The organism is Erythrobacter sp. MTPC3 (genome assembly GCF_042854385.1).
Taxonomy (GTDB): Bacteria; Pseudomonadota; Alphaproteobacteria; order Sphingomonadales; family Sphingomonadaceae; genus Erythrobacter.
In genome coordinates this window covers 225,918-282,867 of record NZ_BTGP01000004.1, presented here as the reverse complement: position 1 = coordinate 282,867, position 56,950 = coordinate 225,918, and the positions used below count along the sequence as shown (strand labels likewise).

The window sequence follows — 56,950 nt, the reverse complement described above, 5'->3', positions numbered from 1 at the left end:
AATCGCAATGCCCGCCAATGAGCAAAAACCGACCCAGATCGCCATCAATTCCCCGCCGGAATGCACCATGGCAAACAGCACCGGCACAGCGAGGATGATGCCGCGCACCTCATTCAGGACGAGGGCCACTGCGCCAAATTTCAAAATGGCGCTGATGAGAGAGGATAGGGTCAAGCTCATTCCCCCGTCCTAATCGGCAAGGGATGAGAATGCGTTGACAGGTTCCCCGTCGTGTTCCGCAAGGTGTGAAGTCTGCGATTGTAAAAGAAGGAGGGGCGATAGGTTGTCACAACCAATCAGCGCAGATCCGCGCAAAAAGTTTCAGCCCAGTCAGCGCCAACTGCCCAATCCGGGACGGGCTGAATTATCGCCGCGATGAAGAGAGCAAAGCGCGCGTCATCCGGCGCCGCGCCCCAATGCCCGCAGGGTCAATCCATGTGTTTGAGGCCAACCCGCAGATAATCCCAGCCCGTGATGCATGTCAGCGCGGCGGCAGCCCACAAACTGGCGAGGCCGATGATGTGGATATAGCTTTCCGCGACTGTGGTGCACGGCACGCCCAGCGACTGGCACGGCTGGCCATGAACCGCCCCGCCAAGGATCAGCGCACCCAGCGCGATCAGCTGAAACGTCGTTTTCCATTTCGCGAGCGCGGAAACCGGAACCGAAACCTGCAACCCGCCGAGAAATTCCCTGAGGCCGGAAACGGCAATTTCACGCATCAGGATGATCAGCCCCGCAACGACGTGGAAATCACCCACATACGGCCCGCGCAAATATCCCTGTGCGGTAAGGATCAGGATCACAGTCGCGACCATGATCTTATCCGCAATCGGATCTAGGAAGATGCCCAGCTTTGACACGGTGCCCTGCGCACGAGCGAGATAGCCGTCGAAAAAGTCGGTTATCCCGATCAGGCAGTAAAGGGCAAAGCCGATGGCAAATCCCAGCCGCCATTCCGGCCACCACAGGAAAAACGCCAATAACGGCAGGGCGAAGATACGCGAAAGCGTAAGGATGTTGGGCAATGTCAACATAGGTTCCTTTGCCTTAACGCCCAATGTCGCTGCGTAAAAGACTGGCCGTGCCGCTTGTGAACGCTCTTGTTATCGCACTTGTGCGCGCGCGCCGGTCCGCTATGGCTGAAATCCGAGGAGCAACACCAAACACTCGATATGACAACATCGATGCGCCTCATGCGCCAAAAGCGGTTTTTGCCGCTGATGGCGACGCAGTTTTTCAACGCGTTCAACGATAATCTTTACAAGACCGCACTGGTCCTGTTCGTTGTCTATTCGGTCTACAATTCCGAAAAACACGAAGCGTTTTTCAGCGGACTGGCATCGTTCGTTTTCATCCTGCCGTTCGTGCTGCTGTCCGCGCTTGCCGGACAACTGGCGGACACGCGCGACAAGGCGCGCATCATCCGCATTGTGAAACTGTGCGAGATCGGCTGGGCAACATTGGGCGCAGCCGGGCTGTTCATGGCGTGGCAGGGGATTGCGGTGCACACGGTCGCCATACCGTTATTGCTGTTTGTGGTGTTTCTGGCGGCGGCCCAATCCACTTTTCTGGGGCCGATTAAATACGCGATCCTTCCTCAGCACCTGAAAAAAGATGAGGTGCTACCGGGCACAGGCCTGGTTGAGGCGGGGACGTATATCGCGATCCTGACCGGCACGATCCTGGCCGGTTTCATCAATGTCGAACTGGCGATGATCCTGATTATCGTGACTGCGATTGCGGGCTATTTCGTAAGCCGGTGGGTGCCCGAGGCACCGCCGCAAAGCGATTACGAAATGCATTATCCGCTGCTGGAGCCGTATTCTAAAAAGGTCCGCAATCCGCTGCTCCGCCGGTTGGGTTATGTGCCTGTCGCGATTGCGGATCAGGCGGTGATGAGCTGGCGTCTGGTGCGCGACACGATGCACAACCGCGAGATATTTCTCGCCATTGTCGCCATCAGCTTTTTCTGGACCATCGGGGCAGTGCTGTTCATCCAGTTCCCGCCGCTTGCCAAGAACCAGCTGCTTGCGAGCAAAGAGGTGGCCAGCCTGTTTCTCGTCATCTTCTCAATCGGGATCGCAGTCGGGTCCATCGGCGTAAACGCTCTGCTCAAAGGCAAGGTTTCCGCGCGGTATTCGCCCGTTTCCGTCATCGTGATGGGCGCGTTCGTCATCGGCTTTTACGTGATTTCGCGCAGCTGGTATCCCAATGCCGCAGGCGAATTGCTGGCGGTGGACGCATTCCTGCTGGAACCGCTGGCGATCCCGCTGCTGCTGATGCTGCTGGGCATTTCGACAGCGGGCGGGTTTTTCGTCGTGCCGCTTTACGCCTTTCTCACGACGCGCTGCGCACCGGATGCGGCATCGCGCACCATCGCGGCGAACAACATCGTCAACTCGCTGTCCATGCTGCTCGGGTCGCTGATAGCCATCGGGATGACCACAATCGGCATCCCCGTGGCCGAACAATTGCTGCTTGCAGCGGCAATGTCGCTGGTATCGGCGTGGCTCGGGCGGCTGCTATACAGGGCCGAAAAGGCAGCGGAATTCGCCGCTTCACAACGCGCCCTGCAGTTTAGAATTAGAAGATAAAGACGAGCACCGCGGCTGTCACTGAAAGGTATGTGGTCGCAAAGCCGCGCACATCATCCACAGTCAAACGCCACAGCGCTTCTGCCGGAATGTCGAGAATGTCGCTGCGCACATGCGGCGGCAGGGTTGCGCGGAAAGGGTGCTGCGATGTCTCGTCTGTAAGGACCAGGCTTCTACGCATATTCGACCTCTTCGTTTGCCGCGTCGCTGCATGGCGGCGCGGTCGTGTACCGTGGGAGGCGAGTTAACACTTTCTTAACTTTTGAAAAGCGCCCGCAAACAGCCTGTTGCAGTCTGGGACAACCGCCCTTTGCGCGGGAACCTGCGCCTGTGACAGGGCAACCGCGCGCCTGCACCGATTGCCCTGGCGCAGCGGCAGAGCTAAGCGGCATTGGTAAGGGATCAGAGGAGATGTGTGACGTGCCGAATGCCACCAAAAGCGCCGCCGAATTGCTGGTTGAATGTCTGGCGCAGCAGGGCACCGACCGGATTTTTACCGTTCCCGGCGAAAGCTTTCTGGCGGTGCTCGATGCTCTCCACGCAAAAACGGAAATCCAGACCGTCACCTGCCGTCAGGAAGGTGGAGCCGCGTTTATGGCCTGCGCTGATGGCGCGTTGAATGCGGGCGGTTCGCCCCGTCCCGGCATTGCGTTTGTCACGCGCGGCCCGGGCGCGACCAATGCCAGCATCGGCGTGCATGTCGCGCATCAGGACAGCCAGCCGATGATCCTTTTCGTCGGCGATGTCGCCCGCCCGATGCGCGACCGCGAGGGGTTTCAGGAGGTCAATTTTAAGGCGTTCTTTGGCCCCATCTGCAAATGGGCCGCACGCATTGATGACCCTGCCCGCATCCCTGAATATGTCGCGCGCGCCTATTCCACCGCGATCAGCGGACGCCCCGGCCCGGTGGTGATCGCGCTGCCCGAAGACATGCTGTGTGATGCCGTTGACGCGTCAATCGCGCCGCGCCCTGCGGCATTTCGACCGGCGCAGGCGGTTTGCCCTGATGCGATGCAGGCGCTGTTCGGCCTGATTGGCGACGCAGCAAGCCCCATTGCCATCATCGGCGGCGCGGGTTGGAACGCCAAGGCGCGCGACCACTTCCAGCAATTCGCCGAAGCAATCGGCCTGCCGGTTGCGACCGCATTTCGCCGGCAAGATGCGATATCGCCATCCTCGCCCGTCTATGCCGGCAATCTGGGCTATGGCCCCAACCCAAAGCTTATCGAGCGGGTCAAATTCGCCGATCTGGTGATTGCCGTGGGCGCACGGTTGGGGGAGGCGACCACCGACGGATACGAAGTGCCCACTCTGGAACACCCCGATCAGGTGCTGGTCCATATCCATCCCGATCCTGACGAGCTGGGCCGCGTTTACAGCACGCAATTGCCGATGGCGTGCTCGGTCGACGAATTCGCCGAGGCTGCCGCGCTGTGGGAGGATCACGCGATCATACCATTCGATGCCGGTGCACAGGCACATGCCGAATGGGAAGAATGGGCGAGCGCAAAGCCATCTGGCGCCGCTCCTTCTCTGGACATGGCGGCCTGCGTCACCGCCATGCGCAAAATGCTTCCGGCGGACAGCATCATCTGCAACGGCGCGGGCAATTTTGCAGGCTGGTGGCACCGTTACTGGCGATATGAAGGCTATCCCAGCCAGCTCGCCCCCACCGCCGGGGCAATGGGATACGGCGTCCCCGCCGCCATCGCTGCGTCCCTGCGCCACCCGGAAAGAACGGTGGTCGCCGCAACCGGAGACGGCGATTTCCTCATGAACGGGCAAGAGCTCGCCACGGCGGCCCAATACGGCGTCAACCTGCTGGTGCTGGTCGTCGATAACGGCGCGTATGGCACCATCCGAATGCATCAGGAGCGCGAATATCCCGGCCGGGTGTCGGGCACGCAGCTGTCCAATCCCGATTTCGCCATGCTTGGCGCGTCATACGGGGCGTGGAGCAAAGCGGTCTCAACCACGCAGGAATTCAAGGATGCACTGGCCGAGGCTCAGAGCAGCAGCGGGCTTCGCCTGATCCACATGAAAATCGACGTGGAGCAGCTCGCCGCGAGCGGCGCGACCGTCAGCGGATTGCGCGCCAAGGGCTAAAGCGTACAGTCAGACGGTCAGCCCTCGGCCATCTTGCAGATTAATTCCCATTCATCGGGCTTGATCTTGGCAACCGACAGGCGCGACAGGCGGACCAGCTCGCAATCGGCGAGTTTTGGCTCTGCCTTGATCTGTTTGAGCGTTACCGGCGTTTCGAATTTGCGTTTCGGCTTTACCTTTACCGCCGCCCATTTGCCGGTTTCATCGGTCGGATCGGTGATGCCTGCAACGCTGACCGTGCAGATGCCGACGATCTCCAGCCCTTCGCGCGAGTGATAGAAAAAAGCCTCGTCGCCCTCTTCCATCGCGGCCAGATTGTTCTTGGCCAGATGATTGCGGACACCGTCCCACGTGCCCTCTTCCTCTGCGACGAGGTCATCCCAGCCGTATTTGAACGGTTCGGATTTCATCAGCCAGTAATTGCGGTTTGACTTGGCCATGCGAATATCTCCTGCGGGATGCTGTATCTTGACCAACGGACTAATATCCGTGCGCCCCGCAATCCACCCCGTTTTGCCGGGATACCGCGATTAACCCGATATTTATTGGTGCGCGCCATACGAAAGGGCCGTTCGTTTCTGTCCGGGCGAACGTCAATGTTTCTGGGGGGATCTGCCGCGTCCAGCGTGGGAATCAACAATAGTGACAGATGAAGAGAAGCCCGAGGCTGCTTTAGGAGCCGCTGAAAAAGACATTATGGCGCTCGGCATTGCGACCGCAGCGATTATCCTATTTGTCGGCACCGGGGGTTCCGTCCTGCCGAGGGTTTTCGACGCCATGTATTCTGGCGGCGCAGCCCCTGACCCACTGCTGGTCAATGCGCTTTTGCTGAACATTGCTCTCATTATTTTTGGCTGGCGACGGTATCGCCAGCTGACCCACGAAATCGCTGAGCGCAGACGCGCAGAGGAGCAGGCCCGCGAACTCGCCGAAGTCGATCCCCTGACAAGCTGCCTGAACCGGCGCAGCATGGCAGCGGCAACAGACCGGCTTCGTCTTCACGCGAACGCGCAAGGTCAGGCGGTCGCTTATGCGATGATCGACCTCGATAATTTCAAACAGATCAATGATATGCACGGCCACTCGATTGGCGATCAGGTGCTGGTCGCGCTGGCACAGCGGATTACCGAACACCTGCCAGAGGGCGCGGCGCTGGCCCGGCTGGGCGGTGATGAGTTTGCTTTCGTGGTTGCCTATGACCCGCAAAAGCGCGGGCGGGTTGACGACCTGATCATCCGTTTGTTCGACAACATTGTTCTGCCTTTCAAACTCGGCAGCCTGGTGATCGATGCCACCATGTCGATGGGCGTTGCAACCGATCATGACGATCAGGGCGGCAACCCGGCGCTGCACAATGCGGATCAATTGCTGCACCGCGCCGACATCGCGATGTACAACGCGAAAAAGCAGGGCAAGAACCGCTATTTCTGGTTCGAGCCGACAATGGAAAACGAACTTCGTTTCCGCAATGAAATCGAATCCGGCATTCGGCGCGGCGTTTCTGCCGGTGAATTTGAGCCCTACTACGAACAACAAATCGACCTTGAAACCGGCGAGCTGGTAGGGTTTGAAATGCTGGCGCGCTGGAATTCGCCAAATCTTGGTCTTGTCAGCCCGGAACTTTTCATTCCCATCGCCGAAGAAATCGGATTGATTTCGGTATTGTCCGAAAACCTTATGGAGCTGGCATTCAAAGACGCTTGGGAATGGGATGATGCGATCACGCTGTCGGTCAACATCTCCCCGGTGCAACTGCGCGATCCATGGTTTGCCCAGAAACTGCTGAAGCAATTGGTTGCCAGTAATTTCCCGGCCCACCGGCTGGAAATCGAAATCACCGAAAGCTGCCTGCACGACAATATTGGCATGGTCCGATCAACCATCACCAGCCTTCGCAATCAGGGTGTTAAAATCAGCCTCGACGATTTCGGCACGGGGTATTCCAGCCTTGAACAGCTGCGTACCCTGCCGTTTGACCGGCTCAAGATCGACCGGTCCTTTGTCCGCGAATTGCGCGATGCCGGCGGCAATTCTGAAATCGTCGATGCCATCATCTCGCTGGGCCGGGGTCTTGGTATGCCCATCACTGCCGAGGGTATCGAGAGTGAGGAAATCCTCTCGATACTGAAACAAATGGGCCAGTTGAAAGGGCAGGGTTTTCTCTACGGCCAGCCAGAAACGGCAGAGCAGGTGCGCCTGCGCCTTGCCGCGATTGGCAAGCTGAGCAAAGCATCACGCGGCCCCGCGCCCGCTACTGATCGCGAAGGTGAGGCAGACATCGCGCAAACCGTCACGCCGCGCCGCGCCCGATCCTGATCTGCCAGATGCGCGCGTCACGGGCGCTGCGCACTAGACGCAGAGCGCCTGCGTGCATAAATGCGCCCTCGATATGCGCGTTCCTTTCATCAAGATGCACGGCCTGGGCAACGACTTTGTCGTGCTGGATGCGCGCGCCAGCGATATACCGGCCATCACTGGAGCCGCCGCCCACGCGATTGCAGACCGGCGCCGCGGCATTGGCTGTGATCAGCTTATCATCCTTGAACAGAGCACCGCCGCCGATTTCCGTATGCGCATCTTCAATTGCGATGGGGGCGAGGTGGAGGCGTGCGGCAATGCCTCTCGCGCAGTGGCATTGCTCCACGGCAAAGCGGCCAAGGTGGAAACGGCGGGCGGCATGATCGCGCTGGAGCCAGCCGAAGGCGGAGCGACCGTCGATATGGGCAAGCCGCGCTTTGACTGGGACGCCATCCCGCTCGGCTATGCGATGGACACCGCCGCGATGCCGGTGGGCTGGGACGGTTTGGAAACGCCGATGGCCGTCAATGTCGGCAATCCGCATGTCGTCTTTTTCGTGGAGGATGCTGACGCGGTCGATCTGGCGGCAATCGGCCCGGTCATCGAAACCGATGCCCTGTTTCCCGAACGGATCAATGTGAACGTCGCGAGCCTAAAGGGCGAAAATCATCTCAAACTGCACGTCTGGGAACGCGGCGCCGGGCTAACGCGGGCCTGCGGAACCGGTGCCTGTGCGAGCGCAGTTGCAGCGATAAGAAAGGGGATCGTGCAAAGCCCCGTCACTGTCACCCTGCCCGGCGGCGATCTAACCATTGCGTGGGAACAAGGCGCGCCGATCCGCATGACCGGCCCGGCGGCAGAGGCGTATCGCGGCAGTTTTGAATGGGACGATTATTCATGAGCGCGCCCTCTGAAGTCAAAACTGATCAAGCCGCCGATGCAAGAGCCGAAGTCATCTCGCTCGGCTGCCGCCTCAACATCGCCGAAAGCGAACGAATGCGCGCGATGCTGGCAGACAGCGGCGATGTCGTGGTGGTAAATTCCTGCGCCGTCACCTCAGAGGCTGTGCGCCAGACCCGTCAGGCCATTCGCAAGGCCCGCCGCGCGCGTCCCGATGCGCGCCTGATTGTGACCGGATGCGCCGCCGATATTGAGCGCGATCAAATCGCCGCCATGCCCGAGGTTGACGGGTTGATCGCGAACGAGCGCAAGCTGGACCCGCGCAGCTGGAACATTCCGGCCAGCGAAACTCCGATTGCGCCAACAAAAACGCGCGCCTTTATCGCGGTTCAAAACGGCTGCGATCATGATTGCACCTTTTGTGTAATCCCGCAGGGCCGCGGGACAAGCCGATCGCTGTCCGTCACCGCCACGCTGAAAGAGGTGGAACAGCACCTTGACCAAGGCGCGAAAGAGGCTGTGCTGACCGGCGTTGACCTCACCAGTTGGGGCCATGACCTGGCTGACGCACCGAAACTTGGCGCGCTGGTCTCAGCGATCCTTGATGAGTTTCCCCAGCTTGGCCGCGTGCGCCTTTCTTCGCTCGACGGGATTGAAATCGACGCGCAATTGTTCGACTTGATCGCAGGCGAACCGCGCGTGATGCCGCACCTGCACCTATCGCTTCAGCATGGAGCGGACTTGATCCTAAAACGAATGAAGCGCCGCCATTTGCGCAAAGACGCGGTTGATCTGGTGCTCGGCCTCAAACAGCGCAGGCCCGAAATTGCGGTCGGCGCGGACCTGATGGCCGGGTTCCCGACCGAAACCGCCGAACACCACGCCGAAAACCTCTCGATCATCCGCGAGCTTGGCATTGCGCATGGTCACGTCTTCCCGTTTTCACCCCGTCCCGGCACCCCCGCCGCGCGGATGCCGCAGCTGGACCGGCAGGTGATCAAGGGGCGCGCCGCCGAACTGCGCGCCGCCGTCACCGAAGTGCGAGCCGCATGGCTCACCAGCCTTGTGGGCGAAACATTGCCCGTCCTCGCAGAGCGCGATGGAACCGGCTATGCGCCCAGCTATGCCCGCGTCCGTCTGCCCGATGGCGCGCGGGCAGGTGACATCATTCAAATGACCGTGCGCGGTATCGAAGAAGGCATGCTGGTATGAGCGAGACAAGTTGGAGCGACAGGCTGCTGGGCGGCTTTCGCAAGACATCCGACCGGCTCGGCGATAATCTCAGCGGACTGGCGGGCGGCGGTAAGCTGGACGATGCGACGCTCGACAATATCGAAGATGCGCTGATCATCAGCGATCTCGGCCCTTCAGCCGCAGCGCGCATTCGCGGGCGGCTGGCTGAAAAGCGGTTCGGCGCGGAGATCACGCAAATAGAGCTGAAAGAGGCCGTGGCAGAGGAAATCGCCGACATCCTGCGCCCGGTGGCAAAACCCCTCGAAGTGACAGCGTTTCCGCGCCCGCAGGTCATCCTGGTGATTGGCGTAAACGGGTCCGGCAAGACGACGACAATCGCGAAACTCGCGCATCTGTTTACCGAAGACGATTACGGCGTGCTGCTGGCGGCGGGCGATACTTTCCGCGCGGCCGCCATCGGGCAGCTGGCCACATGGGCGGACCGCGCCGGTGTCGATCTGGTGCGCGGGCCAGAGGGCGGCGACCCCGCCTCTATCGTGTTCGATGCGGTAAAGCAGGCCACTGACACCGGCATTGATGCGCTGATCGTCGACACCGCAGGCAGGCTGCAAAACAAACGCGAGCTGATGGACGAGCTGGAGAAAATCCGCCGCGTGCTGGGCCGCCTCAATCCCGAAGCGCCGCATGACGTCGTGCTGGTGCTCGATGCGACCAACGGACAAAATGCGCTGTCGCAAATCGACGTTTTCAAAGAAGTCGCTGGCGTCACCGGGATCATCATGACCAAGCTGGACGGGACAGCGCGCGGCGGCGTTCTGGTCGCGGCCGCCGAACAATACGGCCTGCCGATCCATGCCATCGGAGTGGGAGAGAAGATGGAAGACCTGCGCCCGTTTGATCCCGATCTTGTCGCGCGCGTCATTGCCGGGGTGGCCTGATGACAGACACTGCTCAAACAGCGGAAAAGCCCAAGTCGAGCTGGCTCAATCTCGCGGTCGATTACGGCCCGCTGCTCGTCTTCCTCGCGGTTTATCGGTTCAGCGCCCCTGCCGAGACCGATCCGCAGGCCGAATTGCAGGCAATTATCACCGGCACCGGCGCATTTATGGTCGCGGCTCTCGCCGCGCTCGCCATATCGAAATGGAAGCTGGGCAAAGTTTCGCCGATGCTGTGGTTTTCAACCGCGCTGATCGTCGGATTTGGCGCGCTCACCATATTCTTTGGCGATCCGCGTTTCGTGCAGCTGAAACCCACCATCATTTACAGCGTATTCGGCGTTGTCCTGCTGATCGGATATTTCATGGGCCGCGCCCTGCTGAAAATCCTCTTGGAGGCCGCGTTTGAGGGGCTGACAGATGAAGGCTGGCTTAAACTGTCGCGCAATTGGGGCGTGTTTTTCCTCGCCCTTGCCGCTCTTAACGAAGGGCTAGTCGCCTATATGTCGTTTGAGGGGTGGCTATGGGCAAAGCTATGGGTGTTCCTGCCGCTCACATTCCTGTTCACGCTGGCAAATCTGCCTATGCTGTTAAAGCACGGGCTGGATGTCGGTCAGGAAGAAAAAGTGCTGAAAGACGAACCGCCCACCACTTAGGCGGCGATATTTTCCCAGCCGAGCGGCGCGCGGTCGCAATCGGCATACAGGGCGCGGCGGGCACGTTCGTGCAAAACGGCATTTACCACGGTTTTCTGATTGTCGGTCGTGCGGCTGCTTCCCATCGGGCTGATATAGCCGCGGTGGCCGGACTTGTGCTGAGGGCGCCCTTGGGCGAAAACACGGACGGATGTCATTGCGAAATTCCTATCGAAACTTGATTGCCAGCAATATGCAGGCGCTGTTGCCGCCCTTTACGCGCGGGCATAGGGTTTTGTTTCCGGGAACATTTTCGCAGTTCCAAATCGGGACCACTGCGGGGGAAAGAGTAAATTGAGACAGATCATGATCGCCGCTGCGCTTTTGTCTGGCACAGCCGCCTCCGCGCAGTCGGCCCCTGAGGGTGCAAACCCGGTCATCACGATGAGCGAGACCGAGCAGACCTCCCCCGCCCTTCCCCCGGTCATGACCCTGCGCCAGCGCGCCGATGTGATCGACCGCATCCTTGCCGAGCGGCTGGACACGGTGATCCCGCAGATCATGCGTGAAGAGGGAGTCGATTTGTGGCTGATGATGAGCCGCGAATATTTTGAAGAGCCGGTGGTCGCGTCCATGCTCGACGCGCGCAGCATGGCGGCACGGCGGCGCACCATCCTGATCTTTCACGATCCGGGCAATGGCCAGCCTATCGAGCGGTTGACCGTCAGCCGATATGGCCTCGGCGGCCTGTTTGAACCGTCATGGGATCCTGAAACCCAGCCCGGTCAATGGCAGGCGGTTGCCGACATTATTGCCGCGCGCGATCCGGCAAAAATTGCCATCAATTATTCGGACAAGACCGCATTCGGCGACGGCATGACTTACAGTCAATTCAACGCGATGAGCGCCAAACTTGATCCAAAATATCGGGAGCGGGTCATTTCGGGAGAGACGCTGAGCGTGCGCTGGCTGGAAACGCGCATCCCGTCTGAAATGGAGCTGTATCCCTCCATCGTGCGCACCGCCCATGCGATCATCGCAGAGGCATTTTCCAATCGCGTTATCACACCGGGTGAAACCACGGCGGCGGATGTCCAGTGGTGGTACCGCGAACGTCTGGCAACGCTGGGCCTCACCCCATGGTTCCACCCCAGCATCGGCATCCAGCGGCAGGGTGCGGCGGAGATGCTGCGCGGTGACACCGTGATCCAGCATGGCGACCTGTTGTGGACCGATTTCGGCATCACGTATCTGCGTCTGAACACCGATACGCAGCACCTCGCATATGTGCTGAAACCGGGCGAGACGGAAGTCCCAGCGGGCCTCGCCGCGGGTCTCGCCAATTCCAACCGGGTGCAGGACATTCTGACCGCCAATTTCGAGGTTGGGCGAACAGGCAATGCCGCTATGCTAAAATCGCGCGCCGAGGCGATTGCAGAAGGGTTAGACCCGTCGATCTACACCCACCCCATCGGCCTGCACGGCCACGGCGCAGGCCCGGCTATCGGGTTCTGGGACAACCAAGAAGCTGACCCGCGCGGCGCAGGCCCGATCCGCGCAAACACCGCATGGTCAATCGAGCTTACGACCTATGCCGAAGTGCCCGAATGGGGCGGACAACGCGTCGATTTCCGCACCGAGGAAGATGCGTTCTTCGACGGCGAAACCGTGCGGTACATCGATGGGCGTCAAACGGAGATCGCGGTTATTGGGGCGGACTAGATTTGAATATTGCGCGCTTGGATTCGATTGATTCACAAGCTCCAGAACTCATTTTTGCACGTCAAAATTTTTTCGCAGATTCGTTTTTGTGGTTGCGACTCTGCGAAGTCTAGGACTTCTAGGGCTTAGAGGTGTATTACGGTGGTAATACACCTTGTGCATAAGGCGGCGTCTTGAAGCAATCGGCATTTACCCTCTTGCGCCAAACCAGCGCCTCACTCACTATCTAATGGTTCGGAGACGATCTGGGGTCCAATCCAAGATCGTCGGGGGCACACAGCCACGCTCCACAGCTATCGGCCCATTCAAAAGGACTGAAATCGGCGGTGTCGCCCCCTCCGAACTATAAATGACAAGAAACTGCGTTTTTCGCAAATGCAATTTGCAACGGGTGCGAACGTCAACAAGGCTAGCGCCCCACGTTTCGGTTGTTTTTGAACACATTTTCCCACCGATATTTTTGGCGCGAGAAACGATCGTGCCTTCAGGCGAGGTTGACCCCAATTTTTGGGGAGATCCGAAGCGCCGATGATTCCACCGAAAACACAACCATTTTCCTACTCGGCCGAAGCGCGGCATGGTGGCTGCGGCTCTTTGAAAACCGTATCGCCAAACAGGTCCGATGTTGGACACTTGTCACCCGTGTCCTACACGCGCAAATCGCGCGTTTGCGGGTAAATCGGGTGTATGACGCGCATGACACCTCGCCTGATCTGTCATGCGTGTCCTACAGCAACGCAGCGTCAGATTTCGACCTGGCTTCCCAGTTCGACCACGCGGTTGGTCGGCAATTTGAAGAAGTCCATCGCACTGGCCGAATTTCGCAGCAGCCATGCAAAGATCTTCTCACGCCAGATCGGCATCCCCGGTTTGTCACTCGCCAGCAATGTCTGACGCGACAGGAAGAAACTGGTCTGCATCATGTCAAATTCGCCGCCGCACCGTTCCATCTTCTTCAGGCCAAGCGGGACGTTCGTTTCTTCCATGAACCCGTAATGCAGCACCGCCCTGTAAAAACCGTCGCCCATATCGGTGTATTCGCAGCGCGCATCGGGATCGACATAGGGCACGTCCTGAATATCGACGGTCAGGATCACGACCCGCTCATGCAGTACCTTGTTGTGTTTGATATTATGGAGCAGCGCGGATGGAACGCCCGCCGTGCTGGACGCCATGAAGATCGCAGTGCCGGGCACCCGCAGCGCGGAATTCTTTGCCGATTTGGCAAAGATTTCCATCGGCAGCGCGTGCTCGCTCATCCGCTCCCGCATCAGCTTGCGACCGCGCGCCCACGTGGTCAGCAACAGGAACGCGATAAACCCGACCATCAGCGGGAACCAGCCGCCATCGGGCACCTTCGTCAGGTTGGCCGCGAAATAGGCGCCATCAACGATCAGGAAGACGAGGACGACCGGCAGCGCATACCACCATTTCCACTTCCACACGCCGACAAACAGCACCGCCATCAGCAGCGTATCGATGGTCACAGCGCCGGTTACCGCAATACCGTACGCACTGGCGAGGTTGGAAGAATTCTGGAACGTCAGCACCAGAATGATAACCGCCACCATCAGCGCCCAGTTGATGAATGGAATGTAAATCTGCCCGCCTTCGGTTTCGGAGGTGTGCTGAATGTTGAGCCGGGGGATATAGCCCATCTGGATCGCCTGGTGAGTGATCGAGAATGCGCCGGAAATCACCGCTTGGCTGGCAATGAATGTGGCCACAGTGGCAAGGAAGACGAGCGGCAGGCGGTATTCTTCCGAGGCGAGGAAGAAGAACGGGTTCTGGATTGCCTCGGCAGCCTGTTCCGGCGGCAGGCCGATGATCATCGCGCCTTGCCCGAAATAGTTGAGCAGCAGGCACGGCATGACAAAGCCAAACCAACTGAGCCGCATCGGACCCCGACCGAAATGGCCCATATCGGAATACAGCGCCTCCGACCCTGTAACGGCCAGCACAACCGACCCCAGCGCGAGAAAGGCAAGCCAGCCATCGAGCACGAAGAAATTGATCGCGTAATACGGGTTGAGCGCCCACAGAATCTCGGGCGTGTTGATGATCTGCCAAGAACCCATGCCCGCAATAACCGTGAAATAGACGATCATCACCGGCGCAAACAGCGCGCCAACTTTCGCCGTGCCGCGCCGTTGCAGCATGAACAGGAACACCAGCAGGCCGATAGCGATCGGGATAACGAATTGCTGGAAACCGGGGTCGACTACGGTCAATCCCTCGACCGCCGACAGCACCGAAATCGCAGGCGTGATCATGCTGTCCCCGTAGAAAAGCGAGGTCGCAAACACGCCCAGCAGCACCGCCACCCAGCCATAGCGCGATTTGGATATGCTACGCGAAATAAGCGCGACCAGCGCGAGCGATCCGCCCTGCCCCTTGTTATCGGCGCGCATCAGGATCGAGACATACTGGATCGAAACGACGAGCGTCATCGACCAGAAAATCAGGCTGACAACCCCCAGCACGTGCGGCGTATCGAGCGCAAGCTGGTTGGGACCAACGAATGTTTCACGAAATGCGTAAAGCGGACTGGTGCCGATATCGCCGAACACGACACCGATTGCGCCGACAGCCAGCGCCTTTTTCGACGCACTGTGCCCGTGGCCTCCGACGGGAGGCTGGTGCGCTGGAGTGGCTGTTTCGCTCATACGTTCTGGATTTCCCGAACCCGGTACTGCCCCGCAGCGCGGCCGGATTGTCGCGGCGCGCCATTCGAAATGCGGCTTTCCGCAAGGTCGCGGCCCCTAGCACCGCCGTTTCGCGCTCGCAACATTTCACCCGGCCTGCAGTGTGACACTATTGCAGCATCGGGGCGTTGGCGATCATCTGATCCAGCTGATTGACCCGCGCCTCAAGGTCGCTGCGCCATGCAGCATCCGCCGGGGCGCGCTCTAGCAAAGCTGACCAGACGCCGTGTGCATTGCGGAATTCGCCGCGCTGCAAATACGAAAAACCGAGGAAGAGATCGGCGGCCGGGTTTACAGGATCAATAGCGCGGGCGCGGTCATAGGCAAAAATCGCCGCCGGGGTGACAGCGCCGTCGGCATGGCTCGTCAGCGCCATTGCCAGCGCCAGCCATCCTTCGAGGTGGTTCGGGTTCTCCGCCAATCCCCTGCGTAGCAAACCGGCCGCATCATCGAATTTGCCCCGGCGGGCAAACGCATCGGAGGTCACAATGTAAGCCGGTTTCGGCCGCACTTCGTCGAACAAGGAGCGGCGCGCAGCGACCATTTCCTCTCCCGAACGCGGCGCCTCTATCATTGCCGCTTTTGGACTGCCGGGCTGCTCTGGCGAACCTTTCCAAGCATATCCCGCAAGGCCGAACAGCAGCACCGATCCAAACAGCGCATACCCCTCTCGCGGCAGACGCAGCACGGTCGCCGCCAGTCCGAACGCCGCCAGCGCAAGGGCGAGTACTGCAATCCAACCGATCATTATTTTGCGCTCTCGCCCCGCCGCCGGCCAAGCCGCCGCAGCAGAATACCGCCGGCAATCAGGACAAGCAGAGCCGGAATAGCAAACAGCGGCCACGTGTTCGCACTAACCTCCGGCTGATAGCTGACATAATCGCCGTACCGCTCAACCAGCCAGGCGCGCACAGCCTCCGGCTCCTCCCCCGCGGCGATCCTCGTGCGCACCTGATGGCGCATGTCGCCTGCAATCGGGGCATCGCTGTCATTGATATTTTGCGATTGGCAAGTGAGGCACCGCAGCGTTTCCATCAGTGCGGTGGCCTTCGCCTCAAGCACCGGATCGCTGATCTGATTGTTCGCATAAGGCGCGGGCGGCAGATCATCCTGCGCGGCAAGAGGCGCTGCAATCAATAAGAGGACTGCGAGAACAAAACGCATCAGGAGACTTCCTCCAGTATCTGCAACAGCTTGGCCACGTCGCTTTCCCGGATATCGCCGATATGCTGGTGCCGGATATTACCCTGCGCATCAATGACGAAGGTTTCCGGCACACCCGCAGCGCCGATTTCTATCTGAAGCTCTGAAATGTCGTCTGCGCCGATGCGGGTGTAAGGATTGCCATGACGGTCGAGGAACACGGAAACATCTTCCGGCGTGTCGCGAATGGCGATGCCGATGATTTCGACGCCCTCTTCCTTCAGCGCCTCCAGTTGCGGGGCCTCTGCGATGCAGGGCAAGCACCAGCTGGCCCAGACATTCAGCAGTTTTGGCTTGCCGCCGATAAAGTCCGCGCGGGACGCCCCGGGCAGGCCGTCATAGGCTGGCGGCAGGTCGAATTCCGGCAATGGTTTATCGACCATGCCCGAAGGGATCGTCTGATCCTTGTCCTGAGTCAGCATATATCCGGCAAGTCCTGCGAAAAACAGGAACAGGGCGAGCGGGATGAAGGATACGGGGCGCATCAAACGGGCTCCGGCTGGGTTGGAGGGGGCGGATCAGCGGCGCCGAGTGCGGCTTTATCCGCTCTGCGATCTTCGCCCAATTGCACTGCCTTTCGCCGCCGCAGATCGACCTGCAAACGTCCGAAGATCGAAAGGATACCGCCCAGAGCAATCAGAATCCCGCCATACCAGATGAACGTGACAAACGGTTTCCACCAGATGCGCAGCTGCCAGCGGGCATTGCCGTCAGCATCCACACCCGCATGATTTCCGATGACAGCGTAAAGTTGGCCGTCCCACCGCGTTAGCAGTGCGCTTTCATTGGTCGCCTGTGTCGGAGCCCAGAATGTCCGTGCCTGCGGGCGCATCATGACCGGCTCTGCGCCGCCTCTGCTGACAGACAGGCGCGCTTCCAACGCGGTCCAGTTCGGGCCTGCGATCGGATCGACACTGTCCAGCGTCACGTCCCAATCTGAAATTTGCTCGGTCGAACCCGGCGTGACGGCTGCCAATCGCTCCTGCGTGAACGCGCTTTCGCTCACCATTCCGAAAAGCGACACCGCAACACCGAAATGCGCCATCACCATGCCCCACGTCGCGAGCGGGACGCGCGCCAGCTTTCGGCCCCGTAATGGCAGGAAAGCCGCCACAGCCAGCACTGCAGATAGCGCGAGGCCCAAAACGGCCAAGACCGAATAGTCGCTGAAAACGCCAATTAGAACCGTCGCGGCAATCAGAATGCTCCCCAGGACGATAAGCTCGATACGGATGCGGCCCGGCGTGTCCTGCTTCCAGCGCAGCAGCGGCCCGATGGCCATCACGATGAACATCGGGATCGCAAATATCGCGCCCGCCGGATTGAAATACGGAGGCCCGACCGAAACACGCACATCGAAAGCCTCCGTCAGCAGCGGATAAAGCGTGCCGAGCAGCACAATGGCGAGGATCGCGGACAGCATCACGTTGTTGAACACCAGCGCACCTTCGCGGCTGCTGGCGGTGAACCGCTTGCCCTCTGTAATCGAGCTCGCCCGCACTGCAAATATAGCAAGGCTCCCGCCGATATACAGGCCCAGCAGGGCAAGGATAAAGCTGCCCCTTTCAGGGTCGACCGCGAATGCGTGGACACTGGTAAGCACGCCCGATCGAACCAGAAACGTGCCGAGCATACTCATCGAAAACGCCAGCACACCCAGCATGATTGTCCAAGTCCTAAGAGCATCGCGTGCGGCCAGAACGCTTACCGAATGCAGCAAAGCGGTCGCCGCCAGCCACGGCATCAGCGAAGCGTTCTCTACCGGGTCCCAGAACCACCAGCCGCCCCAGCCCAGCTCATAATACGCCCAGTAAGAACCGGCAGTGATCCCCAGCGTCAGAAACACCCAGGCTCCCAGCACCCAGGGGCGCATGACCTTGGCAAAATCGGGCGTCACCTGCTTCGTGATGAGCGCACCCATCGCGAGGCTGAATGCCACGGACAGCCCGACATAGCCGATGTAAAGCGTGGGCGGATGGATCGCGAGGCCAATGTCCTGAAGCAGCGGGTTCAGCCCCGTGCCCTCTGCTGCTGGAACAGGTAGGCGTTCAAACGGGTTCGAAGATAGAACCAGAAACGCGTAAAATCCCAGCGCAACGAAACCCTGCACCGCCAGCGTCGCGTTCATGGTGCTTTCTGGCAGGCGCCGCTCCATCCACGCAAGCAATCCGCCCGACAGAGCCAGCACAGCCACCCAGAGCAGCATCGACCCTTCGTGATTTCCCCAAGTGCCGGTCAGCTTGTAAAGCATCGGCTTTAGCGAGTGCGAATTCGTCGCCACCAGCCTGATCGACAGGTCAGTCACCGCAAACGCATACAGCAGCAGGCAGAACGCCAGCACCGCCAGAAACGCCTGCACAATCGCCGCAGGCCGAGCGTAGACGGCAAAGGCAGCGGCACCCGGATGGCTCGTCCGAAGGCCAAGCGCGCCGGACACCATCTGCAACACCGCAAGCGCGGTTGCGAGCCAGAGTGCGGCATGGCCAAGTTCAGCGATCATCGCGCGTGTCCAATCCTACTCGGTGCCGACAACCGTGTCAGCGGCGTAATCGGCGGCCTTATGGCCTTCCAGCCCTTCGAGTTCGCGCGGAACGTAGTTTTCATCATGCTTGGCAAGCAGGTTGGTCGCCTGAAACACGCCGTCCGGGCCAAGGCTGCCCTCTGCCACAACGCCTGATCCCTCGACGAAAAGATCGGGAAGGATGCCGCTGTATGTGACCGGCACGGTGCTTTGTGTGTTGCCTGTCACGACAAAGCTGACGGTTATTCCGTCCGCCTGCGCCGCGATTGAGCCGGGCTGCACCATACCGCCCAGCCGCACCGCCTGCCCGACTGCGGGCGGCTCTGCGGCCATTTGTTCAGGCAAGTAAAAATAGTTCGCCTGATTGCGCAGCGTCCATGCCGCCAGCAATCCGGCAGCGACAATTGCAATCAGGGCAATGATGACCAGCGTCATGCGTTGATGTTTGGCTTTCATCGGCGCTTGACCTCATCGCGGCGCTGTTCTGCGCGGCGCATGGTCCGCCAGCTCCACACGATAAGCAGCGCGAGCGCGCCCAGACCGATTGCGTAGGCGGCAATCACGAAATCCCAGTGGTTGAGAGCCTCCCGCATCAGGCGCTCCCTACAGCAGCAGTAGAGGAGGCAGCCGCGCTGCTGATCTGGCTGTCATCGTCCAAGGCACGCCGGCGCAGGCGCGCCTCGACCTGTTGCTCTGCAATCAGGGCGCGCATCCGCATCAAGACGATCCCCCCGAACAATAGCGAAAATCCGAGGACGGCCACGAGCAAGGGCCACAGAAACACCGGGTCAATTGCGCTATTGCCAGCGGTTATGCTGGGTGGTTGGTGCAGCGAATTCCACCATACGACGGACCGGTTGATGATCGGAATATTGATCGCTCCGACAAGACCGAAAATCGCTACGATCTTGGCAGACCCGCCTTCGCGAGCGGAAGCCTGCGCCAAAGCGATATATCCCGCATAGAGAAACAGCAGAACCAGCATCGACGTAAGCCGCCCGTCCCAAACCCACCACGCGCCCCATGTCGGCCTGCCCCAGATCGATCCGGTGGCAAGGCAGATGGCCGTGAAAGTCATACCGGGCAGCGCGATCGCGCGCGCGGCGATGCTGGCCAGCGGGTGCTTCCAGATAAGCAGCATCGCACTGGAAATCGCAATTCCCGTCCATCCTCCCATACCAAGCCAAGCGGCGGGCACGTGGATGAAAAGGATGCGGACACTCTCGCCCATCAAGCGGTCGGGCGGAACCACGGCGACGCCCCACGCGATCGCAGCCAGCGACAGGCCGAGGCCGCTCCAGAAAAAGAGCGGCATCAGCCACTGTGCCAGTGACAGAAAGCGTTTGGGGTTGGCGTAAATATGCATGCAGCTTGGCTCTGATACTGTATTAATTCGCCTACCGCGACCGGCAAGGCCGCAAATTGTGCAATGCTTCGTCGTTTTCCCGCAATCGAGGGCCATCGAGGCCCAAAAACTGTGGCTTTACGCCCGCAGGATCAGCCTCTGCCAATCAGATCCTGCGCCATGCGGTCGGCCACGACATCGGGAGGTGTCGATGAGGAATCGCTTTGCTGCCAGATCGTTTCAAGCCGATCTGGGATGGAGGCGATCAGTTTGTGTACCTCGTCAACGCCGCTAGGTTTGCTATCGCGCCGGGCGATATATTCGGTCGCGACTGAAATAATGCCGCCTGCATTGATGACGTAATCGGGAGCAAACAGGATACCGCGATCGAACAGTGTCTGGCCGTGGTGCGCGCGGGCGAGCTGGTTGTTTGCGCCGCCTGCGACAATCGCTGTGTCGAGGGCGGCAATGCTTTCCTCGTCAAGGATCGCGCCGAGTGCATTCGGGCTTAGCACATCGCAAGGGACCGAAAGGATTGCGTCTGCATCCACCGCCGTTCCGCCGATTTCGTCAGCGAATGCGGCTGCGCGGTCAGCATGGATATCGGCCACCGTCAGTTTTGCACCGTCTTTGGCAAGCAGCCGCGCGACACCGCCGCCGACGCTGCCGATCCCTTGCACCGCGACATGCACGCCCTGAACGGTGTCCTTGCCCAGCTTGTGACGGACTGCGGCCTTGATCCCCAGATAGATGCCCGTCGCGGTGAACGGGCCAGGGTCGCCGCCAGCGGCGTTCTCACCCGATACCGGAAGGCCGGAAACATGCGCGGTGCGCTGTGATACGGCAACCATGTCAGCCTCACTGATGCCAACATCTTCTGCGGTAACATAGCGCCCGCCAAGCGATTCGACCGCGTCACCGAATGCAGCAAGTAGCTCCGGCGTTTTGGTCCGGTCTTCGTCGGCAAGGATGACGGCTTTACCTCCGCCAAGCGGAAGGCCCGCCATCGCATTCTTGTAGCTCATCCCGCGTGACAGGCGCAGGGCATCGCGCAGGCCGTCTTTTGGGTCGGGATAATGCCAGAACCGCGTGCCGCCCGCACCGGGGCCGAGATGGGAGGAATGCACCGCGATAATCGCCGTCAGACCGCTTTTGCGATCGCGCACCACGTGCACCATCTCATGATCGTCAAAATCAGGTTCGGTCCAGAAAGCGGTCATTATACCAAGTGTCCCTGTTGGCCGCGCGATATGCGCTGCACGAACGGACCAATGGCGGGTGCCGAATAAAGGGGGGAAATGGGGCGATCGAGGGGTCTCGAACCCCCGACCTCCGGCACCACAAGCCGGCGCTCTAACCAACTGAGCTACGATCGCCACAAGCCCCTACCCGGCGAGACCTTTCGGTCATTGCCAAGTCCGCGCGAGGGGGCGGTTTACTCGTGTTGCGCAGCCGGTCAAGACTACGCAAACGCGGCGCGAGCCTGTTGCACAAACCGTATCGCATGTGAAGCGAAAACTGCGCCTGAATGCGCGCTGCGCAAGATTATTACCCGGCACGGCAAACGACCTTGGCGAGGGTTCAGCCGCGGGTTATTGCCGCACCATGGTCGATCCAGGCGAATCTTCTATCGAAACCCTGCACGCGCATCCCGGCGTGCTGCGCGTGCCGTCCCCGAAAATCGAAATGGTGCTGAAACCCGATTTTCTGCCGCCGGAACTTTGCCATTCGCTGATTGAACTAATCGAATCGGACCGCCGGCCATCAACAGTGGCGGACTACAATGGCGATGCCGCGTTCCGCACCAGCGAAACCTGCGATCTCGACGCGGGAGAGGCTGCGGTGCAGGAAACCGAGCGCCTGCTCGAACAATTCACCGGCATTGATCCCGCGCATGGGGAAACACTGCAGGGGCAGCGTTATTCCGTTGGACAGGAATTCAAACAGCACACCGACTGGTTCAATCCTGACGGAGCAGACTGGGAAAAATATTGCAGTGTCGCAGGCCAGCGCACGTGGACCTTCATGATCTACCTCAACGATGTCGAGGCTGGCGGCGCGACGCGGTTCAAATCCATCGGCAAGAAAATCGAACCGCAGCAGGGCAAGCTGGTGGGCTGGAACAACCGCAAAGCCGATGGCAGCGGCAATGTGAACACGCTGCACCACGCGATGAAAGTGCGTAAGGGGCTGAAATACGTCATTACGAAATGGTACCGCGAAAAACCGTGGGGCTGACCGCTATCTCAACGCCCAAATGAAAAAGGCGGCCCCGTCGGACCGCCCTTCCCTCACAACCCGAAGGTTGCAAACTGGTGCATCGCTTTGCGTAAAAGCGGCGCTTATTTCTTGAGGCTGAGCCCGCCAAAACGCTTGTTAAAGGCGGCAACGCGGCCACCTTCCTGAAGCTGTTGCTTGCCGCCGGTCCATGCCGGGTGGCTGGTGGGATCAATATCGAGTGCGAGCGTGTCGCCTTCGTTGCCCCAGGTCGAGCGGGTCTGAAACTCTGTACCATCGGTCATCTTGACCGTGATGGTGTGATATTCGGGATGCCCTTCGGCTTTCATGATCTATTCCTTTGGAGCTTTCACCGGTTCCGACCGGCGGCGCTATAAAATCTGGAAGCGGCGCATTTAACGCGCCAGCCGCGAATTGCAAGCGAAGTTACGCCTTAATTCTTGGGAGGATCAGCAATCATAGCGGTGAATTCGACATCGCACGACGTTTTACCCTCGACGCTGGCCTTGCCCTTGAACTTGTAAACGCGGCTACGTTTCTGGACGAATTCAACCTCAAGGTCGAGTAGGCAACCCGGTGTTACCTGAGCGCGGAACTTTGCGTTCTCGATACCCATGAAGATAACCAGCTTGCCCGTGCCCGCCAATTCCAGTGTCTCGATGCCGAGAATGGCCGCAGCCTGCGCCAGCGCCTCGATCTGGAGGACACCGGGCATGATTGGCGCGCCGGGAAAGTGCCCCTGGAAGAATTCTTCATTCATGCTGACGGCTTTCACCGCATGAATGCGCTCCCCCAGATGGATCGCCTTAACTCGGTCGACCAGCAATAACGGGTAGCGATGAGGCAGGGCTTTAAGCACTTTGTGGATATCATAATCCACAATCGGTTCCGAAACACCCGGTGCGTCGCTCATAGCCCTGCCCTTCAATCCTGTCGCTGGCCGCTGGCCTTAACGGCCTTCGGGGGCTGCTGCTGCGCCCTGCTGCTGCGCTTGCTGTGCCTGCTGCTGCTGGATTAGCTGCGCGGTCAGCAATGTCTGCTGGATCTGCTGGAACACCTGCGCGCCATTGCGGCTCGGGCGGTAACCATTCGGCGGAACGATCCCGACGGACGGCACCTTGGCATTGAGCGAGGTCGTTACCTGCGGCGTGATGTCGGCGCTTTCGCTGGCGAACTGGATCGCTTCGGGTTGAAGCACGGCGCCGATCTGCTGGGCTTCGGCGATTTCCTGAACCGCTGCGGGATACTGCGCGAGCACCTGCTCAACAGCATAGATACGCGCGTTGTTCACTTGGTTGTTGATCGCACCGATTTCACCCTCAAGCGTCTGGATCTGCGCCAGATTTGGCGAGTTCTGGACAGCCTGCACTTCAGCTTCGTCAACTTGGCCATTGCCGTTGGTGTCAAACGGCTGAAGCAGTGCTGTCAGCTGTTGCTGTTTGGTCCGGCGTGTTTCGATCTGCGCAGCGTATGTCGTGCTGACCTGCTGATAAGCGGTTTGCAGCGCCGTCGTTCCGAGGATCGCGCGCGAAATGTCAGCGGTCGCGATACGGCCATCAACCTGCGCGGAAGCAGGCGCAGTGACTGCAACAGCGGCAAGCGCAAGGCCCGCCGGGGCGAGAATTTTAGTCATGAGTTTCATTAGAACTGAGTTCCTACATTGAACGTGAAAGTTTTGTCATCATCGCCCTCGACCTTGCGAATGGTCTGAGCGAAATCGATGCGGAACGGCCCGAACGGCGAGTTCCAGTTAATTCCGATGCCGGCGGTGATACGCGGGCTCGGCGTGTCCCCGAGATAGATCTCGCGGGTGTTTGCTACCGTTGAATCCAGCAGGCGAACATTCGGATCGCCATTTACGTCGAATTCGTCGAACGTAAGTTCGCTGGTGACAACACCATTATCGTCAAGAATGGGGTCTCCGGCAGCGTCGACCGACGTGCTGTACAGAAGCTGGCCGGTATCTGCGTCCGTCAGCTGCACGCCGAGCGAATTGTCGAACAGGGTTGGAGTATCATTCCCCCAAAGCGCGCCGACATCCATCCAGATCGACGGGCGCAAACCAAGTTCGCGCGCGCCTGTGCCCAGCGGAATTTCAAGCTCGGCGCGTGCGAGATAATAATTACGCCCGCCAAGTGCATCGTCGCGCACCTGATTGCGGTTTGTAAGAAACGTAATGTTGCCATCGTCATCGAGCACCGGACGATTGTTTTCATCCAGGATCGACTGCTGTGTGAGAATACGCGGTCCAACACCGCGAATATCAAATCCTCTGAACTGTGGCTCACCCAGGAAGAAGCGGTTGGTCAGCAAAACATCATCGACATCATCGCCGCCGCGGTCGCGCAGCGGGACGATTGTGCCTCCCTCTGCCGACAGAGAGAAGATAAAGCCGGTGTTTGCCACGTTCCAGAATTTCTGGGCGCTGCCGCGGAACCTCAGATAGCGTTGATCGCCGCCAAGTCCTGCAAATTCGGTGCTGAGCGAGATCGTCTGGCCGCGCGTCGGGCGCAAACGGGAATTCAAACTGTTGTAATTGACGCTAAGCCCGAGAATGGAGCTGAGCCGATCGCCGAGCGCATCGCACAGGAAACGGCCGGCGCGCAGCGGATCACATTCGGTGGTTCCATCGCCATCGAGATCGCTGAAGAACAGGTTCTCATCGAGGCTGACTTCTTCGTAGTTGAGCGTATAGCTTCCAACCAGCGACATGAATTCGGTGAGCGGAACCCCGACCCGTGTCGAAAAGCCGGTGGTGGCCTGTTCGAACGTCGTGTTGCGATCATTGCCGATGAAATTGAAGCTGTTGAAATCGCGGCGATACACATCGACGCCGGTCGAGATGTTGCGATCAAACAGGTATGGCTCGCTAAAGCTGATCTGCGCGGAACGCGAAAACTGCGAATAATTGAGACTGAGGCCAATTGTCTGCCCGCGGCCGCGGAAGTTCCGCTGGCGGATGCTGCCAGCCAGAATGAACTGCTCGATCGAGGAGAAGCCAGCCGAAAACTGGAGCTCGCCGGTCGGTTGCTCTTCGATATTCGCTTCGAGGATGATGCGGTCAGGCGCGCTGCCCTCAACCTGCGTTACCTCGAAGTTTTCCTGAAAATAACCGAGCGAATTGATGCGCGCGGTGGTGCGCTGAATGCCGATCGAGTTGAACGCGTCGCCTTCACTGACGCGGAATTCGCGGCGGATCACCTTGTCCTGTGTCAGCGTGTTTCCGTTGACATCAACGCGCTCCACATAGACGCGCGGCGCCTGACGCAGGATGAACGTGATGTCCATCGTCAGGTCTTCTTTGTTGCGGTTAAAGCGTGGCTGCACATCCGCAAATGCGTAGCCAAAGCGGCCAGCCAGTTCGGTCAGCTGCTCAACAGTGTCCTCAACCGCTTTCGCATCGTAGAAATCGCCGCTTTGCATTGGCAGGTTGCGGCTCATCACGTCGCTGTCAAAATCGCGCAGCTGGCTTTCGACGCTGACCTCGCCAAAACTGTACCGCTCGCCTTCCTCGACGACATACGTGATGATGAAGTCTTCCTGATCGGGCGTAAGTTCGGCCACGGCGGAGACCACGCGGAAATCGGCATACCCTTCCGTCAGGTAAAACTGGCGCAGCTTCTGCTGGTCAAATGCCAGACGATCGGGGTCGTAACTGGTGTTTGAGCTGAAGAAACGGTGGAAACGCGCCTGTTTTGTGACCATCTCGCCGCGCAATTCACCATCGGAGAACTTTTCGTTGCCGATGATGTTGATCTGGCGGACCTTTGATTTGGGTCCTTCCGTGATCTCGAACACGACATCGACGCGGTTCTGCGGGAGCTGCACCATCTGCGGCTCTACCGTCGCGGCAAACCGCCCCTGCCTTTTATAAAGCTCGATGATGCGGGCCACGTCGGCGCGCACTTTGGAGCGGGTAAAAATCTGCCGCGGCGACAGTTTGATTTCAGGAATGATCTTCTCGTTATCGAGCCGCTTGTTCCCCTCAAGGACAATCCGGTTGATGACCGGGTTTTCGACCACGGTGATCACGACATTGCCGTCATCACTACGGATTGAAAAGTCGGCAAACAGCTCCGTCGCGCCAAGGTCTTTCAACGCCTCATCAGCGGCAGCGGAAGTGTATTCCTGACCGACGCGCAGTCGGATGTAACTAAGGATGGTTGTCGGCTCGAGACGTTCGGAACCTGAAACGCTGATCGACCGAATAACGTTCGCGCTGGGCTCCTGTGCGGGAGCGGGAGCAGGAGCTGGAGCAGGAGCTGGCTGGGCTGCCGCGCCGGCATTTGCCGCATCGACCTCGTCCTGGGCCAATGCGGCGTAGGGAACACCGGCAAGCATCGTGGCGCCTGTCAAAGCGAACGCAAGACGCCCGCTTCGATTGAAAACCTTTTGGGTGACAGCCTTGCGGCCCGTCTCACTGCATCGATTCATGGAGTAAAAAATCCCGTTTAACCCGTCTTTGTCATGCCCGAAATTGGGGCACGCCATCCCCTCATGGCGCGTATTTCACGGTCCGTATCGGTCCGTTTCTGCCTGTGCCCCAAGCAGCTAAAGCAATCAAGCGGTCTCCCCGTGCGATACAGGTTTGACCGCCGCCTTTCCCCGATTAACTGCCGAACAGCGAGCCGAAGATCGATAGCGATGTCACGTCATTGACGGTCACGACCACCATGAAGACCAGCACGACCGCGATACCGGTGCGATAGGCCCATTCGGTTGCGACAGGCCCAACCGGCTTTCTCCGCACCGCTTCCGCTGCATAGAATGCCAGATGCCCGCCATCGAGCGCGGGGATTGGCAAGAAGTTGATGAATGCCAAATTAAGCGAGATCAATGCGGCGAAATTCAGGAAGGCAATCCAGCCCAAACTCATCTGTTCACCGGAATACTTTGCGATCTTTACAGGTCCGCCCAGTTCCTTGATCGAACGTTCGCCCGTGACGACCTGTTTCAATCCGGTCAGCATCATGCCCAGCACGTCCCAGCTATGGGCAGCGGCCATCGGGATGGCTTCGAATGGGCCAACGGCTTCCATGACGAATTCCGCGTCTGTCGGGCCGACGCCGATCATGCCGATTACGCTGGTGTTTCCGAATGTGTCGGTCATTTCGACGCGTTCGGTGGTCATCGAAAAGTCTAGTCTTTCATCACCGCGAAGGGCTGTGACCACCAGATCTTTCGAAGGGTAGAGTGCAATCTCATCGCGAATGGCCCGGAAATCCTCGACCTCCGCCCCGTCGATTGCGGTAATGACATCGCCAATCTGCATCCCCGCCTCTGCCGCCACCGATGTCTCGGAAAACTCGCCAACGGTGCGCGTATCAACCGCACTTTCCAAAGTCGGACGGCCTAGCATGGCAAACAATCCCGCGAAGATCGCTATGGTGATCAGCAGGTTTGCCACCGGGCCAGCAGCAACGATCAGAGCCCGTTTCCACAGCGCCGCCTGCTGAAAGCCATCAGCGTCCGCCGGTGCAGATGGATCGGGCACGCTGGCCGGGTTCATGTCGCCTTTGAACTGCACGTATCCGCCCAGCGGCAGCATCGAGAGTTTCCAGCGCGTCCCGCGTTTGTCGGTGTAACCGGCGATTTCCTTACCAAAACCGACCGAAAACGCCTCAGCACCGACGCCGAACCAGCGCCCCACGAGATAGTGGCCAAGTTCGTGCAGGGTTACGAGCGGACCCAGCACAAGCAGGAAACCGATTACGTACATCCAGAAAGGGGGCGATTCAAACAAGGGCGTTGCTTTCCAAAGATTGGCTGGCGCGATTTCGCGCTTCTTCATCTACCGCAAGCACTTCGTCCAGCGAAGCGGGTGCCGGCGCGCTATACGCGCTCAGGGTTTCTTCGACCACTGCCGTAATGGCCATGAACCCAATCTGACCATCCAGAAATGCCCCGACGGCAATCTCGTTTGCGGCGTTCAAGGTGGCAGGTGCCGCCCCGCCCGCCTCGATGGCTTCCCTTGCGATCCGGGTGGCGGGGAACCGTTCTTCGTCTGGATTGAAGAAAGAAAGCTCTCCGATGGATGCAAGGTCCAAAGGCTCCAGCGGGGTTTCCATCCGTTTTGGCCATGCCAGGCACGATGCGATCGGCACGCGCATATCGGACGGGCCAAGCTGGGCAAGAGTGGAGCGGTCGCGGTATTCGACCATCGAATGAATGACGCTTTGCGGATGAACCACGATGCCCAACCGGTCCAGTCCAACAGGGAACAGGTGGTGGGCCTCGATAAATTCGAGCCCCTTGTTCATCATTGTTGCGGAATCGACGCTGATCTTTGCGCCCATTGACCAATTGGGGTGCGCAACGGCCTGTTCCGGCGTCGCGGCGCGCAATTTATCAAGGGACCACGTGCGAAGCGGCCCCCCGCTCGCGGTGAGGGTGATGCGCGAAACCTCGGCCAGATCGTTTCCGGCCAGGCACTGGAAAATCGCATTGTGCTCGCTGTCGGTGGGCAGCAGTGTCGCGCCGTTTCGGGTGGCAGCAGAGATCAGCACCTCACCGGCGGAGACAAGCGCCTCTTTATTGGCGAGCGCAATGGTGCCGCCGCGTTCTACCGCCGTCATGACGGGGCCGAGGCCTGCACAGCCAACGATCGCTGCGACTGTCATATCAACCGGGCGCGAGGCCGCATCACACAGCGCCTGTTTGCCGCCCGCCGCATCGACCGCGGAGCCGGATAGCGCCTGCTTCAATTCAGGCAGGCAGCTTTCATCGCCAACAACCGCGAGCTTTGCTCCGAATTCGAGCGCCAGCTTGGCAAGATCTTTTGCAGAGCGATTGGCCGTAAGAGTATCGACCCGCCATTCAGCAGGGTTGCGGCGGATCAGGTCCAGCGTCGATGCGCCGATTGATCCGGTCGCGCCAAGGATTGTGATTGAGCGGGTCATGCGGGCCTCATCCAATCATTATGCGGGTAATGAAGAGGATTGAAAACACCGCCAGAAACCCATCGAGCCTGTCGAAAACGCCGCCGTGGCCGGGGATCAGATTGCTGGAATCCTTTCGACCCGCCCGCCGTTTCATCCAGCTTTCGAAAAAATCACCAGCCTGCGCCAGTACAGCGATCGCAATGCCAGCGAAAATCGCTGCGAGCACATTGGAAATCGTCACGCCCTCGATAGACGCTTCACCGTAATGGCCAGCGTCGGGAAAGGAATACAGCACTGCGATCGCAACCGCACTTGCCGCAAGCGCGCCTCCGCCCAGCCCTGCCCATGTTTTGGACGGGCTGATGGAAGGCGCGATTTTTGGCCCTCCGACTGCGCGGCCGACAAAATATGCCCCCACATCAACCGCCACGACCGGTGCAAGGAAACCCAGAATGAAGAACATCGGCACATAGCTGTTGCGTGCCTCAATCATGGCATAGGCGGCGGCACTGACATAAACCGCGCCGAAAAACATCCATGTAATCTCGGACAGGCCGGACACATCGAAACCGCGCACCAGGCGGTTCCATTCCCATAGCACCAACCCGGCCAGCAGGATCACAAGTCCGCTCCACCACCAGCTGCCCAGCCACACGGCAACGCCGACAATCGCGGCCATCACGACGCCTGATACAAACCGCACAGGCAGGTCGGAAAGGCCTCTCACCTTGTCGCGAAACCGGACTTCACCGTCCGCCATAACGCCGCTCCCTCCGGGCAAAATTATCAAGCGCCTGCTGTAGGTGTTCAGGCTTAAAATCTGGCCAAAGTGTATCGACAAACAGCATTTCGGCATAAGCCGCCTGCCATAGCAGGAAATTGGACAGCCGCACTTCGCCACTGGTGCGGATCAGCAGGTCGAGCGGCGGGAGGTCATTGGTATCAAGCTGCGCTTCAATAGCGTCGGCCGTGATTTCGCCCAGCGCAGCGGCTTTCGCAGCGGCCCGCGCAATTTCATGCTGGCCGCCATAATTCAGCGCCACTGCGAGGGTGTTCTTGCCATTGGCGGTTTGCGCCAGCGCATCCTCAAGCATGGCGACGATATCTGGGGCGAGCGATTGCCAGTCGCCGATAATCTTTAGCTTCACATCGTTGGTGATGAATTCGGGCAGGTCCGATTTGATGAACTTGCGCATCAGGTTCATCAGATCATCGACTTCGTCGTCGGACCGCTTCCAGTTTTCCGAAGAGAAAGCATAGAGGGTCAGGCATTCAAGGCCCATGCCGTCAATACCGCGCACCAGCCGCCTGACCGCCTCTACACCGCGCTGATGCCCGATAGACCGCGGCAGAGCGCGCTTTTTCGCCCAGCGGCCATTGCCATCCATGATGATGGCAACATGGCGAGCACCAGGGTCACTGGCCGCGCCGTGTTTGCGTCCATCGGATGGCGCGGGCTTGTCGCCCATGGTTTCTCCCCGTCCCAACACCGCTTATTGCGTCAGGATTTCCTGCTCTTTCTTGGCTGCGGCATCATCGGCGTCCGCGACGTATTTGTCCGTCAGCTTTTGTACTTCGTCTTCCATCCGCTTGCGGTCGTCTTCGGAAATCTCTTTCTTCTTCTCGTCGGTTTTCAGATCTTCCATGCCATCGCGGCGCACATTGCGGATCGCGATCTTGGCTTTTTCGGCATATTGCCCGGCGAGTTTCGCCAATTCCTTGCGACGCTCTTCGGTAAGGTCGGGCATTGGCAGGCGCACTGTCTGGCCATCGGTCATCGGGTTGAGGCCAAGATTGGCTTTGGTGATGCCCTTTTCGACAGCGGCGACATTCGTCTTGTCCCACACCTGCACGGCCAACATGCGCGGCTCCGGCGCGTTGACGGTCGCAACCTGGTTAAGCGGCATCATCGCGCCGTAAACCTCAACCTGAACGGGATCGAGCAAGCTGGTGTTCGCCCGGCCTGTGCGCAGACCGGAAAGATCGCTTTTCAGCGCCTCCACCGCACCGTTCATACGGCGTTCGATGTCAGCCTTGTCGTATTGCGCCATGGGTTACGCTTCCTTCTGTACTATCGTCTGGGTGCCTTCGCCCGAAAGGACGGTGGCAACATTGCCTTTATCGCGGATCGAGAACACCACTATCGGAATGTCATTCTCGCGGCAAAGTGCAACTGCCGTTGCATCCATAACCTTGAGATTGTCGGACAAAACCTGATCGTAGGTGATTGTATCGAAACGCACAGCTTCGGGATTGTGTTTTGGATCGCTGTCATAGACCCCGTCGACGCTGGTGCCTTTAAGCAAAGCATCGCAATTCATCTCGGCAGCGCGCAGGGCGGCGCCTGTGTCAGTGGTGAAAAACGGGTTCCCAGTTCCGGCAGCAAAAATGACGATCCGCCCTTTTTGCAAATGCCGCTCTGCTCGCCTGCGGATATAGGGTTCGCAAACGCTGCTCATGGGGATTGCAGATTGGACGCGGGTTTCGACGCCAAGTTGCTCCAGCGCGTTTTGCATCGCGAGCGCATTCATCACGGTCGCCAACATGCCCATGTAATCGCCTGTGGTCCGGTCCAGACCCTTGGCCGCCGCCGATATACCGCGAAAAATATTGCCGCCGCCAATCACGAGACAGACTTCGAGCCCGGCTTCCTTGGCAGTCTTGACCTCTTCGGCGAGCCGCGCAACGTAGGCAGGATCAATCCCGTATTCCTGCTCGCCCATAAGAACCTCGCCCGAAAGCTTGAGGAGGACGCGCTTGATTTCAGGAATAGGCATAATTATCCGGTGTCCTATTGGTGTTTACAGACGGCGGTTCCCTTAGCCGCAAAGCGAAAGCACGCAAAGGGAAAGGGGACCGATCATGGCACAGCCGCTGACACAATTCCTTGCCCCCATCAGGCCGAAAGATGTGCTTAGCAATGCTGCGCGGGCAAAAATGCCTCTTCAACACGGCCGGTGTGACCATTCAAAAAGCGCGCTGCTGTCGTGGGACAGGCTTTGCGAGATGGCGGTGAAAGCCAATCACCCCGAAGAATTGCGCGTTTCATCCAACCGCAATTTCGTGCCGCTCGAGTTTTTGAGGACGGGTGAACATCTCGACCGGGCCAAGCTGGACCGATTGTTGGAGATCGGCGCGAGTGTCGTGCTCGAATCAGCGCACCGATTTGACGAAAATCTGGCCGAAATCGTTCGGGACTTCATCGCAGAAAGCGGTAAGCCGGCACGCCTCGGCGCAATCGGCTCGACTGGCAATTCAGGCGCTCTCAAGAAACACTCCGACCCGATGGACCTATTGCTGGTTCAGATCGACGGCGCAAAGCATTGGCGATTGTATGCGCCGGACGATGAAACGGATGAGGCTGCGGAACACTCAGCCACTCCTCCTAAGCCCGTTATGGAACATACTTTGCGCGAAGGGGAGTTTCTGTTTGTGCCGGCTGGCACGCCGCATGAATGCGATACAGTCGGCGGGCGTTCACTGCATGTCGGGCTTGGCTTCACAAACCCAAACTACAATGTCTGGGGCTAAACCGCGCCGCAGGATTGCCCGGTTCAAATGGCTCGTCCTTGCGCTGACTGTCGCAGGGTGTTTGATACTGGTGAAGGCGTTTCGCGACACCATGGGCGATCCCGTCGTCCATAGGGTGTCTGTAACCAGCGCCGGGCTGCCCGCTGGATCGGAACCAGTTACGATAGCATTGCTGGCGGATATCCATGTTGCCGGCCCCGATATGCCGCCATCACGGCTTGAACGGATTGTGGAGCAGGTCAACCGGCTGGAACCCGATCTGGTCGCGATCGCCGGTGATCTGGTCAGCGAGAAACGGACTGCAACGCATATCTATTCGCCCGAAGAAATCATCGCGCCCCTTGGCAAACTCGATGCGAAACTGGGCGTTGCCATTGTACCCGGCAACCATGATCACTGGTTTGATTGGGCCGCTCTGAAAACGGAAATTCGAAAATCGCCTCAACTGACGGTTCTCGTGAATGACGCTGCGCAATTCGGACCTTTGGTGGTCGCAGGTTCAGACGATGCCTTCACCGGTCGCGACGATTTGGAGGCAACGTTTGGCGCGATGGACCGGCTGTCCGGTGCGCGCATCGTCTTGACCCACAGTCCCGATATCTTTCCGCAAGTTCCGGTCGATGTCGATGTCACCCTCGCCGGACACACGCATTGCGGGCAGATCGCCTATCCGTGGGGCGGATCGCCTGCGACCATGTCGGAATACGGCGACCTGTATGCGTGCGGTATCATGGAACAACACGGCAAAACGCTGGTCACCAGCGCCGGGATCGGCACCAGTTTGCTGCCCATCCGCCTGTTCACCCAGCCCGAAATCTGGCTGATAGAAATACGGCCGCCGCAATCCTGAGACTGCGACGGCCGTAGCGTGTTCTATTCTGGAAGGGATCAACCGCCGACGGCAGCTGCAACCTCCGCTGCGAAATCGCTCTCTTCGACTTCGATGCCTTCGCCAAGCTGGTAGCGGACGTAATCGGTCAGTTTGACCGTGCCGCCATTGTCCTTGCCGAATTTGGCAACAACGTCTTCGACGCTGGACTTGTTGTCCATGACGAACATCTGGCTGAGCAGCGCGTTTTCCTTGGCGAATTTCTTGATCGCGCCTTCGACCATCTTTTCCTGAACATTTTCAGGCTTGCCGCTTTCGGCAGCCTTTTCCTTTGCAACCGCGCGCTCACGCTCGATCACGGCGGTATCGAGGCCTTCTGCGTCGAGCGCCTGCGGGAACATCGATGCAATGTGCATGGCCAATTGCTTGCCAAATGGCTCCAGCACGTCGGCGGAAAGATCGCTTTCCAAAGCAACCAGAACGCCGATCTTGCCAAGACCTTCGGCCGCCGCGTTGTGGACGTAGGAGACAACCGCGCCCTGCGGAACCGAAACGGTCTTCATGCGGCGGATCTGCTGGTTTTCACCGATGGTCGCGACGTTATCCGTCAGCTTGTCGGAAACGGTGCCGCCATCCGGGTAGTCAGCCGCCTTCAAGGCTTCGACATCGTCACTGCCAAGCGTCAGAGCAACAGCGGTCGTCTTGCGAACGAAATCCTGAAACTTCTCATTCTTGGCAACGAAATCGGTTTCGGAGTTCACTTCGACAGCAACGCCCTTGGTCCCTTCGACAGCAACGCCGACGAGGCCTTCTGCCGCAGTACGGCTGGATTTTTTCTGAGCGGTAGCGAGGCCTTTGGCGCGCAGTGCGTCAACAGCGGCTTCGATATCGCCGCCAGCTTCGGTCAGTGCCTTTTTGGCGTCCATCATGCCTGCGCCGGTTTTTTCGCGCAGGGTCTTCACATCGGCGACGGTGAAATCGGCCATGGAGATTTCCTTTGTAAATAGTGTGGGCGCCGGAGCCCCACGATTGCGGGATATCCGGCGCGCTAGTTTGCAATTGTGACGCGCGGTTGACGCGCATCGAACAGGTCAGGCTTCAGCAGCAACTTCTGCTGGTGGTTCGGCCATTGCGCCAACGTCTTCGCCGGAATCGGCGACCGCGCCGCCTTTGCCCGCATTGGCTGCATCGCTAATTGCCTGGCAATAAAGACGAACCGCACGGCTCGCATCGTCATTGCCCGGAACAGGGAAAGCGATGTTGGATGGATCGACATTGGTATCGAGGACCGCAATCACCGGAATGCCGAGAACGGCCGCTTCCTTGATGGCTAGGTCTTCCTTGTTCGCATCGATCACGAACATCACGTCGGGAATGCCGCCCATGTCACGGATACCGCCAAGCGACAGTTCCAGCTTTTCACGCTCACGCGTCAGCTGCAGGACTTCTTTCTTGGTGAAGCCGCTGGTGTCACCGGAAAGCTGTTCTTCAAGAGTCTTGAGACGCTTGATCGAACCGCTGATGGTTTTCCAGTTGGTCAGCATACCGCCCAGCCAGCGGTGGTTGACGAAGTGCTGGCCCGATGCGCGCGCGGCTTCGGCGATAGGCTCTTGCGCCTGACGCTTCGTTCCGACGAACAGAACCTTGCCGCCTGCGCGGACAGCCTGCTCGACAAAATCGAGTGCGCGCGAGAAAAGTGGCACGGTCTGCGACAGGTCGATGATGTGAACACCGTTGCGGTTGCCGAAGATATACGGCTTCATCCGCGGGTTCCAGCGGTGGGTCTGGTGGCCGAAGTGTGCGCCGGCCTCAATCAATTGCTGCATTGTGACGGTAGTGGCCGCCATAGGTAATTCCTTTCCGGTTAGTCCTCTGGACGGCTGGGAACCGCCGGCGGAGATCCCGCTGGCAGCACCGGTATGAAGTGCCATCCATGTGAATTTCGCTCGATCCGCATCGGGGATGCCCTCAACGTTTCAAGCGAGACGGCGCGCATAGCGACCAGCCGCGCAATAATCCAGCCTTTTTCCAGAAACTGCCACCAATCCCGATTTTTCTGCTTGACGAGTTAGAACAGATGCGGAACAAGGAGGTGAGAACAAAGATGGTACGCACAGGGAAATTGGCTATGATGACAGCAACACTCGCAGTTCTGGTAACGGTTATCGCAATCGCATCCGTTTTGACCCTGATCGATTGTGTGCTGAGAGCGCAGAGCGCCTATGGCTCTTTGAAACGTCAAAGCGCGCTGGTGCAGGCCGGCTTCGTTCCGCAGGTTGAAGCACAGACGCTCCGCATGCGTCCGTCGCTTCAGCGTCCCGCTGCCGGGGCGACCCGCCCGTTCGCTAAACGCTTGCCTCGCCGGGGGTCGGTGCCTGCTCGGCTGCGCGGCGCCGCTTGATCCTTGCGTATTTGACCAGCGCGTAAGGCATTAGAGCCAGATACACCGCACTGATCACGGTCAGCGACCACCACGGCTCTCTCAACAAAGCGGCAAATGCTATTGTGGTGAGGGCTATCAACATCAGCCGGATACCGCGCCGCGGCCGGATTGCACCCCAGCTGAGGGTCGCAATATTCGAAATCATGAGCACTGCGATCAGGCCGATCCAGATGGACAGCACAATCGGATCGCGGAAAAATTCGATGCCGGTCTCATTCCAGATGTAAAACGGTGTAAAGGCCAGCCCGGCACCCAGCGGCGCCGGAACACCTGTCAGAAAACCGGCCGATTTGTGTGGCTGTTCATCGATGTCGATTTGCGCATTGAACCGCGCAAGCCGCAGCGCGCAGCAAATCGCAAACCCCAGCGCAGCAAACCATCCGAACACATCGAGGTTCTGCAACGACCACATATACAGGATCAGTGCCGGAGCCATCCCGAACGAAAGGGAATCGGCAAGACTGTCCAGCTCCGCACCGAACCGTGACTGCGCATTGAGCAATCGGGCAACGCGCCCGTCCATCCCGTCAAGCACCCCGGCGAGGATTATGGCGAGAACTGCAAACGCCCACTCACCTTCGAATGCAAAGCGGATGCCGGTCAAACCGGATGCAATTGCAGCGGCGGTGATGGTGTTCGGGATCATCGCCCGCAAACTCAACCCGCGCGGATCGGCGGGAGCCTCGATTACCTCATCCTCGGCCGCCTTCGGCCCAAGCCTGGAGGGTCCGATTGGCCCGGACTTACGGAAAGACGGTTTCTTCATGCCGCAGCCCGTTCATACCGCGTCATTGCGACACCCCTTCCAAAAGACCTTGCATACCAAGCTCGGCCAGAACAGTTTCGCCTGCGATGCAACGCTGACCCAGCAGCACTTTAGCATCAGTGCCGGCTGGCAGATAAACATCGACCCGGCTCCCGAACCGGATGAGCCCGACCCGCTGCCCTTTGGCAACGGTGTCACCCGGCTTCACAAACGGAACGATCCGCCGCGCGATCAGTCCGGCAATCTGGGTAAATCCAACAGCCAAACCGTCGCCGCGCTCCACCAGCATGTGCTGGCGTTCATTTTCTTCGCTGGCTTTATCAAGGTCGGCATTCACAAATTTACCCGGAATATAGACCAGTCGCCGGATTGTGCCCGCTATCGGCGTGCGATTGATGTGCACGTCGAAAACGCTCATGAAAATGGAGATGCGCGTGACCGGCCCTGCTGGAAGGCCAGCATGGCCCGACCCGTCATCGATCTGCAGTTCCTTGGGCGGCTCAACCGTGGTGATCAGCGACACCACGCCATCGGCAGGCGCAACGATTGAATGATCGGCCTGCGGGACAACGCGTTCGGGATCGCGGAAAAACGCAAATACACCGGCCGACAGGGCGAGCAGCGGCCAGCCGATGATCTCCCAATCCAAAATGAGCAGCGGCACCAGACTGATCAAAACTGCAATCACCCCGTATTTACGCCCTTCGGGATGGATCGCTGGCCAACTCCAGCCAGCCTCGCCGCGTCCTTGATTGTCGAGAATTTCACCTGCCATAACAAGGCATCTAGAGTTGGCAGCGCGCACGCGCAAGCGATGCAATCACGCCTCGCAAACAAGACCGACGAAAACCGCATTGCCAGACAGGCATTTCTTGCTAACTCTTAGCCGTTCTTCGCACATTTACCCTTTCACCGTTTAGTAAGACGTTTACCTTAATTCACCGCCTCGTGATTAACAGCGCACCTAAGGGCCAATTTGGCCAAGAACATCGGCAAACCCTCGCCCAGCGGGCGCTGGGTGAAGTGCCGATTTATGTCATTGGCCTGTCGATCATGGCGCTTTGCATCGGCCTGCTGATGGCCAACGGGATTAAGATCAGCGTTAGCGGCATCATAGAGAACGCCCGTCTGTTCCTTACTTTCACAGTCATCCTCGTCTTTTTCGACGTCGTCTGGCAGCTCAACCGGCAGCGCCCGGACAGCCCTTTTGCGCTTGTAAAAGAGCGATATTCCGACGCCGCCCTATGGCGTCAGATCGTCGGCGGACTTCCGCTAATTGCTATGGCGATTTTGGTCCTGCCGTTCTTTTCCAAAATGAAATCTGCGATCCCGCTGTTTAACGAGTACACCTGGGACCAGACATTCGTCGAATGGGATCAGGCGATCTTTTTCGGGTATGACGCATGGCAGGTGCTCCAGCCAGTTTTAGGGTATCCGATTGTCACAGCGTTCTTGGCGCTGCTGTATCACTTGTGGTTCCTGCTGCTTTACCCGGGCGTCATGTTCTTTGTGTTTTACCGCATGGATAGCCAGCTGCGCAGGCAGTTCTTCATGACTTATATGCTCAGCTGGTCGCTCATCGGCGGCGCAATGGCGACTTGGCTTGCCTCTGTCGGACCGTGTTTCCTCGAACCGATGCTGGGTAACGCGCATTTCAACGAGCAAATGGCGTATCTCAACGCCGCGAACGAGCAGGTTCCCATTATGACTTTGCGCGTTCAGGATATGCTTCTCGAATGGCATGGGTCATCTAAAAATGGCCTGGGTAGCGGTATCACCGCCATGCCCAGCATGCACTGCGCCATCGCTTTGATTTACTGGCTGGCGGTCAAACAGATCCATCGCGGCTGGGGCGCAGCATTTGGTCTGTTCTTCATCATCACGTGGATCAGCAGCGTCCATCTCGCCTATCATTATGCGGTCGACGGACTGATTTCGGTTTTTGCCGTGCTGGCGATCTGGTGGTTGTCCAAGAAAATCATCACAGCCTGGGATGCTTGGACGGAACGTCAGGCAGCCTTGCGGACAAACACCGTTCCGGCCGAATAACCTGCACCGAAACTGCAAATCAGCCCGGTGTCACCCGGTGCAAGATCGCTGCTGTGCAAGTGAAACGCGATGATTGACCCTGCGCTTGATGTGTTTCCGTATGTATCGAGCACCGTGGGGCTTTCATCATCGTTCGCTTCGTGACCCAGCACCCTTTGCGCGATTAATCGGTTCATCCCGGCATTGGCCTGGTGAAGCCACAGTCTGCGCAAAGTGGCGGGATCGATTTGCAGCTTTTCAGCCTCATCAACGATCATCTGTGCGACCATCGGCACCACTTCCTTGAACACCTTGCGCCCTTCCTGGACGAAGAGTTTATCCGCACCATCCGCATTTTCAGGCGCGGCGCGATTGAGGAAGCCGAAATTGTTGCGGATATTGTTGGAGAAAACCGTTTTCAGTTTAGTGCTGAGAATGTCCCAGTGATCCTTTGGCGCAAGCGCGGCATCCTCCACCAGAACGGCGGTGGCAACGTCGCCGAAAATGAAATGGCTATCGCGGTCCCGCCAATTGAGATGCCCCGATGTGATTTCCGGGCTGATGACCAGCACGCTTTTCGCGTTGCCCGCACGCACATAATCCGCCGCAGTCTGGATACCGAACGTCGCTGAAGAACACGCGACATTCATATCGAACCCAAAGCCGTCAATGCCAAGCGCCTGCTGAATCTCGATTGCCATGGCCGGATAGGGGCGCTCCATATTCGAAGCGGCGCACAGGACAGCGTCAACATCCTTCACATCGCGTCCCGCCTTATCCAGCGCCTGCCGCGCCGCGATCACTCCGATTTCAGCCATCATCGAAAGTTCATCGTTGGAACGCTCGTCCCAGCGCGGGCTCATGATTGCAGGGTCCAGAACAGGCGCTTTCGCCATCACATGACGCGCTTTGATCCCGCTCGCTTTTTCGATGAATTCTACCGAAGAATGCTGCAACGCCTCCGCCTCGCCCGCCGCAATCGCATCGGCATTGGCAGCGTTGTGACGATCAACATAGGCGTTGAAACTTTCGACCAGTTCCTCGTTCGTGATCGAGGCTTCGGGCGTGAACAGGCCGGTTGCGGAGATGACGGGACGATGAGTGAGTTGCACGATATGCACCTTGTTCTGACGGGGAAGCGGGCAATAAACCCCTCCCCGCGCCCTCGCAAGTGCCACAAGGCGCAGGACGCACCATAAATTACGCGCAGCGGGCGGAACGAAACATCGGTGCCAAGGGCGAGAAAGGGCGGTGGTGGCAGGGCTTGAATCGAACCTGAAAAATAACCCTTTGATATCAATCTTGTTCTCAGAACGAATGCAAACCTTCCCCCACACTCTCCCCCACATTTTTGTTCATATAAGCCTTGTTCGATTCAGCTTTTCGACAATTAAGCTGAATATTTCGAGCTTTCGCGATGCCCCCACATGCGATTTTCGGAGTCGGTCGAGACCTACCGAACTCCACTTACAGGCACCGCTCCCAGCCGTCGAGAACCTGACTGCAAGTCTGGATTGAGAGTTCAATTCAGCCCCCTCCCCAGTTCTTGGTATTGACGCACGAAGCTTACCCTGACTCAACGAATCCAATGAGAAAACATTGCGGACGAAATTTGATCGACAGGTGCAACCATTCCAGCACCTTGCTAGGTGTCGGGTAATGAAGACCGACCTCGATCATCTGCCACCGCAAAAGCAGCGCGAGATTGAACGCGTGGTGCAGCTGATCTTTGAGGAATTCGATGACGCTTTCGCGCTTGCCAAGCACGAATGGAAGAAGGCCGGGCGCATCCTCAAGGTGATCCTCTATGGCAGCTATGCGCGGGGAACGTGGGTCGACGAGCCCCACACTGCCAAGGGCTATCAGTCGGATTTTGACCTCCTCATCATCGTCAACAACAAGCGACTGACCGACCGGGTGAAGTACTGGGCGAAGCTCGATGATCGGCTGATGCGCGAGTACGGGGTGACGAAGACGCTCAAGACCCCGGTAAACTTCATCGTCCACACTCTGCAGGAAGTGAACGACGGGCTGGCGCACGGGCGCTACTTCTTCATGGACGTGAAGCGGGAAGGCGTAGCGCTCTACCAGTTTGATGACACCGAACTCCACACGCCCAAGCCGAAAACCTCGACACAGGCGCTGGCAATGGCGCGAGAGTACTTCGACGAATGGTATCCAAGTGCGATGCGCGCTCACGTCAACTTCGGCGATGACTTAGCCCGTGAGTGGAACAAGGATGCGGCCTTCATGCTGCATCAGGCGACTGAGCGCTTGTACCACTGCGTTCTTCTGGTCTGCACTTTCTACACGCCTCACGTTCACAATCTGGGCTTTCTGCGCACACAGGCTGAGCGCATCGATCCGCGCCTCACCTATGTCTGGCCCCGCGACACCCGCCGCGACCGCGCTCGGTTTGAGAAGCTCAAAGAAGCCTACGTGAAAGCGCGCTACTCCAAACACTACCGCATCTCGAAGGATGAGCTCGAATGGCTCGGAGAGCAAGTCGAGGAGTTAGGCCGAGTGGTACACGCAGTGTGTTCCGGGCGGCTGGAGAAACTGAAGGCCAATGCTCGGGCGAAACCGGACAAGCAGTAAGGCAGCAAAGGCAAATACGCAGGCTAGAGACCTCTGCGCTTCAAGGCTCTTTGGCATAGCGCGATCACCGTCCAATTCCGCGCCCCCTTCCCCAATCGAACCCGATGCTGGTCGCCAGCTCGCGCCCGAGGCTGCGGCCCATGTCGATATTGATGCCGAGTTGCTGCTTGCGCCCGGCAAGGACGGATTCGAGCTGCGGGTCGCGTTCGAGGCTCTTGGCCATCGCGCCCATCTGCGCCTTGATCTGCTTCATGCCGGTCATGTTGCCCTGCCGGTAGGCCGTCTCGCGTGCTCTATCGAGCTTGCGCCAGTCGGCAACGAACCGGTCGGCGCGCGCCGGGACGTTCTGGCGCAGTTCACCTTCCAGTTGTAGCGCGCGGATGGCGCGGGCCGTGCGCCCGCTGGCCGTTTCATGGACTAGCGACGGATCGGCTTTATAAACACGCTCGATGTGGCGCGAATGATTGGGGTCAAAGGTGTTGAGCGCTTCGCGCCGCTGGGCAAGTGTGTTGCGCTGGCCGGGAGTGGCGGAGCGCCCCTGCTCGCCCTCGCGGAAGATATCCGAGACCGAGCGGGCGTGCTCAACCACCACTTGCTTGAACCGCTTCCAGCCATCCTCCAGGCGATTGCGGATATCGCCTGCGAGCGAACGGCGCTCGGCAAACGCACGACCATACTCATCAGCCCGCTCGGGTGTGTAGTCGGTTGCCATATCCTTGGCGCGGTCGCGCGACAGAGTGCGGACCAGCTTATCGGTCGAAGCGAAGTCGTCCCGGCCATAGTGCAGATCAATGCCCGTCCGGTGGCGCGACAGCGCGACATAGGCGGCATGCCGGTCGAGGCCCGGCGTCGCGAGCACATGCGCACGATCGACCGTCATCCCCTGCGCCTTGTGGATGGTGGCGGCGTAGCCGTGGTCAATATGCGCGTAGTCTTTCAGGTCGAACGCGACATGCCGCCCGTCATCGAGCCGTGCGGCCATGCGCTCGGGGTTGATCTGCTCGATGGTGGCCAAGCTGCCATTCTTTACGTCCATGTCCCGCTCGTTTCGCAGGAACATGACGCGGTCTCCCGGCGCAAAGCTGCGCTCGCCGCGCTCGGTGGCGAGCGTGACCTCATCGCCAAGCTCGCCTGCCCCACGCAGTCGTTTGCGCGCGGCGATGTTCAACGCCCGCACCTCGTCATTGGTGTGGGTCAGGATGATCCGGCTCTCATCGGGTGAGGCGGCGCGTTCCCGGTCCCACCGTCCAATGAGATCATTCCGCGCCGCTTCGCGCGTCACCGCATGATGTACAGCCCCGTGCTGCTCATAGGCCGCCAGCGCCTCGCCCGTCCGTCCGGTGGCGAGCTGGCGGGTCGCATCACGCTGCCAGTCCTCGCGCTGGCGACGGACCTCGCCGATCTCGACCGCGCCGTGTCGCTCGGCAACACAGCGAAACGCCGCGCCCGCCTCGATGGCCTGAAGCTGCTGCGGGTCGCCGACCAGCACCACCTTCGCGCCGCGTTTCTCCGCTTCGGTCAAGACACGCTCCAACTGGCGCGAGCCGACCATGCCCGCTTCGTCGATTACCAATACGTCACGCCCGGCGAGCAACTCGCGGCCCTGGCCCCACTGATGCTCCAAGCTCGCAATGGTGCGCGCAGCGATGCCCGATCCACCTTCGAGGTTCTCGGCGGCGATCCCGGACAAAGCCGCGCCCCGGACCTGGTAGCCCGATGCCTCCCAAGCCTCGCGCGCAACGCCCAGCATCGCGGACTTGCCCGACCCCGCATAGCCCACCACCGAGGCGAGGCCCTCCTTCCCGGTCACATGCAAAAGTGCATCGCGCTGTTCGCCGGACAGGGTTAGGCCGCGCTCGCGCGAAGCGGTCAGCGCCGCGTCGCGATGGCGAAGCGCGACACCATGATCGCAGCGTTTCGCCAGCGCGTCGGCGGCGCGGGTGAGGCGCTCCTCGACCGCGATCATGTCGCGACTGGTGAAGCGGGTCTGCCCGCGCCCGTCCTGGCCCAGTTGCACAAGCTCCGGGCAACCGCGCATCGCCGCCCGTGCCTGCTCGAACTGCTCCTGCCCCTCGGTATGCCGATGCAGGAATCGCAGCATGTCCTCACGCGTGAACGTCGCTTGGCTGTGCGTCATCGCGTCAAGCGCGATTTGAGGATCGGCGATGATCTTTGCACCATTCTCGCGCGCGATGCGCAAATGATCCTCGGCGCGCTCGGCGATGTCGCCGCGCTCCAACCGGCGCGAGGCGGCGGGGCCAATCTTGTGCTGCGGTTCGAGGCTGATGCCCTGCGCTTCCAAACTGCGATGATCGATCCGGGTGTCGATATCGAGTTCCGCCAGCCGTTCGTTGACGTGATCGGCCCAGCGTTCGCGCCAGCCTGTCAGCAGCTCGGTGCGGTTCCAGTCGCGGTTCTTCGGCCCGAACCCGTCCTCGCTGACTTCGCGCATGGTGAGCATGACGTGCGCGTGCGGCTTGGCGAGGCCGTCCGCCCCGATATCGCAATGCACATTGAGGTCGGCGATCATGCCGCGCTCAACGAACTCGGCTTCGACGAAATCGCACGCCAACGCGATGCCCTGCGCCTCGCTCATCTCGCGCGGGATGGCGAACTCGACCTCGCGAGCGAGCTGCGCGTCTTTCCTTACCTCGGCGGCTTCAACCGCGTTCCACAGCCGCTCACGGTCGGCGAACTCGGGCGGCGCGTGCTCGGGCAGCAGCACCTCGGAATGCACGACGCCGGACTTATTGGTGAAGTCATGGTGCCGGTCGAGCCGCTGATCGTGCAGGCGGGAAGCGGAACGGTAAGCGGCGGATGCCAGCGCGCTGCTGCCCGCCGCGCGCGAGATGACCTTGGCCGAGAAATGGTAGATCGCCATGACGGCCATCCAGTTACACTGCAAAGCGCACGTCGGCACGACGTATAAGCGCGCCCTCACAAGAAAGATTCTTGCTCGGGACCAGACCGTCCCGCCCTGTTCCGGCCTTGCTAAAGCCTTTGGGCTCCTACTGATTTACACTGCGCGCATCGACAGTCTGGAGATGAACCGATGCGCAAACCAAAGGACTATGATGCTGAACTCAAGGCACTCAACGAAAAAGCCAAACAGCTGCGCCAGCGAAAGACAATACAGCATGGCGAACTGGTCGCGGCTACCGGGGCCGACGCGCTGGACCCGGACCTGCTCGCGGGCGGAATGCTCGAACTGGTCGCGCTTGATGATGCGCGACGGAAGGAGGAATTGCGCGAACGCGGCGCTGCCTTCTTTCGTCCGAAGAAACGCAACGCTTCGCGCGCAACTGGCAGAAATGCGAAAAGCGCAGCGAAGAGCGTTGGCGGCGCGGCATCGTCTGCAAGCGAAGCTGGCGCGGCATGACCGGCGCGCCTGGGTCGTGAACCGCCGCGAACGCACGCGCCATCTGATCGAGCTGGGCGGCCTCGTCGTCAAGGCGCGGCTCGACACGCTGGCGGACGACGATCGCGCCGTGCTCTACGGAGCGTTCCTCACCGTCGCCGCCAAGCTTTATGGACCGGATGGTGCACGGGCGCTGGTGCTGTTTAGGCGTAAGGGCAAGCGGGCGTTTGAAGCTGAACAGGCAGATGACAAACCATCCTTGGGATAGCGCAAAGCTATTCGTGGAACGGTTCTTGTTTGGCTGCTAGTCAATGCCGATGCAATTGTTCGCCGGATCGTTCCTAACGACTGATTACCTTGAAGAAGCCATCCGGCAATCGACCGAATATCGGGCGGTTGATGTCGCTGCGTTGCGCGCATCGTTGACCGCAATCGCTGATCGCTTCCCGCGCGAATCGTCGCCAAACGAAAGCCAGACCGAAGACGATTTCATTTGGCCGATCCTTGCGGAACTGGGCTGGTCCGAAAGCCTGAGGCAGCAAAACTTGTCTGCCGGTGGCAGGCTGGACGTTCCCGATGGTCTGTTGTTCATCGATAGCGATGCGAAAGATCGCGCTAACGCACAGCCCGAGGAATGGCGGCGCTACGAGCACGGTGCGGCGGTCGTCGAAAGCAAGCGCTGGGCGAGGCCGCTCGACCGCGCAGTGGGGCGCGAAGATGCGGTTGCGCCATCGACGCAGATGCTGCGTTACCTTCGCCGGATCGGGGACAACAGCGAGCATGGCTTGCGCTGGGGCATTCTCAGCAACGGCTCGCGCTGGCGGCTCTATTGGGCTGGCGCGCGGTCGGTCAGCGAGGAATTCCTCGAAGTCGATCTTGCGAGCGCGCTGGCTCTGGATGCACAGGGTGAACTTGGCGTCGATGATGAGGCTCGTGACCATGCATTGCGGGTCTTCGCCGCAATCTTTTCGCGCACGGCCTTTGCTAGGACCGGAGCCGATGGCCGGTCTTTCCATGAACGGGCGCGGGCAGAGGCTGCGTTCTATGAAGAGCGTGTTGCCAAATCGCTCTCAAAGCTTGTTTTCGAAGACATCTTCCCCGCTCTGACCGCTGCCGTTGCTGAGGCATCGTCGGAGACACCGCTGGAGGATGTTCGGGACGCTTCGCTTGTCCTGCTCTATCGCCTGCTGTTCCTGCTTTACGCCGAAGACCGCGATCTGCTGCCGGTCAATTCGGAAGGCTACGACGACTACGCGCTGCGCCCCAAACGCCTTGAAGTGGGTGACCGCATGGGGCGCGGCGATGCCTTTTCGACCAGCGCATCGCAAATCTGGAATCGCATCGCCGATCTGTCGCGCATCGTTGATCGCGGCGATGCCTCCATCGGTATTCCGCCCTACAATGGCGGTCTATTTGCTCCTGCGAATACGCCGCTGCTCGACCAAATTCGCTTGCCTGACAGCGTGCTCGCACCCGTCATCGACAAGCTGTCTTTCGAGCGCGAGGGTAGCGACCGGCACTACATCAACTATCGCGACCTCACCGTGCAGCAGCTCGGCTCCATTTACGAGCGGCTGCTGGAACACGAAGTGGTCCGGGAAGATGGCGCTATCGCCGTCCGCCCGAATGCCTTCGCCCGCAAGAACAGCGGCAGCTACTACACGCCTGACGAATTGGTCACGCTGATCCTCGAAAAGACGCTGGAACCTCTGTTCGTTGATGCCAATGCGGGCTTCACAGCGGCGATAGGCCGGATCAAGAATGGCGATGCGGAAGATTACATCCGCGCAGAACTTGGCGATGCCGATCCCGCGCAAGCCATCCTCCGATTGCGCGTTTGCGACCCGGCGATGGGGTCAGGCCATTTCCTTGTCAGCTTGGTCGATCTCATGGCCGACAAGGTGCTTGAAGCAATGGCGGAAGCCACCGCCGGGGCCGAGCAAGCTGGCCATGATTATGCCAGCCCCCTGGCCGACCGGATTGGGGAAATCCGCCGCACCATCCTGAAGAACGCGCGGGAGGAAGGCTGGGCCATCGACGAGGCCCAGCTTGATGACCGGCACATTGTTCGCCGCATGGTCCTGAAGCGTTGCGTCTATGGCGTGGACAAGAACCCGATGGCGGTGGAACTCGCCAAGGTGGCACTATGGCTGCACACCTTTACGGTCGGAGCGCCGCTCTCGTTCATCGACCACCACCTGCGTTGCGGTGACAGCCTGTTCGGCCTGTGGGTGCGCGATGCCATCGACAAAGCCGAGGGATTGGGCGGCGGGTTGTTGTGGAACGACGCACTGCGCAATGCCCAGCGCAGTGCCGAGGCGATGAAAACTATCGAGGCGCTTACTGACGCCGAGATTGCCGAGGCCCATCGTTCCGCCGCGATGTGGGAAGATGTCGAACTGATGACGGGCGAGCTGGATGGCTTCGTTAGCTTCATGCACGCACTCGACTGGCTCAATCTCGACAAGGACGGCAAAGGTCTGGTGCGCCTGTGGCTCGACGGACGGTTCGGTGATGCCATCCCCATCGCGCGCGGTCGCAAGGAACCGGAAAGCGGCAAGGCCAAGGCCGAAGAGGTCGAGGCCTTCACCGAAATCTGGCGCGATGCGAGGCAATTGATCGAGGAAGAACGGTTCCTCAACTGGCAGATCGCCTTCCCCGGCGTATGGCAGGATTGGGCGAGCGCAGAGCGCAAGGGCGGCTTCGATGCGATTGTCGGCAATCCGCCATGGGACCGTATCAAGCTGCAACAGGTCGAGTGGTTTGCTGTGCGCAGGCCCGAGATTGCTGCCCAAGCTCGCGCCTCTGACCGGGAGGCGATGGTTGAAGCTCTGGTGGATTCGGGCGACCCCTTGGCCGCCGAGTTTGAACGCGCGGAACAGCGCGCGCTCGATTCCTTGCGCATGGCCCGGTTCGCCAGCGGCAAAGCCACCAAAGACCCCGAAACTGGCAAGCGCATCCCGCCGCCGTCAGATCATTACCCTCTACTAAGCGGCGGTGATATCAATCTCTACAGCCTGTTCGTGGAACGAGCGCATGCGCTGGCGAAGGGTGATGGTTTGATCGGACTTCTCGTTCCCATCGGGATCGGCACAGACAAGACCAGCGCGAAATACATTTCTGGCATCACGGAAAATCAGCAACTCAAGGACTTCATTGCTTTTGAGAACAAGCGCCGCTGGCTGTTCAAGGATGTTCACGCAGAAGATCAGCCAACGATGCTAATCGCGTCCAATGGCAGTCGGCGCTATCCGCAATTCCGATATGCAGTGAAGCTCCATGCTTTGCCGAGCGAGCAACTTAATCCCACCGTATTGATGGACGCGCCGACCTTGTTTGCGGTCAATCCCAACACCGGGACGATGCCGATCTTCCGGTCATCAGAAGACGCGCGGATTGTTTCAGAGACGTATGCACGAGTGCCGGTCTTTGTTCGGAAATCTGGTCAGGGCGACACTTGCGACTGGCAAGCTAAGTACGTCCGAATGTTCGATATGACGCTCGACAGTAAGCTGTTTCGAGACAAAGGTGAACTCGAAACGCTTGAGGGTGCTTGGCCCATCGGTCAGCAACGCTTTCAATCGGCAAAGGGTGTATGGCTTCCTCTCTACGAAGGGAAGAGCGTCCAGATTTATAACCACCGCTATGCCTCGGTGATTACACCGCCAGGGTCAATCAGTGGGCAGGGGCAGGCGATCCATTCTTCGCCAGATGATCTGGCAACCCCTGATTTTCTGACTACGCCACGATACTGGGTCAACGCTGAGCATGTGGATGCAATCGGACGCGGTTACGCGATTGGCTTCAATGACGTCTGCAATACTAACAATGCCCGGTCATTGATCGCCGCCGTTGTTCCGCAAGTTGCTGCGGGCAATAAGCTGCCGCTGCTTGATGGTTTGAATGCACAAGATTGTGCGCTGTTGATCGGAAATTTGAATTCCATTCCTTGCGACTATTTCGCGCGCAATAAGATTCAGAGCCGGAACCTCAACAAGTATATCCTTGAGCAATTGCCAATCGTTCCTCCAACAGCATATCTGCGCCACTTCGGCGCGAAGACTGCCGCTGACATTGTGTGTGAGGCGGTGCTCGAGTTGTCATACACGGCACATGACCTTGCAGCCTTTGCCCGTGACTTGGGGCACGTTGATGAAAAAGGTGAAGTCCTGGCACCATTCAAATGGGACGAAGAACGCCGCTTCACCCTGCGGGCCAAGCTCGATGCGCTCTATTTCATACTCTACGGTGTCTGGGATGCGGCAAACCCGGCAAAGTCGCGCGAAGACATTAAGTATATCTACTCGGCATTCCCGAAAATCGAGCGCGATGAACGCGCCCGCTTTGACCAGCGCTACCGCAGCCCGGAACTGGCGCTGCTATGGATCAACGCGCTGATGGCGGGGCAGCCGGACGCGGATATCCGGGATTGAATTTCAGGGGCAATCAATGGCTATTTTTACTACCAGCAATGTTCCGATCTCATCCCTGATCGAAGACATCGATATGGGCAAGATCGGCCTGCCGGAATTGCAGCGACCGTTCGTGTGGCCGAACGTCAATGTCCGCGATCTCTTCGACTCCCTATATCGGGGCTATCCTGCTGGTTTTTTGCTGTTTTGGAAGACTGGTGCTGAGGGCGGCCTGAAGAGCATCGGCACTGGCCCCAAGCAGTCCGTCCCTGAATTGGCAATCGTCGATGGCCAGCAGCGCCTTACCTCTCTCTATGCTGTCGTGAAGGGGATGGAAGTCCTCCGCTCCAATTTCAAGAAAGAGCGCATCCAGATTGCCTTCAATCCGCTTTCTGGCCGGTTTGATGTCGCCGATGCTGCGATCAAGAAGGACCGGGCTTTCATTCCGGACATATCGGTGCTTTGGGCACCGGATTTTCAATCTCGGACATTCCGGGAGAGATTTTTCGAGCAACTCGGATCAGTCCGCGAGCTTAGCGACAGTGAAAAGGAGATCATCGAGGACTCGATTGGCAAAGTTCGTAATTTGCTCAGCTACAGTTTCGTTGCCTTGACGCTTGATTCTTCAGTCGAAGAAGAAACCATCGCCGAAGTTTTCGTGCGCATCAACGGAAAGGGCAAGGCGCTCAACCAGGCAGACTTCATCATGACTTTGATGTCGGTATTCTGGGAGGAAGGCCGGGTCGAGCTGGAGAATTTTTCGCTTCACGCCACAGTGCCCAGCGAAGGACAGGCATCGCCGTTCAATCATTTCATCAAGCCGTCACCAGACCAGATGCTGCGCGCGACTGTGGGATTGGCGCTCAAGCGGGCGCGGCTGGCCAATGTCTATGGCGCGTTGCGTGGCAAGGACGCCGCAACCGGCGTGGACAACCCCGACAAGCGCGAGGGTCAGTTTGCCCTGATGCGCGAAGCCCAGTCGGCGGTTCTCAACCTGGCCAACTGGCATCACTTCCTCGATGCCTTGAAACTGGCGGGCTACCGTGGGCAGAAAATGGTCAGCTCGGAAGCAGCGATCATTTTTAGCTACGTCCTCTATCTGATCGGCATTCGTGACTACGGCATCGATCGAACCCGGATGCGACAGGTGATTGCCGAGTTTTATTTCATGTCGGCAATGACGGGGCGTTACACCAGTTCGCCAGAAACGCGCTTCGAAGCCGATCTTGCTCAGGTCCGTGATCTCGGTAGCGGCGAGGCATTCATCGCCAAGCTTCGCGAGATGTGCGACACCACGCTGACAAACGACTACTGGGAAATCACACTGCCTAGTCAGCTCGCAACCTCGGCCTCGCGAAGCCCGACGCTCTTCGCCTACCAGGCGTCGCTCATCATGCTGGACGCGCCCGCGCTTTTCAGCCCCTTGAAGTTGGCCGCAATGATTGACCCTGCGATCAAGGGATCGAAGGCGTCGCTAGAACAACACCATCTGTTCCCCCGCGCCTATCTCGAAGGGCAGGGGGTTACCGATCTCAAGCAAATAAACCAGATTGCCAACTTTGCTCCGGTTGAATGGCCGGAGAACATCAAGATCGGGAAACAACCCCCGGCAGAATATGTCCCTGCGCTCGACGCGCAGATGACCGCGTCGGAGCGCGAACGGGTCTATGGCCTTCACGCTCTTCCGCACCTCTGGTGGGAATTGCCCTACGATCAGTTCCTGGTCGAGCGGCGGCTCCGCATGGCACAAGTCGTTAGGCGGGCATGGGAGCAATTACGCGGTGATGCTGCCATTGAAGCGGTTGCGCCGCCTTCGGTGGCTGAATTGATCGCTGGTGGCGAAACGGGAGCGGTGGAGTTCAAGTCAACGCTTCGCATCAACCTCCACACCGGTCAGCCGGATGAGAAGATGCACCTGTCCGCGCTCAAGACGATTGCCGGATTCCTGAATGCCAAGGGCGGCACTTTGCTTATTGGCGTGGCCGATGATGGCGAAGTCCTCGGCATCGGTGCCGATGGCTTCCCCAACGAAGACAAGATGGGGCTGCACCTGGTCAACCTGATCAAAGACAGGATCGGCGAAGTTTTCTTGCCTTACGTCCATCCACATTTCGAAGATCAGGAAGGTGAGCGGGTTCTTATGATCCGTTGCGAGCCGGGGCCGAAGGCTGCGTTTCTGAAGGATGGGAAGGAACAGCGATTTTTCGTTCGTGGCGGCAACGCGACGACAGAGCTGAGCGGTGCGGGCATCACTGAATATATAAATCACCGGTTTAAGGCTTAATAAGGTCGCGCATTTGCCAGCCTAAGCGCGCACGGTGCCATTCGGACGCTTACGATGGCGGGGCAGCCGGACGTAAGTATTCGGGATTGAGTGCCAGGAAACGCCGAACTACCGTATTGCTAAAACAAGAAATCCCCCGCCAGCGAGCTGGCGAGGGATTCTTGATATGAGAAACCTCAATATCAGTGCTTCAATAAGGAATTTCCCCGTAGGGATGATCCTTCACAGTGAAGCTCTGTTACCGTGGCTTCCCTACCGATTTGCCGGATACTTCAATTGCGTATTGACGCTGTCCGGTCAAGCGGCTTGTCTGGGAGAAAGGGGGATAAGGAAATGAATAGCCCTGCGTTCAACGGCCCAATAGCGAATGGCCTGGTCTTCGGAATTGACCTTGGGATTGCCTCTTGTGGCTGGGCAGTGCTGCGTCACCCGACCGAGGTCGATCCAACCGGCGCGATCGAAGCGATGGGCAGTTGGATGTTCGATGTGCCCGAAACCGACAAGGAACGGACACCGACTAACCAGATAAGGCGTGGCAATCGCTTGCTGCGCCGTGTGGTCAGGCGCAGGGCACAACGCATGGCGACTATCCGGCGACTGTTCAAGGAGCATGGCCTATTGTCGAGCGATGATCGTGACTCTCTTAAGCGGGCCGATACCGATCCATGGGAATTGCGGGCAAGAGGCCTTGATAAGCTCCTGAAACCCGCCGAGCTGGCCGTTGCGCTGGGCCACATTGCCAAACGGCGCGGGTTCAAATCCGCTGCCAAGCGGAAGGAGGCGAACGCGGCGGGCGATGACCAGAAGATGCTCAGGGCGCTGGAAGCGACAAAGGAAAGGCTCGGACGCTATCGGACTATAGGAGAGCTCTTCGCCCGCGATCCCGACTTTCAGAGCCGCAAGCGCAACCGCGATGGAATCTTCGACCGGACCCAGAGCCGCGATGACCTTCTCCATGAGGTTCGCAAAATTTTCGAAGCACAGCGGCGGCTTGGCAATGAACTGGCAAGCGACGCCTTGGAAGCAGCATTCGTCAGCACCGCCTTCTTTCAGCGACCGCTTCAGGATAGCGAACGACTTGTCGGTTTGTGCGTCTTCGAACCGACGGAGAAACGAGCTGCGAAATACGCGCCGTCCTTTGAAAAGTTCCGGCTGCTGACCCGCCTTGTCAATCTACGTGTCACAACCGAGGACGGCGAACGCTCATTGACACCAGACGAACTCGCAGCGGCTGCCAGCGATCTGGGATCAACCGCCAAGCTGTCGGTGAAGACAATCCGCAAGCGTATCGGCCTGCCCGACGATCAACGCTTTACGGCCATCAAACCCGATGATGAAGGCCATGACATAGCTGCCCGCACTGGCGAGGCCATGCACGGCACGAAGAAGCTGCGCGATGCGCTGGGTGAGGAGATATGGGCCAGCTTGCTAGAGCAGCCCGAAACGCTGGACAAAATCGCGCACGTTCTCAGCTTCTTCGAAACAGCCAAGACAATCGGTGACGAATTGAAGAAAATCAGCCTGCCTACAGAGGCTGTCGATCGGCTGCTGGAAGCCTTGCCATCATTCGCGCGCTTCAAAGGTGCCGGCCACATCTCCGCCAAGGCTGCCCGCGCACTGATCCCGCATCTTGAAGCGGGCCTCCGTTACGATCAGGCGTGTGAGGCAGCCGGCTACGATCACGCCGCCTCGCGCTGGTCGAAGCGCGAACAGGTAGTGGACAAGAAATCCTTCAACCAGCTCGTGAAGGACATGGGGGCGGAGATCGCCAACCCCATCGCGCGGAAGTCCCTGACCGAAGCGCTGAAGCAGCTTTGGGCAATGCGCAATCGCTGGGGTCTGCCCGATGCTGTGCATATCGAGATGGCCCGCGATGTCGGCAACAGCCTTGAAGAACGCAACAGGATCAAGAAGCGTCTCGATGACACGACAGCGCAGCGCGAGCGGGAACGAATGGAAGCTGCCGAGCAACTTGGCATCGATCCCGGCGATGTCGGCGGAGACACCTTACTGCGCTATCGGCTTTGGAAGGAACAGGCGGGGCGATGCCCCTATACCGATATTGCCATTCCGCCGAATGCGATTGCCGCGACTGACAACAGCTTTCAAGTTGATCACATTCTGCCGTGGTCCCGCTTCGGAGATGACAGTTTCAACAACAAGGTTCTGTGTAGCGCGGCGGCAAACCAGGAGAAGCGTGGGAATACTCCGTTTGAGTGGATCATGAGTACGAAAGGCGAGGAAGGCTGGGCAACCTTTGTTGAGAGGATCGAGACGAACAAGCAGTACCGTGGCTTCAAGAAGCGCAATTATACCTTAAAGAACGCCAAGGAGGCCGAGGAACGCTTCCGCAGCCGCAACCTCAACGACACCCGTTATGCCGCCCGCCTTCTCGCTGAGGCTGTGAAGTTGTTTTTCCCGGAAGGGCAGAGGCAGGATCGCGGAGGCACGCGCCGGGTGTTCACGCGCCCTGGCTCACTGACGGCAGCCTTGCGCCACGCATGGGGCATAGAGTCGCTCAAGAAGGTGGATGGTGAGCGGGTCGAGGACGCGCGCCATCATGCGCTAGACGCGCTGGTCGTTGCCGCCGTTGGCGAATGGGAAGTCCAGCGATTGACGAAGAGCTTTCAGGAATGGGAACAGCGCGGCCTTGCCCGACCGTTACGACGTGTCGAACCGCCTTGGGGAGACTCCCACAGCTTCCGGCGTGAAGTGCAGGAAGCTTATGATGCGATTTTTGTCGCACGCCCAGAGCGCCGCCGCGCACGGGGAGAAGGCCATGCTGCGACCATTCGGCAGGTTAAGGAACGCGATGGCGCGCTCGTGGTCTTCGAGCGCAAGGCTGTTGCCGATCTCAAAGAAAAGGATCTTCAGCGAATAAAGGATCCCGAACGCAACAAGGCGGTGATCGAGGCAATCCGGCAATGGATCGCCAATGGACGCCCGGTTGGTGCTTTGCCGCGTTCACCCGCAGGTGACGAAATCCGAAAGGTTCGTCTCAGCACTAAGGGCAAGCCGTCTGTTTCTGTTCGTGGAGGCACTGCCGACCGAGGGGACATCGTTCGGGTCGATGTATTCAGCAAGCCCAACAGGCGCGGCAAAGACGAGTTCTACGTTGTGCCCGTGTATCCTCACCAAGTCATGGACAAGAGACAGTGGCCCAATCCGCCTTCAAGGGCCGTGATCGCTTACAAGGATGAGGACTACTGGGTTGAAATTGACGGTTCATTCCGGTTTCGGACCAGCATCTACCCACGAAGCCTCTTGGAAGTGACCAAACCGGATGGGGAGATACTCTTGGGGTACTTCCAAGGAATGAATCGCTCTACGGGTGCGATCAACCTAACGAACCACCGTAACTCTCGTTTAATGTTCGATGACAACGGATCGAAGACTGAGAGTATTGGCGCGAAGAGACTGTTAACCATAAAGAAGTATAGTGTGGACCGCTTCGGAAATCGTTCCGAAGTTAAGTCGGAGGTTCGCACATGGCGTGGCGCGGTCTGCACATCTCCAATCCCGCCCGGCTGACGCATCGCAGGCGGCAGATCGTCGTCGCGCCAGACGATGGGGACGAAGAGCTGACTTTTCCGGTCGAGGATGTGGCTTGGGTCATTCTCGACACACCTCAAATATCGATTTCAGGTTCTCTGCTAAGCGCATTGGCGGAGAACGGCGTCGCTATGATCGTGCCGGACGCCAAACATCATCCAGCAGGTGTGCTGATCTCGTTCCATCAGCATCATGCCCAATCGGCAATCGCGCACGCCCAGATCGGAATGAGTGCGCCACTCCAGAAACGACTTTGGCAGAGGATCGTAAAGGCGAAGATCGAAAACCAGGCGGCAGTCCTCCGCGCAATCGGGAATGACCACGCGCAGGCTCTTTCTGCAATGGCGTCTCGTGTTGGTTCGGGCGATCCCGGTAATCTGGAAGCACAGGCGGCTCGTGCCTACTGGCCTCGACTGTTCGAGGATTTTCGCCGACACGACGAGACCCGCGAGAATGGCCTCCTAAATTATGGCTACGCCGTTGTTCGGGCGGCCATAGCCCGTGCCTGTGCTGCATCAGGCTTGCTTCCGGCATTCGGCATTCATCACAAATCCCGCACCAACCCATTCAATCTCGTTGATGATCTGATTGAGCCTTTTCGACCTTCCGTCGATCGCCTGGCGCAAAAGCGTGCGAATGAAACGGAAGGGACAGAGCTGGATGTGGATGACCGCCGCCACATGGCGGGCATTCTCGGCGAATCTGTCTCAATTGGGGAGGAGCGACTAACCATCCTTGCCGCCACCGAAGCGGTTGCGGTGAGTCTTGTGCGGGCTATTGAAGGTCGTGACGCCGGTCTGCTCAGCACGCCAGCCTTGCCGCTGGCCCGGCGTACCTAGTCATGGAAGCAGAGGAGGTCCGCTTCATGTGGCTCATGGTGTTCTTCGATTTGCCGACAAAGACCAAGCCGCAGCGGCGTCGAGCCAATCGCTTTCGCGAATTCCTCAAAAAGGACGGCTTCATGATGCTGCAACTTTCGGTTTACGCGCGCGTCTGTAGGGGGCAAGATGCTGTGGATAAGCATGTTCGCAGAGTGCGTTCGAGTTTGCCCAAGGAGGGAAGCATCAGAACGCTTCAGGTGACGGACAAACAGTATGGCAGGATGGAATTGATGCTCGGAAACGCACCAAAAACTGAGTCGGTCGGCACCTCCCAGATGGTCCTGCTGTGATTTCGGCGGCGAGTTTCCCGCGAAAATCACAACAGTTCCAGTCCGTTACATCCTAGCAGTCCTACCATCGGCAAATCGGTAGGGAAACCACGGCCCATCATTCAGCCTCCTGCGCTGCGATCATGTCCTACCATCGGCAAATCGGTAGGGAAACCACGGCTGTTGGACTGCGCTTTTCCCTCGGAGCCTGGTCCTACCATCGGCAAATCGGTAGGGAAACCACGGCATGGGCAACCCGCTCCTGCAATAAGTCTTCGTCCTACCATCGGCAAATCGGTAGGGAAACCACGGCTCTGTTCGTGGAGATGGCGATTGCGCTTTGGTCCTACCATCGGCAAATCGGTAGGGAAACCACGGCCATCAACCCAAACATCGACTGTTCGGATGGGTCCTACCATCGGCAAATCGGTAGGGAAACCACGGCCTTCTGGTGGTTGTTCCATTGTTACGACAGGTCCTACCATCGGCAAATCGGTAGGGAAACCACGGCTCCAATAGGCGGCAAATTCAGGGTCACGCAGTCCTACCATCGGCAAATCGGTAGGGAAACCACGGCCTGCGCCGCCTTTATGCGGCCTTGACGCAAGTCCTACCATCGGCAAATCGGTAGGGAAACCACGGCATCGCATAACCGTTCCCGTAATCAACACGGGTCCTACCATCGGCAAATCGGTAGGGAAACCACGGCCTTGAGGGGA

General features: G+C 59.0%; 51 protein-coding genes, 1 tRNA gene and 1 CRISPR repeat array (2 of these 53 only partly in view). Of the genes, 21 read left to right on the top strand and 31 right to left on the bottom strand.

What is annotated here, in order from left to right:
- Both ACGHU1_RS07985 and pgsA read right to left on the bottom strand, forming a co-directional pair.
- Positions 1–180: the 5' portion of a hypothetical protein gene (locus tag ACGHU1_RS07985; RefSeq protein WP_390585452.1), read on the bottom strand. It extends 96 nt beyond the left edge of the window; only the first 180 of its 276 coding nucleotides appear in the window; it begins with the start codon at positions 178–180; its stop codon lies off the left edge, out of view.
- Between the two features lie 248 nt (positions 181–428).
- The gene (gene pgsA / locus ACGHU1_RS07980) at positions 429–1,037 is read right to left on the bottom strand and encodes a CDP-diacylglycerol--glycerol-3-phosphate 3-phosphatidyltransferase (protein WP_390585451.1); all 609 of its coding nucleotides are present in this window, start codon (positions 1,035–1,037) and stop codon (positions 429–431) included.
- Positions 1,038–1,175: 138 nt separating this feature from the next.
- Here pgsA and ACGHU1_RS07975 point away from each other — a divergent pair, with 138 nt between their 5' ends.
- A complete protein-coding gene (locus tag ACGHU1_RS07975; protein ID WP_390585449.1) occupies positions 1,176–2,597 on the top strand; it encodes an MFS transporter in 1,422 nt (473 codons plus the stop codon).
- Here ACGHU1_RS07975 and ACGHU1_RS07970 read toward each other — a convergent pair.
- Positions 2,587–2,778 carry a hypothetical protein gene (locus ACGHU1_RS07970; RefSeq protein ID WP_390585447.1) on the bottom strand — a complete coding sequence of 64 codons (192 nt, stop codon included), beginning with the start codon at positions 2,776–2,778 and terminating at the stop codon, positions 2,587–2,589. The two genes, ACGHU1_RS07975 and ACGHU1_RS07970, sit on opposite strands and share 11 nt — an antisense overlap.
- Before the next feature lie 230 nt (positions 2,779–3,008).
- Between ACGHU1_RS07970 and ACGHU1_RS07965 the strand changes: the two genes are divergently transcribed.
- On the top strand, positions 3,009–4,703 hold the full coding sequence (locus tag ACGHU1_RS07965; RefSeq protein WP_390585574.1) for a thiamine pyrophosphate-binding protein: 1,695 nt from the start codon (positions 3,009–3,011) through the stop codon (positions 4,701–4,703).
- 17 nt (positions 4,704–4,720) lie between these two features.
- Here ACGHU1_RS07965 and ACGHU1_RS07960 read toward each other — a convergent pair whose 3' ends face one another.
- The gene (locus ACGHU1_RS07960) at positions 4,721–5,143 is read right to left on the bottom strand and encodes an EVE domain-containing protein (RefSeq protein WP_390585445.1); all 423 of its coding nucleotides are present in this window, start codon (positions 5,141–5,143) and stop codon (positions 4,721–4,723) included.
- Positions 5,144–5,345: 202 nt separating this feature from the next.
- Here ACGHU1_RS07960 and ACGHU1_RS07955 point away from each other — a divergent pair, with 202 nt between their 5' ends.
- The 5 genes from ACGHU1_RS07955 (at position 5,346) to ACGHU1_RS07935 (ending at position 10,686) form a co-directional block, all read left to right on the top strand.
- Entirely contained in the window at positions 5,346–7,019 is a 1,674-nt protein-coding gene (locus ACGHU1_RS07955) for a putative bifunctional diguanylate cyclase/phosphodiesterase (RefSeq protein WP_390585443.1), read from the top strand.
- A 73-nt stretch (positions 7,020–7,092) separates the two neighbouring features.
- Entirely contained in the window at positions 7,093–7,902 is an 810-nt protein-coding gene (gene dapF / locus ACGHU1_RS07950; protein ID WP_390585572.1) for a diaminopimelate epimerase, read from the top strand.
- Positions 7,899–9,113, top strand: coding sequence for a MiaB/RimO family radical SAM methylthiotransferase (locus ACGHU1_RS07945; protein ID WP_390585440.1), 1,215 nt, complete (start codon positions 7,899–7,901; stop codon positions 9,111–9,113). The genes dapF and ACGHU1_RS07945 overlap by 4 nt, the downstream gene beginning before the upstream one ends.
- Complete coding sequence (ftsY, locus tag ACGHU1_RS07940) at positions 9,110–10,033, top strand: signal recognition particle-docking protein FtsY (protein WP_390585438.1); 924 nt, start codon at positions 9,110–9,112, stop codon at positions 10,031–10,033. Before ACGHU1_RS07945 ends, ftsY begins: the two co-directional genes overlap by 4 nt.
- On the top strand, positions 10,033–10,686 hold the full coding sequence (locus tag ACGHU1_RS07935; protein WP_390585435.1) for an inner membrane-spanning protein YciB: 654 nt from the start codon (positions 10,033–10,035) through the stop codon (positions 10,684–10,686). Before ftsY ends, ACGHU1_RS07935 begins: the two co-directional genes overlap by 1 nt.
- Here ACGHU1_RS07935 and ACGHU1_RS07930 read toward each other — a convergent pair.
- Entirely contained in the window at positions 10,683–10,883 is a 201-nt protein-coding gene (locus ACGHU1_RS07930; RefSeq protein WP_390585432.1) for a hypothetical protein, read from the bottom strand. The genes ACGHU1_RS07935 and ACGHU1_RS07930 overlap by 4 nt on opposite strands.
- A gap of 148 nt (positions 10,884–11,031) precedes the next feature.
- Here ACGHU1_RS07930 and ACGHU1_RS07925 point away from each other — a divergent pair, with 148 nt between their 5' ends.
- Positions 11,032–12,387 (top strand): M24 family metallopeptidase, encoded by a 1,356-nt coding sequence (locus ACGHU1_RS07925; RefSeq protein WP_390585430.1) that lies wholly within the window; start codon positions 11,032–11,034, stop codon positions 12,385–12,387.
- Between the two features lie 743 nt (positions 12,388–13,130).
- Here the strand turns inward: ACGHU1_RS07925 and ACGHU1_RS07920 are convergent.
- From ACGHU1_RS07920 to ACGHU1_RS07875, 10 genes are all read right to left on the bottom strand, one after another.
- On the bottom strand, positions 13,131–15,053 hold the full coding sequence (locus tag ACGHU1_RS07920) for a potassium transporter Kup (RefSeq protein WP_390585427.1): 1,923 nt from the start codon (positions 15,051–15,053) through the stop codon (positions 13,131–13,133).
- Between the two features lie 148 nt (positions 15,054–15,201).
- Positions 15,202–15,840 carry a tetratricopeptide repeat protein gene (locus ACGHU1_RS07915; RefSeq protein ID WP_390585425.1) on the bottom strand — a complete coding sequence of 213 codons (639 nt, stop codon included), beginning with the start codon at positions 15,838–15,840 and terminating at the stop codon, positions 15,202–15,204.
- Positions 15,840–16,256 carry a cytochrome c-type biogenesis protein gene (locus ACGHU1_RS07910; protein WP_390585423.1) on the bottom strand — a complete coding sequence of 139 codons (417 nt, stop codon included), beginning with the start codon at positions 16,254–16,256 and terminating at the stop codon, positions 15,840–15,842. Before ACGHU1_RS07910 ends, ACGHU1_RS07915 begins: the two co-directional genes overlap by 1 nt.
- Positions 16,256–16,780 carry a DsbE family thiol:disulfide interchange protein gene (locus tag ACGHU1_RS07905; RefSeq protein WP_390585420.1) on the bottom strand — a complete coding sequence of 175 codons (525 nt, stop codon included), beginning with the start codon at positions 16,778–16,780 and terminating at the stop codon, positions 16,256–16,258. The genes ACGHU1_RS07910 and ACGHU1_RS07905 overlap by 1 nt, the downstream gene beginning before the upstream one ends.
- Positions 16,780–18,795, bottom strand: coding sequence for a heme lyase CcmF/NrfE family subunit (locus tag ACGHU1_RS07900; RefSeq protein WP_390585417.1), 2,016 nt, complete (start codon positions 18,793–18,795; stop codon positions 16,780–16,782). Before ACGHU1_RS07900 ends, ACGHU1_RS07905 begins: the two co-directional genes overlap by 1 nt.
- A gap of 15 nt (positions 18,796–18,810) precedes the next feature.
- The gene (ccmE, locus tag ACGHU1_RS07895; RefSeq protein WP_390585414.1) at positions 18,811–19,272 is read right to left on the bottom strand and encodes a cytochrome c maturation protein CcmE; all 462 of its coding nucleotides are present in this window, start codon (positions 19,270–19,272) and stop codon (positions 18,811–18,813) included.
- Entirely contained in the window at positions 19,269–19,409 is a 141-nt protein-coding gene (ccmD, locus tag ACGHU1_RS07890; protein WP_390585411.1) for a heme exporter protein CcmD, read from the bottom strand. Before ccmD ends, ccmE begins: the two co-directional genes overlap by 4 nt.
- Positions 19,409–20,182 carry a heme ABC transporter permease CcmC gene (gene ccmC / locus ACGHU1_RS07885; protein WP_390585408.1) on the bottom strand — a complete coding sequence of 258 codons (774 nt, stop codon included), beginning with the start codon at positions 20,180–20,182 and terminating at the stop codon, positions 19,409–19,411. The genes ccmD and ccmC overlap by 1 nt, the downstream gene beginning before the upstream one ends.
- Positions 20,183–20,313: 131 nt before the next feature.
- Positions 20,314–21,381, bottom strand: a complete 1,068-nt coding sequence (locus ACGHU1_RS07880; RefSeq protein ID WP_390585405.1) for a Leu/Phe/Val dehydrogenase — start codon at positions 21,379–21,381, stop codon at positions 20,314–20,316.
- Positions 21,382–21,460: 79 nt separating this feature from the next.
- A tRNA-His gene (locus ACGHU1_RS07875) sits at positions 21,461–21,537 on the bottom strand.
- A gap of 229 nt (positions 21,538–21,766) precedes the next feature.
- Between ACGHU1_RS07875 and ACGHU1_RS07870 the strand changes: the two genes are divergently transcribed.
- Entirely contained in the window at positions 21,767–22,399 is a 633-nt protein-coding gene (locus tag ACGHU1_RS07870; RefSeq protein WP_390585569.1) for a prolyl hydroxylase family protein, read from the top strand.
- Between the two features lie 104 nt (positions 22,400–22,503).
- Here the strand turns inward: ACGHU1_RS07870 and rpmE are convergent, their stop codons facing one another.
- The 10 genes from rpmE to pyrH form a co-directional block, all read right to left on the bottom strand.
- The gene (gene rpmE, locus ACGHU1_RS07865; RefSeq protein WP_390585403.1) at positions 22,504–22,728 is read right to left on the bottom strand and encodes a 50S ribosomal protein L31; all 225 of its coding nucleotides are present in this window, start codon (positions 22,726–22,728) and stop codon (positions 22,504–22,506) included.
- A 104-nt stretch (positions 22,729–22,832) separates the two neighbouring features.
- Positions 22,833–23,312 carry a 3-hydroxyacyl-ACP dehydratase FabZ gene (gene fabZ / locus ACGHU1_RS07860; RefSeq protein ID WP_390585401.1) on the bottom strand — a complete coding sequence of 160 codons (480 nt, stop codon included), beginning with the start codon at positions 23,310–23,312 and terminating at the stop codon, positions 22,833–22,835.
- Positions 23,313–23,348: 36 nt separating this feature from the next.
- Positions 23,349–24,041: an OmpH family outer membrane protein gene (locus tag ACGHU1_RS07855; protein WP_390585398.1), complete on the bottom strand. Its 693-nt coding sequence runs from the start codon at positions 24,039–24,041 to the stop codon at positions 23,349–23,351.
- The gene (gene bamA / locus ACGHU1_RS07850) at positions 24,041–26,740 is read right to left on the bottom strand and encodes an outer membrane protein assembly factor BamA (RefSeq protein WP_390585395.1); all 2,700 of its coding nucleotides are present in this window, start codon (positions 26,738–26,740) and stop codon (positions 24,041–24,043) included. Before bamA ends, ACGHU1_RS07855 begins: the two co-directional genes overlap by 1 nt.
- Positions 26,741–27,008: 268 nt before the next feature.
- On the bottom strand, positions 27,009–28,142 hold the full coding sequence (gene rseP, locus ACGHU1_RS07845) for an RIP metalloprotease RseP (RefSeq protein WP_390585392.1): 1,134 nt from the start codon (positions 28,140–28,142) through the stop codon (positions 27,009–27,011).
- Entirely contained in the window at positions 28,135–29,298 is a 1,164-nt protein-coding gene (gene dxr, locus ACGHU1_RS07840) for a 1-deoxy-D-xylulose-5-phosphate reductoisomerase (protein ID WP_390585389.1), read from the bottom strand. Before dxr ends, rseP begins: the two co-directional genes overlap by 8 nt.
- Positions 29,299–29,305: 7 nt before the next feature.
- Positions 29,306–30,040, bottom strand: a complete 735-nt coding sequence (locus ACGHU1_RS07835) for a phosphatidate cytidylyltransferase (RefSeq protein ID WP_390585387.1) — start codon at positions 30,038–30,040, stop codon at positions 29,306–29,308.
- Positions 30,027–30,749 carry a polyprenyl diphosphate synthase gene (gene uppS / locus ACGHU1_RS07830; RefSeq protein ID WP_390585384.1) on the bottom strand — a complete coding sequence of 241 codons (723 nt, stop codon included), beginning with the start codon at positions 30,747–30,749 and terminating at the stop codon, positions 30,027–30,029. Before uppS ends, ACGHU1_RS07835 begins: the two co-directional genes overlap by 14 nt.
- Positions 30,750–30,773: 24 nt before the next feature.
- Positions 30,774–31,331: a ribosome recycling factor gene (gene frr / locus ACGHU1_RS07825; RefSeq protein WP_390585381.1), complete on the bottom strand. Its 558-nt coding sequence runs from the start codon at positions 31,329–31,331 to the stop codon at positions 30,774–30,776.
- A gap of 3 nt (positions 31,332–31,334) precedes the next feature.
- Complete coding sequence (pyrH, locus tag ACGHU1_RS07820; RefSeq protein ID WP_390585379.1) at positions 31,335–32,057, bottom strand: UMP kinase; 723 nt, start codon at positions 32,055–32,057, stop codon at positions 31,335–31,337.
- Positions 32,058–32,142: 85 nt separating this feature from the next.
- Here pyrH and ACGHU1_RS07815 point away from each other — a divergent pair, with 85 nt between their 5' ends.
- On the top strand, positions 32,143–32,811 hold the full coding sequence (locus ACGHU1_RS07815) for a JmjC domain-containing protein (protein WP_390585377.1): 669 nt from the start codon (positions 32,143–32,145) through the stop codon (positions 32,809–32,811).
- On the top strand, positions 32,798–33,661 hold the full coding sequence (locus ACGHU1_RS07810; RefSeq protein ID WP_390585375.1) for a metallophosphoesterase: 864 nt from the start codon (positions 32,798–32,800) through the stop codon (positions 33,659–33,661). Before ACGHU1_RS07815 ends, ACGHU1_RS07810 begins: the two co-directional genes overlap by 14 nt.
- Before the next feature lie 38 nt (positions 33,662–33,699).
- Here ACGHU1_RS07810 and tsf read toward each other — a convergent pair whose 3' ends face one another.
- Together tsf and rpsB are read right to left on the bottom strand one after the other, a co-directional pair.
- Entirely contained in the window at positions 33,700–34,626 is a 927-nt protein-coding gene (gene tsf / locus ACGHU1_RS07805) for a translation elongation factor Ts (protein ID WP_390585373.1), read from the bottom strand.
- Positions 34,627–34,731: 105 nt separating this feature from the next.
- Positions 34,732–35,487, bottom strand: a complete 756-nt coding sequence (rpsB, locus tag ACGHU1_RS07800) for a 30S ribosomal protein S2 (RefSeq protein ID WP_390585371.1) — start codon at positions 35,485–35,487, stop codon at positions 34,732–34,734.
- Between the two features lie 281 nt (positions 35,488–35,768).
- On the opposite strand from rpsB, the gene ACGHU1_RS07795 reads away from it, so the two are divergent.
- The gene (locus tag ACGHU1_RS07795; protein ID WP_390585369.1) at positions 35,769–36,041 is read left to right on the top strand and encodes a hypothetical protein; all 273 of its coding nucleotides are present in this window, start codon (positions 35,769–35,771) and stop codon (positions 36,039–36,041) included.
- Here ACGHU1_RS07795 and ACGHU1_RS07790 read toward each other — a convergent pair.
- Positions 35,986–36,849: a CDP-alcohol phosphatidyltransferase family protein gene (locus tag ACGHU1_RS07790; protein ID WP_390585367.1), complete on the bottom strand. Its 864-nt coding sequence runs from the start codon at positions 36,847–36,849 to the stop codon at positions 35,986–35,988. The genes ACGHU1_RS07795 and ACGHU1_RS07790 overlap by 56 nt on opposite strands.
- A gap of 22 nt (positions 36,850–36,871) precedes the next feature.
- Positions 36,872–37,624 (bottom strand): phosphatidylserine decarboxylase, encoded by a 753-nt coding sequence (locus ACGHU1_RS07785; protein WP_390585366.1) that lies wholly within the window; start codon positions 37,622–37,624, stop codon positions 36,872–36,874.
- Between the two features lie 173 nt (positions 37,625–37,797).
- Between ACGHU1_RS07785 and ACGHU1_RS07780 the strand changes: the two genes are divergently transcribed.
- Positions 37,798–38,898: a phosphatase PAP2 family protein gene (locus ACGHU1_RS07780; RefSeq protein ID WP_390585364.1), complete on the top strand. Its 1,101-nt coding sequence runs from the start codon at positions 37,798–37,800 to the stop codon at positions 38,896–38,898.
- On the opposite strand, the gene ACGHU1_RS07775 is transcribed toward ACGHU1_RS07780, so the two are convergent.
- On the bottom strand, positions 38,859–39,989 hold the full coding sequence (locus ACGHU1_RS07775) for a beta-ketoacyl-ACP synthase III (RefSeq protein WP_390585361.1): 1,131 nt from the start codon (positions 39,987–39,989) through the stop codon (positions 38,859–38,861). The two genes, ACGHU1_RS07780 and ACGHU1_RS07775, sit on opposite strands and share 40 nt — an antisense overlap.
- Before the next feature lie 547 nt (positions 39,990–40,536).
- On the opposite strand from ACGHU1_RS07775, the gene ACGHU1_RS07770 reads away from it, so the two are divergent.
- The gene (locus ACGHU1_RS07770) at positions 40,537–41,475 is read left to right on the top strand and encodes a nucleotidyltransferase domain-containing protein (RefSeq protein ID WP_390585359.1); all 939 of its coding nucleotides are present in this window, start codon (positions 40,537–40,539) and stop codon (positions 41,473–41,475) included.
- 64 nt (positions 41,476–41,539) lie between these two features.
- Here ACGHU1_RS07770 and traA read toward each other — a convergent pair whose 3' ends face one another.
- A complete protein-coding gene (gene traA, locus ACGHU1_RS07765; RefSeq protein WP_390585357.1) occupies positions 41,540–44,356 on the bottom strand; it encodes a Ti-type conjugative transfer relaxase TraA in 2,817 nt (938 codons plus the stop codon).
- 171 nt (positions 44,357–44,527) lie between these two features.
- Between traA and ACGHU1_RS07760 the strand changes: the two genes are divergently transcribed.
- The 7 genes from ACGHU1_RS07760 (at position 44,528) to cas2 (ending at position 56,252) form a co-directional block, all read left to right on the top strand.
- Complete coding sequence (locus ACGHU1_RS07760; RefSeq protein ID WP_390585354.1) at positions 44,528–44,854, top strand: conjugal transfer protein TraD; 327 nt, start codon at positions 44,528–44,530, stop codon at positions 44,852–44,854.
- 16 nt (positions 44,855–44,870) lie between these two features.
- Positions 44,871–45,101: a conjugal transfer protein TraD gene (locus ACGHU1_RS07755; RefSeq protein ID WP_390585351.1), complete on the top strand. Its 231-nt coding sequence runs from the start codon at positions 44,871–44,873 to the stop codon at positions 45,099–45,101.
- A gap of 49 nt (positions 45,102–45,150) precedes the next feature.
- Entirely contained in the window at positions 45,151–49,266 is a 4,116-nt protein-coding gene (locus tag ACGHU1_RS07750) for an Eco57I restriction-modification methylase domain-containing protein (protein ID WP_390585349.1), read from the top strand.
- Between the two features lie 16 nt (positions 49,267–49,282).
- Entirely contained in the window at positions 49,283–51,529 is a 2,247-nt protein-coding gene (locus ACGHU1_RS07745; protein ID WP_390585347.1) for a DUF262 domain-containing protein, read from the top strand.
- Positions 51,530–51,862: 333 nt separating this feature from the next.
- Complete coding sequence (gene cas9 / locus ACGHU1_RS07740; RefSeq protein WP_390585344.1) at positions 51,863–55,060, top strand: type II CRISPR RNA-guided endonuclease Cas9; 3,198 nt, start codon at positions 51,863–51,865, stop codon at positions 55,058–55,060.
- On the top strand, positions 55,018–55,920 hold the full coding sequence (gene cas1, locus ACGHU1_RS07735; RefSeq protein ID WP_390585342.1) for a type II CRISPR-associated endonuclease Cas1: 903 nt from the start codon (positions 55,018–55,020) through the stop codon (positions 55,918–55,920). The genes cas9 and cas1 overlap by 43 nt, the downstream gene beginning before the upstream one ends.
- Before the next feature lie 26 nt (positions 55,921–55,946).
- A complete protein-coding gene (gene cas2, locus ACGHU1_RS07730; protein WP_390585340.1) occupies positions 55,947–56,252 on the top strand; it encodes a CRISPR-associated endonuclease Cas2 in 306 nt (101 codons plus the stop codon).
- 58 nt (positions 56,253–56,310) lie between these two features.
- A CRISPR array of direct repeats spans positions 56,311–56,950; the repeat unit is 36 nt; unit sequence GTCCTACCATCGGCAAATCGGTAGGGAAACCACGGC; it runs 188 nt beyond the window's last position.

Coding starts and splice junctions, on each gene's coding strand:
- ACGHU1_RS07925 (WP_390585430.1), top strand. CDS start 11,032: ATGATCGCCGCTGCGCTTTTGTCTGGCACAGCCGCCTCCGCGCAGTCG.
- ACGHU1_RS07795 (WP_390585369.1), top strand. CDS start 35,769: ATGATGACAGCAACACTCGCAGTTCTGGTAACGGTTATCGCAATCGCA.
- fabZ (WP_390585401.1), bottom strand. CDS start 23,312: ATGAGCGACGCACCGGGTGTTTCGGAACCGATTGTGGATTATGATATC.
- ACGHU1_RS07810 (WP_390585375.1), top strand. CDS start 32,798: ATGTCTGGGGCTAAACCGCGCCGCAGGATTGCCCGGTTCAAATGGCTC.
- ACGHU1_RS07915 (WP_390585425.1), bottom strand. CDS start 15,840: ATGATCGGTTGGATTGCAGTACTCGCCCTTGCGCTGGCGGCGTTCGGA.
- dapF (WP_390585572.1), top strand. CDS start 7,093: ATGCGCGTTCCTTTCATCAAGATGCACGGCCTGGGCAACGACTTTGTC.
- ACGHU1_RS07975 (WP_390585449.1), top strand. CDS start 1,176: ATGACAACATCGATGCGCCTCATGCGCCAAAAGCGGTTTTTGCCGCTG.
- cas2 (WP_390585340.1), top strand. CDS start 55,947: ATGTGGCTCATGGTGTTCTTCGATTTGCCGACAAAGACCAAGCCGCAG.
- traA (WP_390585357.1), bottom strand. CDS start 44,356: ATGGCGATCTACCATTTCTCGGCCAAGGTCATCTCGCGCGCGGCGGGC.
- ACGHU1_RS07905 (WP_390585420.1), bottom strand. CDS start 16,780: ATGCGCCCCGTATCCTTCATCCCGCTCGCCCTGTTCCTGTTTTTCGCA.
- cas1 (WP_390585342.1), top strand. CDS start 55,018: ATGGCGTGGCGCGGTCTGCACATCTCCAATCCCGCCCGGCTGACGCAT.
- ACGHU1_RS07910 (WP_390585423.1), bottom strand. CDS start 16,256: ATGCGTTTTGTTCTCGCAGTCCTCTTATTGATTGCAGCGCCTCTTGCC.
- ACGHU1_RS07745 (WP_390585347.1), top strand. CDS start 49,283: ATGGCTATTTTTACTACCAGCAATGTTCCGATCTCATCCCTGATCGAA.
- rpmE (WP_390585403.1), bottom strand. CDS start 22,728: ATGAAAGCCGAAGGGCATCCCGAATATCACACCATCACGGTCAAGATG.
- bamA (WP_390585395.1), bottom strand. CDS start 26,740: ATGCTTGCCGGTGTTCCCTACGCCGCATTGGCCCAGGACGAGGTCGAT.
- ACGHU1_RS07760 (WP_390585354.1), top strand. CDS start 44,528: ATGCGCAAACCAAAGGACTATGATGCTGAACTCAAGGCACTCAACGAA.
- dxr (WP_390585389.1), bottom strand. CDS start 29,298: ATGACCCGCTCAATCACAATCCTTGGCGCGACCGGATCAATCGGCGCA.
- ACGHU1_RS07835 (WP_390585387.1), bottom strand. CDS start 30,040: ATGGCGGACGGTGAAGTCCGGTTTCGCGACAAGGTGAGAGGCCTTTCC.
- ccmE (WP_390585414.1), bottom strand. CDS start 19,272: ATGAAAGCCAAACATCAACGCATGACGCTGGTCATCATTGCCCTGATT.
- ACGHU1_RS07870 (WP_390585569.1), top strand. CDS start 21,767: ATGGTCGATCCAGGCGAATCTTCTATCGAAACCCTGCACGCGCATCCC.
- rpsB (WP_390585371.1), bottom strand. CDS start 35,487: ATGGCGGCCACTACCGTCACAATGCAGCAATTGATTGAGGCCGGCGCA.
- ACGHU1_RS07900 (WP_390585417.1), bottom strand. CDS start 18,795: ATGATCGCTGAACTTGGCCATGCCGCACTCTGGCTCGCAACCGCGCTT.
- ACGHU1_RS07785 (WP_390585366.1), bottom strand. CDS start 37,624: ATGGCAGGTGAAATTCTCGACAATCAAGGACGCGGCGAGGCTGGCTGG.
- ACGHU1_RS07945 (WP_390585440.1), top strand. CDS start 7,899: ATGAGCGCGCCCTCTGAAGTCAAAACTGATCAAGCCGCCGATGCAAGA.
- ACGHU1_RS07815 (WP_390585377.1), top strand. CDS start 32,143: ATGGCACAGCCGCTGACACAATTCCTTGCCCCCATCAGGCCGAAAGAT.
- ACGHU1_RS07960 (WP_390585445.1), bottom strand. CDS start 5,143: ATGGCCAAGTCAAACCGCAATTACTGGCTGATGAAATCCGAACCGTTC.
- ACGHU1_RS07965 (WP_390585574.1), top strand. CDS start 3,009: ATGTGTGACGTGCCGAATGCCACCAAAAGCGCCGCCGAATTGCTGGTT.
- ccmD (WP_390585411.1), bottom strand. CDS start 19,409: ATGCGGGAGGCTCTCAACCACTGGGATTTCGTGATTGCCGCCTACGCA.
- ccmC (WP_390585408.1), bottom strand. CDS start 20,182: ATGCATATTTACGCCAACCCCAAACGCTTTCTGTCACTGGCACAGTGG.
- ACGHU1_RS07770 (WP_390585359.1), top strand. CDS start 40,537: ATGAAGACCGACCTCGATCATCTGCCACCGCAAAAGCAGCGCGAGATT.
- pgsA (WP_390585451.1), bottom strand. CDS start 1,037: ATGTTGACATTGCCCAACATCCTTACGCTTTCGCGTATCTTCGCCCTG.
- ACGHU1_RS07855 (WP_390585398.1), bottom strand. CDS start 24,041: ATGAAACTCATGACTAAAATTCTCGCCCCGGCGGGCCTTGCGCTTGCC.
- tsf (WP_390585373.1), bottom strand. CDS start 34,626: ATGGCCGATTTCACCGTCGCCGATGTGAAGACCCTGCGCGAAAAAACC.
- ACGHU1_RS07935 (WP_390585435.1), top strand. CDS start 10,033: ATGACAGACACTGCTCAAACAGCGGAAAAGCCCAAGTCGAGCTGGCTC.
- cas9 (WP_390585344.1), top strand. CDS start 51,863: ATGAATAGCCCTGCGTTCAACGGCCCAATAGCGAATGGCCTGGTCTTC.
- ACGHU1_RS07970 (WP_390585447.1), bottom strand. CDS start 2,778: ATGCGTAGAAGCCTGGTCCTTACAGACGAGACATCGCAGCACCCTTTC.
- frr (WP_390585381.1), bottom strand. CDS start 31,331: ATGGCGCAATACGACAAGGCTGACATCGAACGCCGTATGAACGGTGCG.
- ftsY (WP_390585438.1), top strand. CDS start 9,110: ATGAGCGAGACAAGTTGGAGCGACAGGCTGCTGGGCGGCTTTCGCAAG.
- ACGHU1_RS07790 (WP_390585367.1), bottom strand. CDS start 36,849: ATGAAGAAACCGTCTTTCCGTAAGTCCGGGCCAATCGGACCCTCCAGG.
- ACGHU1_RS07750 (WP_390585349.1), top strand. CDS start 45,151: ATGCAATTGTTCGCCGGATCGTTCCTAACGACTGATTACCTTGAAGAA.
- uppS (WP_390585384.1), bottom strand. CDS start 30,749: ATGGGCGACAAGCCCGCGCCATCCGATGGACGCAAACACGGCGCGGCC.
- ACGHU1_RS07880 (WP_390585405.1), bottom strand. CDS start 21,381: ATGACCGCTTTCTGGACCGAACCTGATTTTGACGATCATGAGATGGTG.
- pyrH (WP_390585379.1), bottom strand. CDS start 32,057: ATGCCTATTCCTGAAATCAAGCGCGTCCTCCTCAAGCTTTCGGGCGAG.
- ACGHU1_RS07930 (WP_390585432.1), bottom strand. CDS start 10,883: ATGACATCCGTCCGTGTTTTCGCCCAAGGGCGCCCTCAGCACAAGTCC.
- ACGHU1_RS07920 (WP_390585427.1), bottom strand. CDS start 15,053: ATGAGCGAAACAGCCACTCCAGCGCACCAGCCTCCCGTCGGAGGCCAC.